The sequence below is a fragment of the Aerococcus tenax genome (genome assembly GCF_003286645.3).
GTDB lineage: Bacteria > Bacillota > Bacilli > Lactobacillales > Aerococcaceae > Aerococcus > Aerococcus tenax.
Window position 1 is genome coordinate 57,672 of sequence record NZ_CP127382.2, and the last position, 57,671, is coordinate 115,342.

The 57,671-nt window shown below is 45.5% G+C and carries 40 protein-coding genes, 2 tRNA genes and 1 riboswitch (2 of these 43 cut by a window edge); of the genes, 33 read left to right on the forward strand and 9 right to left on the reverse strand.

Annotated elements, in window-relative coordinates; all coding sequences use genetic code 11:
* Positions 1 to 1,032, reverse strand: the 5' portion of a protein-coding gene (locus tag DBT50_RS00295; protein WP_013669842.1) for a CdaR family protein. The gene continues 63 nt to the left of window position 1, outside the view; 1,032 of the gene's 1,095 nt are visible here — the first part of the coding sequence; the start codon lies at positions 1,030 to 1,032; the stop codon falls past the left edge of the window.
* The gene (gene cdaA, locus DBT50_RS00300) at positions 1,025 to 1,876 is read right to left on the reverse strand and encodes a diadenylate cyclase CdaA (RefSeq protein WP_111853471.1); all 852 of its coding nucleotides are present in this window, start codon (positions 1,874 to 1,876) and stop codon (positions 1,025 to 1,027) included. The genes DBT50_RS00295 and cdaA overlap by 8 nt, the downstream gene beginning before the upstream one ends.
* 231 nt (positions 1,877 to 2,107) lie before the next feature.
* Between cdaA and DBT50_RS00305 the strand changes: the two genes are divergently transcribed.
* Positions 2,108 to 2,188: transfer RNA gene (locus tag DBT50_RS00305), tRNA-Tyr, on the forward strand.
* Between the two features lie 13 nt (positions 2,189 to 2,201).
* Positions 2,202 to 2,273: transfer RNA gene (locus DBT50_RS00310), tRNA-Gln, on the forward strand.
* Between the two features lie 184 nt (positions 2,274 to 2,457).
* On the opposite strand, the gene DBT50_RS00315 is transcribed toward DBT50_RS00310, so the two are convergent.
* On the reverse strand, positions 2,458 to 3,039 hold the full coding sequence (locus tag DBT50_RS00315; protein WP_111821684.1) for a hypothetical protein: 582 nt from the start codon (positions 3,037 to 3,039) through the stop codon (positions 2,458 to 2,460).
* A gap of 283 nt (positions 3,040 to 3,322) precedes the next feature.
* Here DBT50_RS00315 and nadC point away from each other — a divergent pair, with 283 nt between their 5' ends.
* From nadC to adhE, 5 genes are all read left to right on the forward strand, one after another.
* On the forward strand, positions 3,323 to 4,198 hold the full coding sequence (nadC, locus tag DBT50_RS00320) for a carboxylating nicotinate-nucleotide diphosphorylase (protein ID WP_111852704.1): 876 nt from the start codon (positions 3,323 to 3,325) through the stop codon (positions 4,196 to 4,198).
* Between the two features lie 315 nt (positions 4,199 to 4,513).
* On the forward strand, positions 4,514 to 5,212 hold the full coding sequence (gene apf, locus DBT50_RS00325) for an aggregation-promoting factor (protein ID WP_060777514.1): 699 nt from the start codon (positions 4,514 to 4,516) through the stop codon (positions 5,210 to 5,212).
* Between the two features lie 145 nt (positions 5,213 to 5,357).
* Positions 5,358 to 5,456: riboswitch (TPP riboswitch) on the forward strand.
* A 158-nt stretch (positions 5,457 to 5,614) separates the two neighbouring features.
* The gene (locus tag DBT50_RS00330; protein ID WP_111852705.1) at positions 5,615 to 6,454 is read left to right on the forward strand and encodes a hydroxyethylthiazole kinase; all 840 of its coding nucleotides are present in this window, start codon (positions 5,615 to 5,617) and stop codon (positions 6,452 to 6,454) included.
* Entirely contained in the window at positions 6,441 to 7,889 is a 1,449-nt protein-coding gene (gene thiD, locus DBT50_RS00335; RefSeq protein WP_111852706.1) for a bifunctional hydroxymethylpyrimidine kinase/phosphomethylpyrimidine kinase, read from the forward strand. The genes DBT50_RS00330 and thiD overlap by 14 nt, the downstream gene beginning before the upstream one ends.
* Before the next feature lie 399 nt (positions 7,890 to 8,288).
* Positions 8,289 to 10,934: a bifunctional acetaldehyde-CoA/alcohol dehydrogenase gene (gene adhE, locus DBT50_RS00340; protein ID WP_111852707.1), complete on the forward strand. Its 2,646-nt coding sequence runs from the start codon at positions 8,289 to 8,291 to the stop codon at positions 10,932 to 10,934.
* A gap of 73 nt (positions 10,935 to 11,007) precedes the next feature.
* On the opposite strand, the gene pgeF is transcribed toward adhE, so the two are convergent.
* Positions 11,008 to 11,781, reverse strand: a complete 774-nt coding sequence (pgeF, locus tag DBT50_RS00345) for a peptidoglycan editing factor PgeF (protein ID WP_111852708.1) — start codon at positions 11,779 to 11,781, stop codon at positions 11,008 to 11,010.
* A 442-nt stretch (positions 11,782 to 12,223) separates the two neighbouring features.
* On the opposite strand from pgeF, the gene DBT50_RS00350 reads away from it, so the two are divergent.
* Positions 12,224 to 15,151: an insulinase family protein gene (locus DBT50_RS00350; RefSeq protein ID WP_146742909.1), complete on the forward strand. Its 2,928-nt coding sequence runs from the start codon at positions 12,224 to 12,226 to the stop codon at positions 15,149 to 15,151.
* Positions 15,152 to 15,277: 126 nt separating this feature from the next.
* Here the strand turns inward: DBT50_RS00350 and DBT50_RS00355 are convergent, their stop codons facing one another.
* The gene (locus tag DBT50_RS00355; protein ID WP_111852710.1) at positions 15,278 to 15,463 is read right to left on the reverse strand and encodes a hypothetical protein; all 186 of its coding nucleotides are present in this window, start codon (positions 15,461 to 15,463) and stop codon (positions 15,278 to 15,280) included.
* A 168-nt stretch (positions 15,464 to 15,631) separates the two neighbouring features.
* Here DBT50_RS00355 and DBT50_RS00360 point away from each other — a divergent pair, with 168 nt between their 5' ends.
* From DBT50_RS00360 to DBT50_RS00370, 3 genes are all read left to right on the forward strand, one after another.
* On the forward strand, positions 15,632 to 16,141 hold the full coding sequence (locus DBT50_RS00360; RefSeq protein WP_111852711.1) for a dCTP deaminase/dUTPase family protein: 510 nt from the start codon (positions 15,632 to 15,634) through the stop codon (positions 16,139 to 16,141).
* 19 nt (positions 16,142 to 16,160) lie between these two features.
* Positions 16,161 to 17,549: a DNA repair protein RadA gene (gene radA, locus DBT50_RS00365; protein ID WP_111852712.1), complete on the forward strand. Its 1,389-nt coding sequence runs from the start codon at positions 16,161 to 16,163 to the stop codon at positions 17,547 to 17,549.
* Positions 17,550 to 17,635: 86 nt separating this feature from the next.
* The gene (locus DBT50_RS00370) at positions 17,636 to 18,808 is read left to right on the forward strand and encodes a PIN/TRAM domain-containing protein (protein WP_111821675.1); all 1,173 of its coding nucleotides are present in this window, start codon (positions 17,636 to 17,638) and stop codon (positions 18,806 to 18,808) included.
* A gap of 111 nt (positions 18,809 to 18,919) precedes the next feature.
* Here DBT50_RS00370 and DBT50_RS00375 read toward each other — a convergent pair whose 3' ends face one another.
* Positions 18,920 to 19,735: an HAD family hydrolase gene (locus DBT50_RS00375; protein ID WP_111852713.1), complete on the reverse strand. Its 816-nt coding sequence runs from the start codon at positions 19,733 to 19,735 to the stop codon at positions 18,920 to 18,922.
* Between the two features lie 166 nt (positions 19,736 to 19,901).
* Here DBT50_RS00375 and DBT50_RS00380 point away from each other — a divergent pair, with 166 nt between their 5' ends.
* From DBT50_RS00380 to DBT50_RS00420, 9 genes are all read left to right on the forward strand, one after another.
* Positions 19,902 to 20,603, forward strand: coding sequence for an ABC transporter ATP-binding protein (locus tag DBT50_RS00380; protein ID WP_111852714.1), 702 nt, complete (start codon positions 19,902 to 19,904; stop codon positions 20,601 to 20,603).
* Positions 20,604 to 20,605: 2 nt separating this feature from the next.
* Complete coding sequence (locus DBT50_RS00385) at positions 20,606 to 23,428, forward strand: FtsX-like permease family protein (RefSeq protein WP_111852715.1); 2,823 nt, start codon at positions 20,606 to 20,608, stop codon at positions 23,426 to 23,428.
* A 185-nt stretch (positions 23,429 to 23,613) separates the two neighbouring features.
* Complete coding sequence (locus DBT50_RS00390) at positions 23,614 to 24,777, forward strand: ABC transporter substrate-binding protein (RefSeq protein WP_111852716.1); 1,164 nt, start codon at positions 23,614 to 23,616, stop codon at positions 24,775 to 24,777.
* 523 nt (positions 24,778 to 25,300) lie between these two features.
* The gene (locus tag DBT50_RS00395; RefSeq protein ID WP_111852717.1) at positions 25,301 to 26,476 is read left to right on the forward strand and encodes an ABC transporter substrate-binding protein; all 1,176 of its coding nucleotides are present in this window, start codon (positions 25,301 to 25,303) and stop codon (positions 26,474 to 26,476) included.
* A 222-nt stretch (positions 26,477 to 26,698) separates the two neighbouring features.
* On the forward strand, positions 26,699 to 27,877 hold the full coding sequence (locus DBT50_RS00400) for an ABC transporter substrate-binding protein (RefSeq protein ID WP_111852718.1): 1,179 nt from the start codon (positions 26,699 to 26,701) through the stop codon (positions 27,875 to 27,877).
* Between the two features lie 148 nt (positions 27,878 to 28,025).
* Entirely contained in the window at positions 28,026 to 28,904 is an 879-nt protein-coding gene (locus tag DBT50_RS00405; protein WP_076340191.1) for a branched-chain amino acid ABC transporter permease, read from the forward strand.
* Positions 28,905 to 28,913: 9 nt separating this feature from the next.
* On the forward strand, positions 28,914 to 29,921 hold the full coding sequence (locus DBT50_RS00410; RefSeq protein ID WP_111852719.1) for a branched-chain amino acid ABC transporter permease: 1,008 nt from the start codon (positions 28,914 to 28,916) through the stop codon (positions 29,919 to 29,921).
* 1 nt (position 29,922) lies between these two features.
* Entirely contained in the window at positions 29,923 to 30,696 is a 774-nt protein-coding gene (locus DBT50_RS00415) for an ABC transporter ATP-binding protein (protein WP_111852720.1), read from the forward strand.
* 3 nt (positions 30,697 to 30,699) lie between these two features.
* Positions 30,700 to 31,407, forward strand: a complete 708-nt coding sequence (locus DBT50_RS00420) for an ABC transporter ATP-binding protein (protein WP_060777531.1) — start codon at positions 30,700 to 30,702, stop codon at positions 31,405 to 31,407.
* Positions 31,408 to 31,620: 213 nt separating this feature from the next.
* Here DBT50_RS00420 and tnpC read toward each other — a convergent pair whose 3' ends face one another.
* The gene (gene tnpC, locus DBT50_RS00425) at positions 31,621 to 33,258 is read right to left on the reverse strand and encodes an IS66 family transposase (RefSeq protein WP_285936011.1); all 1,638 of its coding nucleotides are present in this window, start codon (positions 33,256 to 33,258) and stop codon (positions 31,621 to 31,623) included.
* Positions 33,259 to 33,314: 56 nt separating this feature from the next.
* A complete protein-coding gene (gene tnpB / locus DBT50_RS00430; protein WP_111852809.1) occupies positions 33,315 to 33,665 on the reverse strand; it encodes an IS66 family insertion sequence element accessory protein TnpB in 351 nt (116 codons plus the stop codon).
* 715 nt (positions 33,666 to 34,380) lie between these two features.
* On the opposite strand from tnpB, the gene ppdK reads away from it, so the two are divergent.
* From ppdK to DBT50_RS00445, 3 genes are read left to right on the forward strand one after another with little or no spacing between them, the layout of a single operon-like run.
* The gene (gene ppdK, locus DBT50_RS00435) at positions 34,381 to 37,020 is read left to right on the forward strand and encodes a pyruvate, phosphate dikinase (RefSeq protein WP_111852674.1); all 2,640 of its coding nucleotides are present in this window, start codon (positions 34,381 to 34,383) and stop codon (positions 37,018 to 37,020) included.
* A gap of 49 nt (positions 37,021 to 37,069) precedes the next feature.
* Positions 37,070 to 37,699 (forward strand): helix-turn-helix transcriptional regulator, encoded by a 630-nt coding sequence (locus tag DBT50_RS00440; RefSeq protein ID WP_111852675.1) that lies wholly within the window; start codon positions 37,070 to 37,072, stop codon positions 37,697 to 37,699.
* Positions 37,696 to 38,502, forward strand: coding sequence for a pyruvate, water dikinase regulatory protein (locus DBT50_RS00445; RefSeq protein WP_111852676.1), 807 nt, complete (start codon positions 37,696 to 37,698; stop codon positions 38,500 to 38,502). Before DBT50_RS00440 ends, DBT50_RS00445 begins: the two co-directional genes overlap by 4 nt.
* Positions 38,503 to 38,580: 78 nt before the next feature.
* Here DBT50_RS00445 and DBT50_RS00450 read toward each other — a convergent pair whose 3' ends face one another.
* Positions 38,581 to 38,742: a hypothetical protein gene (locus DBT50_RS00450; protein WP_181566145.1), complete on the reverse strand. Its 162-nt coding sequence runs from the start codon at positions 38,740 to 38,742 to the stop codon at positions 38,581 to 38,583.
* Positions 38,743 to 38,989: 247 nt separating this feature from the next.
* Between DBT50_RS00450 and DBT50_RS00455 the strand changes: the two genes are divergently transcribed.
* From DBT50_RS00455 to DBT50_RS00500, 10 genes are all read left to right on the forward strand, one after another.
* Complete coding sequence (locus DBT50_RS00455; protein ID WP_111852677.1) at positions 38,990 to 39,643, forward strand: glycoside hydrolase family 73 protein; 654 nt, start codon at positions 38,990 to 38,992, stop codon at positions 39,641 to 39,643.
* A gap of 80 nt (positions 39,644 to 39,723) precedes the next feature.
* A complete protein-coding gene (locus DBT50_RS00460) occupies positions 39,724 to 40,380 on the forward strand; it encodes a GntR family transcriptional regulator (RefSeq protein ID WP_060777536.1) in 657 nt (218 codons plus the stop codon).
* A gap of 469 nt (positions 40,381 to 40,849) precedes the next feature.
* On the forward strand, positions 40,850 to 43,306 hold the full coding sequence (locus DBT50_RS00465; protein ID WP_111852678.1) for a UvrD-helicase domain-containing protein: 2,457 nt from the start codon (positions 40,850 to 40,852) through the stop codon (positions 43,304 to 43,306).
* Between the two features lie 62 nt (positions 43,307 to 43,368).
* Positions 43,369 to 45,351, forward strand: a complete 1,983-nt coding sequence (gene ligA / locus DBT50_RS00470; RefSeq protein ID WP_111852697.1) for an NAD-dependent DNA ligase LigA — start codon at positions 43,369 to 43,371, stop codon at positions 45,349 to 45,351.
* Between the two features lie 63 nt (positions 45,352 to 45,414).
* Entirely contained in the window at positions 45,415 to 46,551 is a 1,137-nt protein-coding gene (locus DBT50_RS00475) for a CamS family sex pheromone protein (RefSeq protein ID WP_111853477.1), read from the forward strand.
* Positions 46,552 to 46,808: 257 nt separating this feature from the next.
* Positions 46,809 to 47,108, forward strand: a complete 300-nt coding sequence (gatC, locus tag DBT50_RS00480) for an Asp-tRNA(Asn)/Glu-tRNA(Gln) amidotransferase subunit GatC (protein ID WP_060777539.1) — start codon at positions 46,809 to 46,811, stop codon at positions 47,106 to 47,108.
* A gap of 5 nt (positions 47,109 to 47,113) precedes the next feature.
* Positions 47,114 to 48,565, forward strand: coding sequence for an Asp-tRNA(Asn)/Glu-tRNA(Gln) amidotransferase subunit GatA (gene gatA, locus DBT50_RS00485; RefSeq protein ID WP_111852680.1), 1,452 nt, complete (start codon positions 47,114 to 47,116; stop codon positions 48,563 to 48,565).
* 15 nt (positions 48,566 to 48,580) lie between these two features.
* The gene (gene gatB, locus DBT50_RS00490) at positions 48,581 to 50,011 is read left to right on the forward strand and encodes an Asp-tRNA(Asn)/Glu-tRNA(Gln) amidotransferase subunit GatB (protein ID WP_111852681.1); all 1,431 of its coding nucleotides are present in this window, start codon (positions 48,581 to 48,583) and stop codon (positions 50,009 to 50,011) included.
* A 335-nt stretch (positions 50,012 to 50,346) separates the two neighbouring features.
* Positions 50,347 to 57,648 (forward strand): G5 domain-containing protein, encoded by a 7,302-nt coding sequence (locus tag DBT50_RS00495; protein ID WP_318602841.1) that lies wholly within the window; start codon positions 50,347 to 50,349, stop codon positions 57,646 to 57,648.
* Positions 57,590 to 57,671: the 5' end (the start) of an LPXTG cell wall anchor domain-containing protein gene (locus DBT50_RS00500; RefSeq protein ID WP_318602842.1), read on the forward strand. Its footprint extends 551 nt past the window's final position; 82 of the gene's 633 nt are visible here — the first part of the coding sequence; its start codon is at positions 57,590 to 57,592; its stop codon lies off the right edge, out of view. Before DBT50_RS00495 ends, DBT50_RS00500 begins: the two co-directional genes overlap by 59 nt.

Consider the following 57,671-nt stretch of genomic DNA (forward strand, 5'->3'; position numbering starts at 1 on the left):
CTGGCTCTCATCCTTGCTAGTCTCCTGCCTTGCCTGGCTAGAAGAATCACTAGAGGCTTCACTTCTTTGGCCGCTGTTTTTGGGTCGGGCGGTAACGGTAAGAGTGATGGACTCAGGCTCCATAGCTTCAACATTATCGGGGCGTTCTAGAGCCACTTGGACCCGTTGACTCTGGGTGATTCCGCTAACGTCAATATGACCGACTACCGCTTGGATAGCGGCAAGGGCTTTCTCATCGCCAAAGAGGGTTACTTGCCGGGTGGACCAGTTACTTAAGTCATAAGTGTAGTCATCATTGGGATTATCGAGGTCGATTTGGATAGGGACTGAGCTCCCCTGCTTACCGATGGCAATATCGACGCCGACTTGACTTGGGTTGGCGGTAATGTTTAAGATATTACCTTCGCGATCCTTGACAATGACCCGGCCACTGCCGTGGTAGTCGGAATTGGTATTGTTAGGGAGGCTGACATCGACGCTCACTGAGGAAATCTTGCTGAGGCTTTCAGCTGAACCTGTCAAGGTGACTTCTGCCGGAGTGGCCTTGGTGGCATGAATTTCATAACCCGGGGCCAAGTTGGTCGGATTAACATGGATTTCTACCGGGTATTTTTGACTTTGCAGTTGAGCAATATTGATTTCCACACTGGAAGGTGAGATTCGATAATTGAGGTCTTTAGAAATATTAGTCATGGTGAGTTGCACATAGTGTGACCCTTCGCCGAGTTCTTCCAGGTTCTCAGTCACGACCTTAAATTCTCGGGCTTGAAGGGTTTGGTCGATGATATTACTTGGGCCTGAAATTTCCACAGAGACGGTTTCAGGTAGGCCAGTAATATAGTAGTCATCCACGTCGCCACTCACATAAACGGGGACGTCGGAGATGGTTTCTGACTTGGTTTCACTGATATTAGTGAAGAAACTGACCGGGTTATTATTATAACGTTCCGCCTTGACAAAGATAAAGAGGAAAAGCGCTAATAAGAGTGAGAAAAAAATCATAGCGGCTTTATTTTCATAGAGCTTATTCATCTTTGTCACCTCCATTTTTCTTTTGGAAGATATTCTTCAAGAAATGGTTGCCTTCGATGATGGAATCGCCGTCTTCGCTCTCAGCAAAATGTTGGCGGAGAGTCTCGCGGATTTCTTCTTCAGAAAGGTCGCGCATAACTTTTCCTTTATAGGTGAGGGAAATGTCACCGGTCTCTTCAGAAACCACCACCACTACCGCATCGGTGACTTCACTGAGGCCAACCGCAGCCCGGTGGCGGGTGCCTAGTTCCTTAGGAATTTCGGGGTTTTCTGAGAGGGGGAGGAAACTGGCTGCTGAGCTAATCTTCATATCTTGGATCACCACCGACCCGTCATGGAGCGGGGTGTTGGGAATGAAGATATTAATGAGGAGTTGTTCAGTAATATCCGCATCCAATTTGATTCCCGTGTTGGCATATTCGGTAAGCGATTGGGTATCTTCAATGGAGATTAAAGCCCCGATCCGCCGCTTAGCCATGTACTGGCAAGCCCGGATAATTTCTTCAATCATTTGCTCAACGGGGTCATTTTGGGTATTTCGTAAATTTCTCATTCGTAAGCTTTGGCCGAGATGGTCGAGGCCGTTTCTAATTTCCGGTTGGAAAATAATGATAATCCCGATGACTGACCACTGGATAATACTATTCATGATCCAGTCGATGGTTTCTAATTGAAAGACGGTCGAAACCATTTTAAAAAGTAAAAAGATAATGATGCCATTAAAGATATTGACCGCCCGCGTGCCCCGGATTAACTTGAGCAACTGATAGATGATGAGCCAAACAATCAAGATATCGATCAGGTCAAAGGCATGTGACCAGCTGAAAATTGATTCCCAATCCATCGTTTTCCCTCCTATTAGTGATGTTTTAAATTCATTAATAAGTATACCATAGACACTGTCTGACCAGGCTTTAGGTCTTTCTTAAATTATGGATAGTGGGGAGAGAATAGAGTGAGGCCTTCTGCCTTAAAAGCTAGCAAAAGCGCGAAAAATTTATGATAAATGAAAAAAATCGCCAATAACCCTTGCATTTTATAGGGAAATAGTGGTATATTAATTGAGTACTGATTTGGAGGGATAGCGAAGCGGCCAAACGCAGCGGACTGTAAATCCGTTCCTTCGGGTTCAGAGGTTCGAATCCTCTTCCCTCCATTTCTAATCATATTGGGGTATCGCCAAGCGGTAAGGCAACAGACTTTGACTCTGTCATGCGTTGGTTCGAATCCAGCTACCCCAGTTAAGTGAGACTGTACGAGTACGTGCAGTCTCTTTTTTTTTTGACTTTCAGTTGACGGAGAGAAGGCATGCTCAGCGATAGTAATTCCTGAATAAGCACAAAAAACTCCCCCTAAAGTAGTTTTACTTTTTCAAGTGTCTACTTTAAGGGGAGCATACCAGAAAGAACTGAGGGAGTTTTTGTGTTATTTGATTGGAAAACGGGGGAATTTATAAGGTAGGTGCTTGTTGAGGTACTTGAGGAAGAGGTAACCCAATTCAAAGTCCATCATCCCATGGAAGAGTGACGATACACCGAAGAGAATGAAGAGGGAGGCCCAGTAACCGTATTGGCCATCCAAACTGGTTAATCCGGCGGTTACAAAGCAATGGATAACGATCATTTCCCCCAGACCGTGTAAGCTGTTAATCCCAGCGTTAAAGAGGGTTCTTTTCCAAGGGTTCAAGACAAATTCATTGGACCGTTGCAGAGTATAGGCACCCACTAGGGTAAATAAGAGGTGGGAAACCGCCCGGAAGACCACTGGTAAGGGAAAACCTGCCATCAAGAAACCAAATGAGGTCGCTAGGGCCACAAATGCGGCTGAGGCTGGTGAAATAAAGAGTGCCATATCAATGGCGATATGAGAGCCCAGGGTCCAGGAAAAGGGACCAAAAGCGATTTTAATGGGACTAATCATAGGGATAATGATACCGATGGCTGTTAGTAAGGCTACGGTAGTCATTTTGCCCGTATTTTTTTTGCTAACTGAAATACTTTCTTTCATTGTAATCCTCCTTGAAGAATGAGTCCTAATATAATCGATATAAAACCAAATAATGATAAAAATTTAAAATTATCATAAGCTTAGCCTTTATTTTTGTCAAGTCTGTCTAAATTGATCACTTTTCGCATAAGGCTAGGGTTTTGCTGCCTTGGCTTATGGTATGATAGTAAAAACAGTATCAGCTTTCTTGGGCTTTTTAAGATCAGGAAAGTCAGTCCCTTTGGCTGGCTGAAAGCGGCTAGTCAGAGAATCAGAATAGAAAAAATGAGGAGGCGGTTTAGTGATGGCTAATCCAAAACAAGTGTCTAATTTTATAAATCTGAACCAAGATATTATTGATGAATTAATTACCCTCGCTTTTAAGGAAGATATTCCTTATGAAGACCTGTCGACCAATGCTATTTACCAGGGGCAAGCAGCCCAGGTAGAGCTCTTAGCTAAGCAAGCGGGAGTGATTTGTGGTTTGGATCTCTTCAAGCGGGTTTTCTTACATTTGGACCCTGAAGTTCAATTTGAGAGTCTGGTCCGAGATGGTGACCGCGTAGCTAAGCAAGAGACCCTGATGGTGATCAAGGCCTCCGTCAATACCCTCTTAAGTGGCGAACGGATTGCCCTTAACTTCCTTCAAAGAATGAGTGGGATTGCTACGGCTACCCGTCGTTTTGTAGATGCCTTAGAAGGCAGTGGGATAAAGTTACTGGATACCCGTAAAACTACCCCAGCCTACCGCCCCTTGGAAAAATATGCAGTCCGGGTAGGGGGCGGCTATAACCACCGTTACTCTCTATCTGACCAAATTATGCTCAAGGATAACCATGTTGCTGCTGCCGGTGGGGTCAAAGAAGCCATCCAAGCGGCTAAGGCCTATGCCCCTTTTGTGAAGAAGATTGAAATTGAAGTCGAGGACTTGGACATGGTCAGAGCGGCAGTGGAGGCTGGAGCTGATATTATTATGCTCGATAATATGGACCATGACACCATGGGGGAAGCCATTGCGATCATTAACGGCCAAGCGATTATAGAAGCTTCAGGCAACTTTACCTGGGACAATGTCACAGATTATAAGGACCTAGCCATTGACTATATCTCTAGTGGGGCCATTACCCATTCGGCCGGAATCTTAGATTTGTCCCTCAAACATTTGAAAGTGAGGAAGTAGGTCTGGGCCTCCTGAGGCAGAAATCTTTGATTTCTACTACTCATAGCTCAAGTTTTGCCCTGACTTTTGTTACAGCAAGGTTACAAGGCGACAGAAATGTTTCAGAAAATCCTTTTAAAATGTCAAAGTAATTAAAGGGCCTTAACAAGTCAGAAAATCCCTTTTCTTCGTCTGGAAGCCATGATAGTATATTTCATGTCGACGAGGGAAAGACCTCGTTGAGAGATAAAAATGAATCTGAATGATTAAGATGCTTAATCATATTAAATAGAAAAAAGAATGAACTTTGCATAGAAGAAAGGATTTTTATTACACATGAATATGAAGAAAGTTTTAGTAGGTACCTCAATCGCTTTATCAGCCTTAGTAAGTTTTGCTGCTGGGGAAACGACTGAAGCACACGCAGCTGAATGGCAAGCACGTTCAGTTGAAGAAATCAAAGCTGACTTCCAAAAATTAGATGACAACGAAAAAGTTTATGTCATTAAATCTGGTGACACCTTAAACGCTATTGCTCAAGCAGCAGATGTGAACACCAAAGAATTAGCTGAAATCAACAACATCGAAAATGCTAACTTAATCTTTCCAGGAACTAAATTAACCTTCAAATCTGACCAATCAGGTAAGGTTAATGAAGTTGAAGTAGAAAAACAAGGTCAAGCAGCTCAAGTTTACACCGTTGATGAAACTGCTGGTCAAACTTACCAAGCACCAGCAACTGTTCAAGCTGCACCAGCTGCTGCTCCAGCACCTGCACCAGCTCCAGCTCCAGCACAAAGCGCTTACACTGGTTCTTCTTCATCCGCTAAAGAAATCATTGCTCAACGTGAATCTGGTGGTTCATACTCAGCAACTAACGGCCAATACATCGGACGTTACCAATTAAGCGCTTCTTACTTAAACGGTGACTACTCCCCAGCTAACCAAGAACGTGTGGCTGACCAATACGTAGCCGGTCGTTACGGTTCATGGGACAACGCTTTAGCATTCTGGAACGCTAACGGTTGGTACTAAGATAAAAAGAGTGTAACAGTCACACCAAAGGACGAAACCATTAACTCCGGCTCACTGGGCTGGAGTTTTTTTATTTATCTCAGCTTTCATAAGGAGTTTAAGCGCTTCGCCTTGAATAGGTAAGCGGTTTCTGCTATAGTTAGAAAGTACTCACAAGAGGTGCTTTTGCTGAGATAGGTGGAAACCTGGACTCTTTGAACCTGAGAAAGTTAAGACTTGCGTAGGGATGTGAGAATTCAAATATCGTTATAAGGCACAGCCAAGCTTTTGCTAAAGCCTAACGATAAGAAGTCCTGCAAAGTACACGAAGTGGAGTATACTTTGCAGGGCTTTTTTTCTGTCTAGAAGTAAAAGACCTGCAGAGAAAATGTGTAATCTAAACAGAATAAGAGAGATGAGTCAATGTCTAAAAAAACAAGCATTCCCTTTGCGAAATATAGTCAGCAGGTCAAGGAGAAAGCCCCGCTGATCCAAGTTTTAAATAATTATGTCACTATCCATGATGTGGCCAATGTGATTTTGGCCAGTGGCGGGCGTCCCGTGATGACCGATAACTTACCTAATAGTCAGGATGTGGTCAAGACAGCTGACCTTTTGCTATTGAATGCCGCTAGTCCCAGACCTAATCAGGAATTGTTGGACCTCGCCGCCATAGCGAAAAATGACTACCATCCCGTGGTCTTAGATCCAGTGGGGGTTTCAGCTATGCCGTCTAAATTAAAGCTCTGTCAAGATCTGATTGACCGGGATCTAGTAAGCGCGGTAAAGGGGAATGCTTCGGAAATTCGAAGCCTCCTCTTTGAAAAAAGCCAAGGATCTGGGGTTGACCTGGGTCCTGGAGACGAGGTGACCTTGGCTAACCTGGCTGATTTTGCCCCGGCCTTTAAAGCTTATGCCCTAGAAAAAGGAATTATCCTAGCCATGTCAGGTCCGATTGACTTAGTGACTGATGGCGAACGGCTGGCAGTCATTGAAAATGGTCACCCCTGGATGGCTTCTTATACGGGATCAGGTTGCCAGTTAAGCGGCGTCTTAGCCAGTTTTTTAGCCGGTAATCCGGATGAGGATTCTTTTTACCTAGCTACAGCAGCTATGATTAGCTATGGGGTGGCGGGAGAAATCGCTGCTCAAGTGCTCCAGCCTTATGAGGGCAATGCCACTTATTCCAACCGGGTGATTGACCAGGTCTTCTTATTAGAGGCCAAAGAATTAGAAAGGAGAGCCAAGTATGACATTCAATAAAAATGATTTATTGGTCTATGCCATTACGCCCGACCGTTTTGATCATGACGAATTAATCCAGCAAGTCAAAGAGGTCTTAGCAGGTGGGGCGACGATTTTACAGTTACGTTTAAAGGACCATCCCTTTAAAGACCAAGAGGAGAAGCTGGATCTAACTAAAAAAATTAAAGCCCTCTGCCAAGAAGCAGGTGTCCCCTTTATTATTGATGATGATTATGAACTGGCCCTGGCGGTAGATGCTGACGGCCTCCATGTTGGAGAAGATGACCTGCCAGTCGACCAGGCTAGACAACTGCTCGGCCCGGAAAAAATTATCGGGGCTTCGGCTAAAAGTTTGGATGCCGCTCTAAAAGCCCAGGCGGCTGGTGCAGACTACTTGGGAGTTGGCGCCCTCTATCCGACCCAGTCTAAGGCCAATGCCCAAGGCACTAGTCTGACCACCTTGCGAGCTATTGCCCAAGGGGTGAATATTCCCATTGTAGGCATTGGTGGGATTAACTTAGATAATATGGCCAATTTACGGGACCAGGGGCTGGCCGGGGTGGCTCTGATTTCTGCTTTGTTTAAGGCGGAAAACCCCTACCAAGCGACTCAAGAAATCCGTAAAGCTGCTGAAAAGCTTTTTAAACTCCAAGCCGTCCTTACCATTGCCGGCTCAGATTCCAGTGGGGGAGCGGGTATTCAAGCGGACCTCAAGACCATGCAGGCCAATGGAGTCTTTGGCATGAGTGCTATTACTTCAGTGACCGCCCAAAATACTAGGGGTGTGACCGGGGTCTATGACCTCAGTCCCGAGGCCTTGGCTAGCCAACTCCAGGCTGTTTTTGAGGATATCCCTCCGGCTAGTGTCAAGATTGGCATGGTCTCCCAAGTGGAATTAGTAGAGGAAATCGCCAAAGCCCTTAAAAACTATCAGGCTAAATATGTCGTAGTAGACCCGGTCATGGTCGCAACGAGCGGGTCCAACTTGATCCAAGACCAAGCGGTACAGGTCTTGGCTGACCAGGTATTCCCGCTCGCTTGCTTAATTACTCCCAATATTCCTGAAAGCCAGGTCTTAGCAGGACAAGATATCCATTCGGCAGCCGATATGGAAGCCGCCGCTAAGAAAATTAGTCAGACCTACCAAGTCGCAGTCCTCTGTAAGGGCGGCCATCGAGTTAATGATGCTAACGATGTCCTGGTGACTCCTGAGGGCCAGGTCCACTGGTTTAAGGGCGAGCGGGTTGATAACCCCAATACCCATGGCACCGGCTGTACGCTATCCAGTGCCATTGCCAGCAACTTAGCCAAGGGGGATGACTTAGTTACTGCCATTGCTCGGGCTAAGACCTATCTCAGCCTGGCCCTTAAAGATCAATTAGACCTTGGCCAGGGGAGTGGGCCTTTGAACCATGGCTTTGGACTATTGACTTATTACCCCAGTGACCATTAATTGCCTTAACTTCCCTTGGCACATAGTTCCTAGTCTTTCAACCCTTCTACGAGGCTAGACCTGCTAGGGGAAGAGTATCTGTACACCGATAAGGGTCATGATAGCTTGTCATGGCCTTTTTTCTATATTTAGAAAAGGGTCTATCTGTTTTTAAAAAGAGTGTTTATTCCTAACATTGTGAAAACAAACACATATTTTCTCTTTTTAATTAAAATATAAAAATATTCTTTTAAAAGCTGTAAGCGATTACAAGGCTAAATTACTAATGTTTAAGTGATTGTAAGCGGTTGTGGGTAAAAAGAAAAACAAAAAAGAACTTGCTTTTTAATTGTGAATAATTTAACATAATAGCCATAAAGATGAAAGTCATTAAAAATCAAAGAAAGGTTAGGAAGAACAATGGCTAAAGGAAAAGAACAAAAAGTAGATATTCCACAATTTATCGATGAGACAGTGGCTAAGGCTAAACAGGCCTTAGAAGATTTTATGGCCTTAGACCAAGAGCAAATCGACCATATTGTTACTAAGGCGTCGATTGCTGCCTTAGACCAACATGGGGTCTTAGCTAAACATGCCGTTGAAGATACTGGACGGGGTGTCTTTGAAGATAAGGCCACCAAGAACTTATTTGCCTGTGAACATGTGACCAACCACATGCGCCACTTGAAAACAGTAGGTATTATTGATCGTGATGAGGCCAAGGGATTGACCTATATTGCTGAACCGGTCGGAGTAATTTGTGGGATTGTCCCTACTACCAACCCAACATCGACAGCAATCTTTAAGTCCTTGATTTCCTTGAAGACCCGTAACCCGATTGTCTTCTCCTTCCACCCCCAAGCCCTGGAATCTTCTATCCATGCGGCCAAAGTGGTGCGGGACGCGGCCATTGCGGCAGGGGCTCCTGAAAACTGTATCCAATGGATCGATCCCAAACACGCTTCTATGGAAGCCACCAATTTACTGATGAACCACCCTGATGTCGCTACGATTTTAGCTACTGGGGGATCTGCCATGGTTAAGGCTGCCTATTCTTGTGGGAAACCAGCCTTGGGTGTGGGACCAGGGAATGTGCCTGCCTATGTTGAAAAAACGGCCAACCTCAAGCAAGCCGTGAATGATATTGTCATGAGTAAGGCCTTCGATAATGGGATGGTTTGTGCTTCAGAACAAGCTGCCATTGTTGACAAAGAAATCTACCCCGACTTCATTAAAGAAATGAAGTCCTACCATGTTTACTTTGTCAACCAAAAGGAAAAAGCTCTCTTAGAAGAATTCTGCTTTGGAGCTAAAGCCAATAGTGATGCGGTTGACCAAGCCAAACTCAATGCCGATATTGTCGGGAAATCAGCGGTTTGGATTGCTAAAGAAGCCGGCTTTGAAGTGCCAGAAGAAACCGTCATCCTAGCAGCAGAAGTTCCTGAAGTGGGTCCTGCCCAACCCCTTACCCGAGAAAAATTATCCCCAGTGCTTGCCATCTTAAAGGCTGAAACAACCGAAGATGGGATGGCTAAGGCCGAAGCCATGGTTGAATTTAATGGCCTAGGTCACTCCGCCGCCATCCATACCAATAACCACGACTTAGAAATCGAATACGCCAAACGGGTGAAAGTGGCCCGGGTCATTGTCAATGCGCCGTCAACCTTTGGGGGAATTGGGGATGTTTATAACTACTTTATTCCTTCCTTAACCCTAGGCTGTGGGTCTTATGGACATAACTCCGTAGCTGGTAACGTGGGACCTTTAGATTTGATTAATATTAAACGAGTAGGGGAGCGGCAAAATAACATGCAATGGTTTAAAGTCCCTCGGGTTTACTTCGAAAAGAATTCCATTAAATACTTACAAGAATTAGACCATGTGGAAAGGGTATCGATTATTTCTGATAAAGGCATCGCCAAACTCGGCTTTGTTCAAAAAGTCATTGACCAACTTCAACAACGGCAAAATAAGGTGGTCTATGATGTCTTTGATAACATTGAACCGGATCCAGATATTTCCACGGTTCAAGCGGGTGCTGACGCTATCCGGGCCTTCCAACCGGATACCATTATTGCTATTGGTGGGGGATCGGTTATGGACTCCGCTAAGATCATGTGGCTCTTCTATGAACGTCCTGACGTTGACTTCCGCGACCTGGTTCAAAAATTCATGGATATTAGAAAACGGGCCTTCCGTTTCCCAGCCCTCGGTGACAAAGCCCAATTAGTGGCTATCCCAACCACCTCAGGGACAGGTTCCGAAGTAACGCCTTTTGCGGTCATTTCCGATAAGAAGAACAATAAGAAGTACCCGCTTGCTGACTACGCCCTCTTACCTAAGGTAGCTATCGTGGATTCCAGCTTTGTCGAAAAGGTACCAAGTCGGGTGACCGCCGCTACCGGGATGGACGTCTTAACCCACGCTATTGAAGCTTATGTATCTATCTTTGCCTCGGACTATACCGATGGACTCTCCCTCCAAGTCATTAAGATTGTCTTTGACTACTTGGAAAAATCAGTCAAAGACTTTGACCCGCTAGCTAGAGAGAAGATGCATAATGCGGCAACCATGGCGGGGATGGCCTTCGGTAACGCCTTCTTGGGAATTGTTCACTCCATGTCCCATAAGATCGGTGGGGTCTTCCATACCGTTCACGGGGAAAACAATGCCATCCTCCTACCTTATGTGATCCGCTACAATGGGGAAAAACCAGGTAAGCTTTCTACCTGGCCAAAATACAACTACTACAAGGCCGGCGAACGTTACCAAGACATTGCCCGTATGTTAGGCTTAAAGGCTAATACTGTTGAAGAAGCCGTTGCTTCCTTGGCTCAAGCCTGCTATGAACTCGGTGAAAAAGTCGGTCTCCCAATGAGCTACCAAGTCCAAGGTCTTGACAAGAAAGAATGGGAAAAGGCCTTAGAACAACTGGCTTATGATGCTTATGAAGACCAATGTACCCCATTAAACCCTCGTCTGCCATTAGTTCCTGATATGATGGCCATGATGCGGGCTGCTTACCAAGGTTATGGAAAGGCTCCAGAGCCAATTAAGAATAAGTAAGAAATTCCTCTTGTATAGATAGAAAAAAAGTGAGCCCCAGCAGCTCACTTTTTTCGTCTCTTATCATATTTTATTAATTCACACGGTTCTTTTGCCAGATGAAGCCCATGTGGCGGCCTTTAGTTTGGTTTTGACGATAGGAGAAGCCTTGGGGGCTGGCATAGGTGTCCATGGAGTCCACTTGGATGTTTTCGGGGCGGATACCTAGACTGAGGCATTGATTTCTAACAACGGCTTGGTTATCAATGTGCCACTTACTCGTGTCGGCTTGGTAGGAGATATTTCCCTCTGAACCCTCCAAGTTCTTGAATTGAAGATAAACATCCTCATCGACTTCAAAGTGTTTTTGGGATAGGGCTGGGCCAATTTGGACCTGGATATTTTCTGCTTTGACCTCAGGATGGTCGGCAAAGATTTGCTCAAAGGTTACATGGGTAATGTTTTGGACCGTTCCCCGCCAACCGGAATGGATGACGCCGATCAGGGGAGTCTTTTGGTCGTAGAAGAGAATAGGGACGCAGTCAGCCGTGAAAATCCCTAACATGAGGTCATCATCAAAGCTGTAGAGGGCGTCGGTTTGGGGGATGGCTGTGTCATTAGTTAGGGCGCCCTTACCGCCGTCAGCCAGGGAAACTTCCACTGCCCGTTTGGAGTGACTTTGATGGGCTTGGACAAAGTGGTCGGGACTTATATGGGTTGCTTGGAAAAAAGCCCGGCGGTTAGATAAGACCGCATTGAAGTTCTGGTAGGAATGGATCCCCATATTGCCCTCCTCGGGTAATTCGGGATCTCTTAGGGTAATTCCCATTTGTAAGTGGGGATTATTTTGATAGTAGTGAATACTCATCAGGAACACTTCCTTCTATATAATAATGGCAAAGTATCTTGCTTATTATAAGCGGATTTTTTCCCACCCGCAATCTTTAGGCTTTTTTTATTAAATGATGTTGGTGAGCATTCGTTCTGCTTTTGAATTTTGGTCGTTGAAAAGCCATGGCATCGGTTCGGGCCAAGGTCCCTCACCTAGCGAGCTTCAAAGGGCTAGTAAGGCTAAAGCCAACTATCCCTAATTCACATCGCTTGCTTGTTCATGGCTAACGACCCAATTCAAAGCGCCACTCATGCTCATAGCTTCTTATCAAGAGAAATCTTGCTTAATTAATGCTCACCAACAGTAAAAAAAATAAAAGTCTCATTTTAGACAGTCGCAAGCGATCTGATTTCCTGGATAGTGACTCTAGGGAAAATTTGTTATACTAGGGAAAGATTCTTTAAGAGGAGTGCTTGTTGTGAATAAGGAAAACCATGGTTTTGTTGAAAGTGAAAAAATCGTTTCAAAAGAGCAAGGAGCGGTCATCCACCAATTTCGCCATCCGGCTTCAGGGGGCCAGGTGATTTGGATTGCAAATGATGACCCCCACCGGGCCTTTGGAATCGGTTTTTTAACCCCAGCTAAGGATTCTACGGGGGTGGCCCATATTGTTGAACATACGGTCCTATCTGGCTCGCGGAAGTATCCCGTCAAAGACCCCTTCATGTACATGCTCAAAAGCTCCATGAATACTTTTTTAAATGCCATGACTTATAAGGACATGACTCTCTTTCCGATTTCGTCCATGAATGAGACCGACTTTGAGAACTTAATGTCGATTTATTTGGATGCGGTCTTTTTCCCGCGGATGTATGAAGAAGAAAATATCTTCCGCCAAGAAGGCTATCATAAGGAACTCCACCATCTGGAAGATCCTATCACCATTACCGGGGTGGTCTACAATGAAATGCGGGGCGTTTATTCCGATGCGGACGCGGAGGTCTGCCAGCAAATTGACGCCAACTTCCATCTCAAGACGAGCGTGGCTTATGAATCGGGTGGTTATCCCTATGACATCCCTAAGCTCTCCTACCAAGATTTTCTTGCCTTCCATAAGAAACATTACCGGCCTGATAATGCCTTAGTGGTTGTCTATGGGGATGTCAACATCGATCGGGTCCTGGATCAGATTGATGGGGAGTATTTCTCACATTTCGAGCCTAGTGATGACCAGATCCAATTAGAATTAGCTGACCTTCCTGCTGGCGACCGGCGGATGACCCTTTATTTTGATGCTGATGACAAGCAGGAGGCTGAAGGGCTGGCTTACCTGTCCTATAATATTCCTTTTTCAAAAAATCAGAGGGTTGAAGATGGCTTTTTATATGGGATTATCATGAACGCTCTAGCCAACGGCGAGTCCAGCCCCCTCCATAAGGCTCTAGTTGAGGGCGGCTACTGCCAAGATGTGTCAGTCTATAGCTCAGGGACTTATTACAATGACTTTTCCCTAGTTTTAGAAAAGGTTGATCCTGACCAGGTTGATACCATTATTGAAGTGATTGAAAGGACCTTAAAGAAAATTGCCGACCAGGGCTTAGACCGCGACTTGGTCAAGGCCTGCCTCAACCAAACCGAGCTTCAACTCCGGGAAAAGGGCGGATCTTCACGAGGAGTCAAGACCTTTATCCAATTAATGTCGGCTTGGCGCTATCTAGACCGCCCGCTTGAAGTCTTGTCCTATGAAGAGATTCTCAGTCACTTGGACCAAGTTCTCTCATCCGCTCAACTTGAAGACTTAATCCGAGACCGTCTCGTTGACTTCAACTCGCGCTTAGTCATTGTCCACTTGCCTAAGCAGGGTTACCACCAAGCCAAAGATCAAGATCTGGCTGAAAGTCTGGCCCAAGAAAAGGCCCAAGCCAGTGACAATGAGCTTGAGGCTTTAATTCAAGAAAATGCCGATTTGAAGGCTTACCAAGAAGCTCCCGATAGTCCAGCAGCCCAAGCTAGTCTACCAAAACTGACCTTAGCTGATATTGAAGCAGAAATTACCGATGCTAGTGAAGAAGAGATCAATCACCCGACCTTAGGTAAGGTGCTCTACCATCCGCAAGCTGCTAGCCAAGGGATTGCCTACTTTAATTTTTCTTTTTCAGCCAATCATTTAACCAGTGACCAGCTCTTTTTATTAAAGACCTGGACCATTCTCCTAGGGGCCTTGGGAACGGCTTCCTATACTTATGATCAAATTGAAGTCCAATTAATCCAGTTAACGGCTGGCTTAACCACTCGACCAAAAATTTATCTGAATAGCCAAGAGCCGGGCCAGTTTAACTTGCAGGTCCAAGCCAGCTTTGCGGCTATGGCAGATAAGAGCCAAGCTGCTTTGGACTTAGTCAAAGAGATCTTAACCAGTACCCGCTTTGAAGATCGCAAACGGATTAGAAATATCCTTGACCGGGTCAAATACCAAATGGAGCAACAATTTGACCAAGCCGGCCATCAATTAGCTATGGGGTTGCTCAAGGCCCAATATTCGTCGGCTCAAGCCACTAGTCAGGCCCTATCTGGCTTAGATTACTATGACCAATTAGCTGATTTCTTGGCTGACTTTGACCGGGCCCTACCCGATCTCCTTGAAGACTTAGCCCATTTCCAAGAGCAAGTGCTCTTTTCCAATACAGCAACAGTAGCGGTGACAGCCAGTCCAAATGATAAAGACCTTTTAGTCGACCAAGTTCACGACTTTTTAGCTGACTTGCCGCAAAGCGCCCAAGCCGGACTGGACCATATGAAAAACCCCGCTCCCTTACATGAAGCGGGTAATATTGGCTTGATATCCAATAGTAATGTTCAATATGTGGTCCAAGGCGGTCCCCTAAATGACTTAAAGGCTGGCCAAAGAGGTCAACTTCCCGTCTTTACTAATATTATGAGTAATGAAATCCTCCATGAAAAAATCCGCGCCCAAGCGGGAGCCTATGGGGCGGGACTGACTATGAGTCCTGCCGGTGGAGTCTTAGCTTATTCCTACCGTGATCCCCATCTGAAACAAAGTCTAGCAGTCTACCAAAATATGGACCAATCCTTCAGGGACTTAGATTTAAACCCAGACTTTGTTGAGCAGCGGATTATTGGTTCCCTTACCCATTATCAGTATCCACTGACCCCTAAAGAAGTCAATGCTCTCAAATTAAAGCGTTACTTCTGTAAGCAAAGCAAGTCCGACCTAGACCAGGAATTCTCTGACCTCATTCATACCCAGCAAGAAGACTTATTGTCACTCAATGATAGCGTCAGTCAAGTGATGGATGATGCTAAGATTGTAGTTTATGGTAACCGCGATAAGCTGCAAGCCAACCAAGAGCTCTTTGACCAATTAAGAGAGTTAAAACGGGATTAATCCACGGATAAAGAGAAGGGAGTATTCCCAAGTGAGCTTAGCTTTCAAAAAACTAGGCTCGCTTTTTGTCTTTTATTATTTATGACCGATAACTAGCTATAAAATTAGATTCATCAATATGATTTTCTAATTCAACCCCAGGTATTGGCCGAAGGAAGCAGCAATAATGGCCAGACCGATAAAGACCCAAAAGGAAATTTTTAAATAATGGTCGAGCTGTTCCTTACCAGGGACCCGGGTCTTGAAGAGACGATAGAGAGCAATAGCGAAGGCAATTAAGCCAAAAATGAAGGCAACGGTATAACGATTCATAATAAACTCCTTTATTAGTGGTTTTAGTCGTTGTATTTCTTAATCATTGTAAGGGAAAAAATCTCCTAGGCAAAGAAGGATAAAATTTGTTTAAGGCTTTGGCTTTTGTTTTGGGAAGTGGTCCTTCCATTATATAATGAATAAAAGAAGCGGAGCGTGAAGAAAGTAATGGCAAAAAGAGGATTTGAAATTGTCAGTTCCTACCAAGATCAAGGGATTCATCTGCCCCAAAGGCAAACCACTTCAGCGGCTGGCTATGACATTGAAGCCGCTGAACGGGTGCTTTTACCCTCCTTTTGGTCGGCGGCGGTCAAAGCGGCTAGTGGTCAAGGGGAAGGCGACCTGGCTAAGATTACCCAACCTACTCTGGTTCCCACTGGGCTTAAGGCCTATATGCCTAGTGATGAATACCTGCAGATTATTTCTCGGTCCAGTAACCCTTGGAAACGTAACCTCACCCTACCTAATGGAGTTGGGATTATTGATAGTGACTACTATAATAATGCCAACAATGAAGGTCACATCTATGTCCAACTGCTCAACTTTGGATTGGAAGATGTGGTGATTGAGAAGGGTGAGCGGATTGCCCAGGGAATTTTTACCCCCTACCTGAAGACTGACCAAGATAGTGGGGGTCTGAAGGAGCGGAGTGGTGGTTTTGGAAGTTCCGGACAATAAGAGAAAGTAGAGGGAAGGAATGGCTAAAAAGAAGCGAAAAACTGTCTACACCTGCCAGGCCTGTGGCTATGAATCGCCTCAGTGGTATGGGAAATGCCCCCAATGTGGAGCTTGGAATACCCTGGAAGAGGAAGTGATTGCGGGTAAGCCCATCCGCCAAGCTGGGACAGAAGTCAATCAGAAAAAAGCCAAGCCTGAACGTCTCAAGGAAGTCAGCCAGGCGGAAGAAAAACGGGTAAAGACTGGCTTAGGCGAGTTCAACCGGGTCCTCGGTGGCGGGGTAGTCCCTGGGTCTTTGGTCCTGATTGGTGGGGATCCTGGTATTGGGAAGTCGACCCTGCTCCTCCAGGTAGCTAAGCAATTAAGTGATAATGGTGGCCGAGTTCTCTATGTTTCTGGGGAAGAAAGTTTGCATCAAATCAAGATGCGGGCCGACCGCTTGGGCTACCAGGATGCGGACTTCTTTGTTTATGCCGAAACCGACCTCTTAGCCATTGAAGCGGCTATTTCTGATACCCAGGCGGATTTTGTGGTGATTGACTCCATCCAAACCATGGTCCATCCCAATAATGAATCTTTAGCCGGTAGTGTCAGCCAGGTCAGAGAAGCGACCGGAGAACTCATGCATATCGCCAAAAGTTCTGGGATCGCCATCTTTGTCGTCGGCCATGTGACCAAGGAAGGTAATATTGCCGGACCGCGGATTCTCGAACATATGGTGGACACGGTCTTATACTTGGAAGGGGAGAAACACAACACCTTCCGGATCCTCAGAGCGGTCAAAAACCGTTTTGGGTCGACCAATGAAATCGGCGTTTTTGACATGAAGAGCCAGGGACTGGAAGAGGTCACCAATCCCAGCCAGCTCTTTTTAGAAGAACGGCTCATGGGAGCCAATGGGTCGGCGGTGGTCGCTTCCATGGAAGGAACCCGTCCGATCCTAACCGAAATCCAAGCCCTCTTGTCGGCCACGGCCTTTGGTAATGCCCGTCGTACGGCCAGTGGTTTGGACTATTCCCGGGTGACTCTCATTATGGCGGTCTTAGAGAAGCGGGCCCATCTCATGTTGCAAAACCAAGACGCCTATCTCAAGTCAACCGGTGGGGTTAAACTGGATGAACCAGCCATTGACCTAGCTATTGCTATAGCTGTGGCTTCCAGTTACTGGGAGAAGGAGACCCAGGCCAGCGATTGCTTTGTGGGTGAGATTGGCCTAACCGGTGAAATTCGCCGGATTTCCCGGATTAATGAACGAATCCAAGAAGCGGAAAAATTAGGATTTAAACGGATTTTTATCCCCTATGGGAATCTCCAGGGCCTGGCGACTGATAGTCAAGATATTGAAATTATTGGCGCCAAGACCCTGACTCAAGTTCTCAAAGAAGTCTTTCCCCCTCAGGGGCGATAGGGAGTATAATTAACTAACACTTAAAAGATATATTGTGTATAATGTAATAGAAAATAAAATAATAGTTATTGAAAGGAGGTGACAAGATGAAACGATTAGATGTATGGGCCAAGATTATTGATTTTCTGTGGTTATTAGTGGGCGCAGGCTTTGGTTACTATCTCCTCCCCATCTTATGGCGGTGGACCAATTTGTCCCACACCTTTATTAATCAAGCGTGGATTAATATCATCATTGGAGCACTTATTTTTCTAATTCTTATTAAATTATTAGAACCGCTTGAAAAGAAACTGGTCAGACGTTTAGAGAAGGAGATTCGCGATCTACCGATCAGCAATATCCTCATCGCCCTCTTAGGGATTGTTATGGGGCTGATTCTGGCTTGGTTGATTAATATTCCTTTGATTGCCTTGGATATTTACTTTATCAGTAATGTCTTGCCGGTTGTTCTAACTATTCTCTTTGCTTTTTTAGGGTATTTTGTCCTCTGGGTGAAGAGTGATGAAATACTGGCCTTCTTCCGTAATATCCGTATCAGTAATTTAAGGGACCGTGTCCAAGACAAGGAGACCGCTAGTGATGAAGAGGAGGCTGAAAGTGAGCCTAGTCCAGCCAAGTCCGATAAGGAGTCGGGTCAAGAGAGCGCAGCATGGGAAAACTTCAAGCCTTATAAGATATTGGATACCAGTGTCATTATTGATGGTCGGATTCTGGACGTCTTAAAGACTGGGATTATCGAAGGGACAATTTTAGTGCCCAACTTTGTTCTCAAGGAACTTCAATACATTGCCGATTCTTCCGATGCCTCTAAGCGGGTTCGAGGACGGCGGGGGTTGGATGTCTTAAATGCTATCCAAGCCTTAGATGACTTGCCGGTGGAATTTTATGCGGGCGACTTTGAAGAAGAGGAAGAAGTGGATTTGAAGTTGCTGCTACTGGCTAAGGAAGTCAATGGGGTGGTAGTGACCAACGACTATAATCTCAACAAGGTCAGCCATTTCCATCAAATTAAGGTCCTCAACTTAAATGAATTAGCCAATGCCATGAAGACCGTGGTTATTCCTGGCGACCGCATGCAAGTCCATATCATTAAAAAGGGAACTGAACGCCAACAAGGGGTTGGTTACTTGGATGATGGCACCATGATTGTGGTGGAAGAAGGACGCTTGCATATGGATGAAGAACTCGAAGTTGAAGTGACTAGTGCCATTCAAACCAATGCTGGGAAGATGATCTTTGCCAAATTAGCCGATGACTAAAAATAAAAAATGCCCAAACCTATTCTGTGGAAGCAGGTCAAAGCAAGCTAGTTGATATTTCTTCAACGGCTTGTTGACCGCTACAGAATGAGCTGGGCATTTTTTGATGGCTTAAGCTTGTTTAGCTTGGAGGACTTGGTCCATGACCTGGATCACTCCGTGGTCATTGTTAGAAGGAGCCAAATATTTAGCGACCGCTTTAATATCGTCATGGGCATTAGCAACGGCATAGCTATATGCGGCGACTTCTAGCATGGGGATATCGTTATAATTATCACCGATGGCTAGCATTTGATGGGGAGCGATTCCCTCGGCTTGGCCCAGATGGCTAATGCCTTGGCCCTTGTCAACACCGGGAGCAGTGATATCAATCCAGTCTAAGCCTGAGACAGCCACTGAGAAGTCATCCCCAAATTTTGGGGCATAGTCTTGGTCATGGTGGGCCTTACTATTATTATTAGGTAGGTAAATGGTGAATTTGTTGGCTGGAAGGTCCAGTTGGGTCAAGTCATCCACATAATTCAGTTGGTAGTAGTAATAGCGCAAGGCTTCATCATAGCGCTTGGCTTCCTTAGTCACATAGGCTCCGTCTAAGCCACACAGGACCCCAATGTTATGGGGGATGGTTTCGGTAAAGCGGGCCATGGCTTGGTAGTTCTTAGGGTCGATTAATTCTTGGTAAAGGGCTTGACCTTGGTAGCTGACATAACCGCCGTTATCAGAGATAAAGGCCACTTGGTCCTCTAAGTGAGGAAACATAGCTCTTAAGGTATAATTGGGGCGTCCACTAGCAATAGCGACCAAGACACCGACTTGGGCGAGCTCTTTCACCAGGCTGGTAAAGCGGTCGGGAAGCTCGCCACTATCGGTAATCAGGGTCTTATCCATATCGATAGCAATGAGGCGGACATTTTCTAAGTTGGGCATGTAAAAATCTCCTCTTCTTTATTCGATTAATTTAGTTTTACTCTATCATATTCTTTGTAGGGAGGCTATTTTCAGCGAACGATATCGGTTGCTTTTCTGTTTCTTTCATGAGAAATTAGTATAATTATATTAATAAGAAGTATTTTGTACAAAAAGGGTGGTCAACTTGTCTTATATTGAACTAAAAGATGTTTGCAAGAGCTATGGCCAAGGCAATAGCCAAGTGATTGCTAACGATAATGTCTCCTTCACCATTGAAGAAGGTGAATTTGTGGTGATTTTAGGACCTTCTGGTGCCGGAAAGTCAACAGTTTTAAATATTTTAGGTGGTATGGACCAGGCCACCAGTGGTGAAATCTGGGTAGCCGGTAAAAATATTGCCAACTTTAATGAACGTGAGCTCACCGCTTATCGCCGCGATAATGTGGGTTTTGTTTTTCAGTTTTATAATTTAATTCCTAATCTAACCGCTAAGGAAAATGTGGAAATGGCAGAGCAGATTGCCGACCAGTCCTTTACCGCTAGCGAGGTTTTAAAGGAAGTGAACTTGGCAGACCGGGAAAATAACTTCCCCGCCCAACTTTCTGGTGGGGAACAGCAACGGGTATCGATTGCTCGGGCTATTGCCAAGAACCCCAAACTCTTACTTTGTGATGAACCTACCGGGGCCTTGGATAATGACACCGGCCAACAAGTGCTCAAGCTCCTACAAAAACAGTCGGTGGAAAATGGCACTACGGTCGTGGTCATTACCCACAACCAAAATATTGCCCACATGGCAGACCGGGTAATCCGGATTAAGAACGGCCAGGTGGAATCCAATGTCACCCAGGACGACCCTAAGCAAGTAGAAGAGATTGAGTGGTAGGCATGAAGAAAACAGCTTTATGGAAGAACGCTTGGCGGGAGATTAGAAATTCCTGGGCACGCTTCCTAGCCCTCTTTGGCATTATTTTATTGGGGACGGGTTTCTTTGTGGGAATCCGGGCCGCAGCGCCAAACATGTTAAACACTTCCAGCCAATATTATGACGATTATTACTTAGAAGACCTTTCCCTCCAGTCAACCTGGGGGATTCGTTCTGAAGATAAGGAAGCTTTGGAAAGGGTGGATGGGATCGATAGCTTATCTTATAAGACGGTCGACCGTCAGTCCGAAGACTCGGAACTGCTTTATCGGATCTTCCCAAATTTCAATGCCTTAGACGCAGAAGTTAACCATTTCAGGGTGAAGGAAGGCCGCCTGCCTGAAAATGACCAAGAGATTGCCCTTGACCATATGTTGGTCGCTGAAAACCAGGTCGACATTGGTATTGGGGATACCATCACTTTCAACCAAGTGGGTAAGTCTGATAATGACAAGGCCCCCCACCTTAAGCAGGATAGCTTCACGGTGGTTGGCTTTGTCGATTCCCCCATGTATATTGATAAGTTAATCCGGGGACAAACTAGCATTGGAGATGGCGCTTTGGATGCCTTTGCGGTGGTAAGTCCGGATGCCTTTGAAGGTGAATACGACTCAGCCATTTCTATCCGCATCCCTAAAGCCCGTCCCTATCAGGCTTATAGTGAGGACTACGACCATCTGGTTGCTGATAAAAAAGCTGAGGTTGAAGCGGCGGTTGAAGACCGGCCTCAAAGTCTACTGGAACAAGCAAAAAGTGATGGGCAAGAAGCCATTGACCAGGGCCGAGACCAGCTTAATCAGGCCCAGGATGACTTAAACACGAAAAAGAGTGAACTTGACCAGGCCAAGTCGGCTTTAGACCAAGCCCAAGGGCGTTTGGACCAAGAAGTCCAAGGGGTCAAGAGTCAGCTGCCTGAGGGAATGAGTCTAGAGGAAGCTGGTTTAGGCCAAGTTGCTGGCCAATTCCAAGCCAACCAAGACCGGCTCAACCAGGAAAAGGATAAGCTTTCAAAAGGTCAGGCGCAAATGAATTCAGCTAAGGAAGAGCTCGACCAAAAAAACAAAGACTTAGACGAGCAAGCCAAACAGCTAGAAGAACTCCAAGCACCCACTTACCTGGTCAATGACCGGAGCGCCTTATCGGGGATTAGTGAATACGGGGATAATGCTGAACGGATTTCTGCCATCGCCCAAGTCTTTCCTTGGATCTTCTTCTTGGTGGCCGCCCTCGTGTCCTACACCTCCATGTCAAGGATGGTAGACGAGCAACGTAGCCAAGTAGGAACCATGAAGGCGATTGGCTATGGGTCAGGCGATATTGCCATGCAGTTCCTTCTCTATGCCAGCCTAGCCAGCCTCTTAGGAACCGTGATCGGGGTAGGGATTGGGAACTTCCTCTTCCCTAATATTATCTACAACGCTTACCGGATGATGTATACCCTGCCGGATATCCAGTACGGTTTCTACCTGAAAGATATCCTCCTAGCCCTGGGCATAGCCCTCTTAACTACAGTGGGACCGGCCATCTTTACCACCAGCTACTTGCTCCAAGAGAATGCCGCCCAATTGATGCGGCCCAAACCACCTAAGCAAGGGGAACATATCCTCTTAGAGAAATGGCGCTGGTTCTGGAGTCATCTCAACTTCTCGATGAAAATTACTCTCCGTAACTTGTTCCGTTATAAGGGCCGGAACTTGATGACCGTCATTGGGGTGGCCGGTAGTACCGCCTTGGTCTTGACTGGCTTTGGGATTTCTGACTCCATTTCAGGTCTGGCTGACCGCCAATATACCGTGATTGAGTCCTATGATATCGTGGCCCAATACGCCAATGATTTAAATGCGGAAGACAACCAAGCTGTCCGAGAAGCGGTGGAAGCGACTGATGGCGTCGACCAAGTCCTCCATTCCTATACCACTAACCTGGAAACTACTGATCCTAATGTTAATACCCAAACTGTTCGCCTCCGGGTCTTTAATAACGATAGTCCTTACCATGACTTTTACGCTTTCAATGCGGTAGATGACCCAGCGGAATCTTATGACTTAAAAGATAATGAAGCCCTAATAAGTCAAAAATTAGCCCGTTTACTCGGAGTATCTAAGGGAGATACGATTGAACTGGCCAATGAATCCGGGCAAACCATTAGCCTGCCGGTTGGTGGCATTGTAGAATCTTATATCTTCCATGATTGTTTTATCAATGAGAAGACCTATAAGAACCTGATTGCTAAAGATTTACCGGCACCGAATATGGGGCAAATCCAATTAAGCCAGTCAGCCAGCCAAGGGCAGGTCTTGGAAGACTTACAAAACACCGACCATGTCCTGGCTGCTTACGCTAGTCAAAGTCTCCGTGATGCCTTTAATGACACCATTGAAAGCTTAAATGTGGTGACTTTAATTCTTATTATTGCCGCCGCCTTACTCGCCTTTATTGTGCTCTATAGTTTAACCAATATTAATGTGTCGGAACGGATTCGGGAACTATCTACCATCAAGGTCCTTGGTGCCTATCCTAATGAAGTGACTATGTATATCTTTAGGGAAACCTTACTCTTAACCACAGCAGGAATTCTCTTTGGTCTCTTGATGGGCTATGGTCTGACAGGTTATATCCTAAAAACCGTGGAAGTAGATAATTTAATCTTCCCCCACACCATCCACTGGACCTCCTACCTCTATTCCATTGCCCTAACCTATCTCTTTACCCTGATAGTCATGGGGATCATGCATGTCAAACTCAAACACGTCGACATGGTAGAAGCACTGAAAGGGGTCGAGTAGAAGAGGAAAGTGTGACAGTAATACCTTTTGAGCTGAGATTTTTGTCTCAGCTCTTTTTTTGGCTAATTTTCAAGTTATAAAATATTATTGACAGGGATAGATAAATAAAATACAATAAAAAATAAATTAAAGACAGAATTGTCTGATATTTAATAATCAATTAGTAGAGAAAAGGAGGATGAGCTATGAAGATCAAGCGCAATTTAAAGGGGTTGGCCTTAGCCGTCAGCTGCTTAATGATGACTGCTTGCGGGTCTTTAACCCAAACTCAGGAAAAGGCTAATGACCAAGCAGATGTGATTAAGATTGGCGGTAACTGGGAACTCTCCGGTGCCACAGCAGGCTATGGTAGCCCAGGAAATGAAGGGGTGGAATTAGCCGTCGACCAGGTCAACCAGGCGGGCGGAATACTTGGCAAACAAGTGGAATACGTGTCTTTGGACAATAAGTCTACCAGTGAAGAAACCACGGCCAATACTTCGCGGTTAATCTCTAATGACCAAGTATCCTTAATCATTGGTCCAGCTACCACTGGCTTAATGGAAGCGCAGATCTCTAGCGCCTCCTCCCTGCCTGTGATTGCGCCTATGGCAACCGGCGACAGCTTGACTACCGATAGTTACGGCAAGGTCTTAAACAATGTCTTCCGGGTTTGCTTCCAAGATGCCTTCCAAGGGCAAGCCTTGGCTAAGTTTTCTAATGATAACCAGTTCAAGAAAGCTGTTTTAATCCGGGACAATTCGACCGACTATGGGCAAAACTTGACCAATGAATTTAAGAAGTATTTCCAAGGTGAGGTTGTCGATGAATTAGCTTATAATGCTAAGGATACCGACTTCAACTCCCTGGTTACCCGTTTGAAGGCTAAGGAACCCGATGTGATTTTTGTGGCCGGTTACTACGAGGAAGCTGGACCCTTGATTAAGCAAGCTCGTGAACAAGGGGTTAAGGCAGCGATTCTAGGGCCAGATGGTTTTGGTAACCAAGAGATTATTGATCTCGCCGGCAAGCAAAACATGACCAATGTCTATTACACGGCCCATTACACCACCAATGACCCTAGTCCAGAACTCAAGAAATTCATGGAGGCCTACCAAGAAAAATTTGGCCATGCCCCTGATATGTTTGCTGCCTTGGCCTACGATGGGGCGCGTTTAGCCTTTGACGCCATTGAACGGGCCCAATCGCTTGATAACAAGGCCGTCAACCAAGCCCTAGCAGAAACCAAGGACTTTTCAGGGATTACTGGGAACTTTACCATCAACGACCAACATAACCCGATTAAGACCGCCTATGTGCAAAAGGTGGACCAGGGAGAAATTGTTGACACCACACCAATTGAACCCTAAAGGGTTAGCAAGTTGAAGCCATGACTTTTGTCGTGGCTTTTTTATTTCTAAATTTAATCACAAAAGGAAAGCGCCGTTCTATTGACTAAGGGGGCTTGAGCGAGCTGGTCGCAGTCTATTTTAAATATTCTTTATATCTTTTAATTATCCAATATTTCAAAAATTCAGACAATTATCACAAAAGGGCTTGCTTTCTATGGAAAGCCCTGCTAGAATAAGTTCAAGATTATTTCGAAAGGAAGTTTATCCATGTTTAGCTCCCATCAAGCAATTATTATTATTATTAATACTAGGGCTTAACGCTGTTTCAATAAAAAACAGACTAAGTCCTATTCGTGCTTGTTAAAATGAATGGGACTTGGATAAACAATAAAGCCACCCATTCATTCTAAGATGGGTGGCTTTTTCTATGGCTGCTGACTTGAAATAATTGTTATGTAACGCTTCTCTGTTGGCCAACAAATCAGCGTTTGATGATTCTAAGGAAATTGCCGTGAGCAATACTTGAGAAAGGGTTTTAAAGATGAAGAAAAAAATGAAGAAATTAGCCGCCTTATTTGGAACTGCTATGATGCTAGGGGCCTGTGGATCGATGACCGAAACCGCTAAGAATGATTCTGCTAACAGTGATGTGGTGAAGATTGGTGGGAACTGGTCCTTGTCTGGGCAATATTCTGCCTATGGAACCCCTCACGACAACGGGGTCAAAGTTGCCGTTCAAAACCTTAACGATAATGGTGGGGTACTGGGTAAGAAGGTTGAATACGTCAGTGCCGATAACAAATCCGACAACGCTGAATCGACTTCCCAAGCCACCCGCTTAGTGGAACAAGAAGGTGTTAATGTTCTGGTAGGTTCAGACACCACAGGGAACTGTGAAGCGCAAATTCCTGTGGCCCAACAATTTAAGGTGCCTATGGTCGCTCCTGCAGCTACAGGGAATGGCTTGACCCTCGACGATAACGGTAACCTCTACGACTACGTCTTTAGAACTTGTTTCGAAGATGCTTACCAAAGTAAGGAATTAGGGAAGTATGCCGCTCAAAAGGGTTGGAAGAAGGTTGCCGTCTTAAAAGACAATTCCTCTGACTACGGTCAAAACGTGGCCAATGACTTCAAGGCTTCCTTTGAAGAACATGGCGGTCAAGTGGTTGGCGAAGAGTCTTACACTAGTGGAGATACCGACTTTAAGGCCCTCTTAACCAACTTAAAACAAAATTCACCTGATGTTGTCTTTATCGCTGGTTACTACCAAGAAGGTGGATTAATCATCAAACAATTACGGGAAATGGGTGTGAATGCAGCAGTCTTAGGACCTGATGGCTTCGGTAACCAAAAACTCATCGACTTAGCTGGCACAGAAAATGCCCACGATGTCTTCTTCGTGACCCACTTCTCCCATAATGAAGACTCACCTGAAAACGTCAAAGAATTCATCAAGAAATACGAAGATGCTTACGGCACTTCACCTGACCACTTTGCTGCTCTAGCTTATGATGCAACCAACCTCATCGCCCAAGCTATGGAAAAAGCTGGTTCAACAGATAGCGAAGCGGTTCAAAAAGCCTTAGCTGAAACCAAGGACTTCCAAGGGGTGACTGGTAAATTCTCCTTTGATAAAAACCATAACCCAGTCAAAGAAGTCTTTGTCCAAGAACTTCAAGGTGGCCAAGTGGTCGATACTGAAGTGGTTAAATAATCCTTTTAATCCGAGAATTTTTAAATTAGACTTTGTTCATTGAAAATTAGACCTAAAGAGTCTTTGTTATATCGCTAAGTTTCTTGATCTCCACAAAAGTTTGATAAATAATTTCAAAAAAATTAAAAAGTGTTTGACAGAATTGTCAGACTATTTTAGAATATTGAGTATCAGCAATTGAATACTTATTCTTTTGTCAAATTTTAATGAGGAGGAGTTAGCATGAATAAGAAATGGTTGAAAGCCTTTGTGACATTGGGGAGTGTCATGGCCTTAGCCGGCTGCGGTTCGGGTTCCTTGACTGAAACGACTAATCAATCCGCTGAAAATGCAGATGAAATTCGTATTGGGGGGAACTGGGAGTTATCGGGCAACGTTTCTGCTTATGGTGTTGTACAGAACAATGCGATCAAGCTCGCCGTAGATGAAAAAAATCAAGCTGGCGGCCTTCTCGATAAGAAGATCAACTACTTAGAATATGATAATAAGTCCACGACTGAGGAAGCGGTTTCTGGTGCGGAAAAACTCGTTGATGAAAATGCGGCAGTAATTATTGGACCTTCTACCACCAATAATACTGAAGCGACGATTTCAACGGTAACCCGGGCCAAGACCCCTTTGATTTCAGCAACTGCCACTGCTGATAATATTACCCTTGACCAAGAGGGCAATGTCTTGGATTATATCTTTAGAATCTGCTTCCAAGATTCCTTGCAAGGGGGCTCCTTGGCGGAATTCTCTAACAAGGAAGGCTATACTAAGGCAGCGATCATCAAGGATAATTCTTCTGACTACGGTCAAAACCTATCTGACGAATTCCACAAGCACTTTGATGGTGAAGTGGTTCGGGAAGAATCCTATGTGGCTAAGGAATCTGACTTTAACAGTATTTTGAGCAATATTAAGAATTCAGATGCCCAAGTGATCTTCGTTGCTGGTTATTATGAAGAAGCTGGTCCAATTATTAAACAAGCGCGCGAAATGGGCATTGACCTGCCAATTCTTGGTCCAGACGGCTTTGGGAATAAGGAAATTATTAACTTAGCAGGGGAAGAAAACTGGGATAACATTTACTATGCGGCCCACTTCGTTGAAAACGAAGATTCTCCTCAAGAAGTCAAAGACTTCTTAGCGAAGTACCGGGAGACCTACCAATCTGAACCAGATATGTTCGCAGCTTTAGCATATGATGCGGCTAACCTGGCCTTTGACGCCATCGAGCGTGCAGGCACTACAGATGGTGAAGCGGTCCAAAAAGCTCTGGCTGAAACCAAGGACTTTACCGGAGTCACTGGGAACTTCTCTATGGATGAAAAACACAATCCTTCTAAGACTGTCTTTATCCAAGAGGTAAAAGACGGCCAAGTGGTTGGTTCTCAAGCCATCGAAGCGGTTAAATAGTGAAAAAGTTTAATATTTAAAAATTAAAGCAAGCAGAGTTGTCCAAGGGATGACTCTGCTTACTGTTTGTTAATAGGATGTAAGGGCTTTAAAGTGAATTTTTTATATCTAGGTCTAAAAATTATTGAAATAGGATGGAGTGAGAAGTGTGAATAATGTCATTCAACAATTAATCAATGGCGTGGCGCTAGGAAGCATCTATGCCTTGATGGCCTTGGGTTATACCATGGTTTATGGGATTATTGGTTTGATTAACTTTGCCCATGGGGATATTTATATGGTGGGGGCCTTTGTCGGTTTCACCTTGATTACCAATGTGGGAATGGGTGTCTTCCCAGCACTTATTTTAGCTATGTTATTTACTGCTGTATTAGGGGTTATTATTGAGCGGGTGGCTTATAAACCCTTGCGTGGGGCAACCCGGATTGCTGCTTTGATCACCGCGATTGGGGTATCCATGCTCCTACAAAATGTGATGATCTTCCTCAGAGGGCCTGAAGTACGGGCTTTTCCAGCAGATCTGCCTGACTGGTCCTTACAATTGGGAGCCTTTACCATTAACTCCCAACAAATTCTGATCTTAGCGGTAACTATTGTTTTAATGATTGCCTTACAAGTGATCGTACAAAAGACCAAGTTAGGCCAAGCCATGCGGGCGGTTTCGGTTGACCCAGATGCGGCTCAATTGATGGGGATTAATGCCAACACCATTATTTCCTTTACCTTCTTAATTGGTTCAGCCTTAGCAGGTGCAGCAGGGGTGTTAGTAGGGATTTACTATAATTCCATTTCACCATTAATGGGTGTCAATATTGGGACTAAGACCTTTGTTGCAGCTGTGGTCGGCGGGATTGGATCCATTCCTGGCGCCGTTCTCGGGGGCTTGATTATCGGTATTGTGGAAACCTTTGTCTCCATGATCGGTCTTTCCACCTGGAAAGACGCTGCAGTTTATATTATTTTGATTATTATTTTACTGGTCAAACCAACCGGCTTGCTCGGTAAACCGCAAGTAGAGAAAGTGTAGGTGGCAAAGATGAAAGAAAAGAAAACTTCTTGGTTCAATCAGTTTTTCACCAAGACTACTTTAGCTTGGATTGGTGTCATCGTGCTCGGCTTTGTCTTAATGGCAGCCTCCTACATTGCTGGTTTAGTTTCGGCCTACACCCAAAACATTATTATGAATATTGCCATTAATATTATTCTTTCTGTGGGGCTCAACTTAGTGGTTGGTTACGCTGGCCAGTTCTCCCTAGGCCATGCTGGTTTTATGGCGATTGGGGCTTATGTGGGAGCCATCGTTTCCCAAGAAATCCCTGGCCAAGCTGGCTTCTTAGCTGGTTTACTAGCAGGTATGGTAGTGACTGCAGTCGTGGCCTTAATCGTAGGGATTCCTACCCTGCGTTTACGGGGCGACTACTTAGCCATTGCTACGCTAGGAGTTTCTGAAATTATCCGGATTACCATTATGAACTTAGAGATTACCAATGGGGCCGCCGGAATTTCTGGGGTTCCCCGTCATGTGACCTGGATTACCATGTATGTCTTTGTGGTGATTACTACCTTATTAGTGGTTAACTACATTTATTCCAGTCCTGGTCGGGCCACCATTGCTGTCCGTGAAGATGAGATTGCGGCCGAATCAGTAGGGATCCACACCACCACCTATAAGACCCTGGCCTTTGTGATCGGGGCGGTAACCGCAAGTATTGCTGGGACCCTCTATGCCTCCTACTTTGGCGTGATTAACCCCAGTCAGTTTACCTTCCAAAAATCCATCGACATCTTAGTGATCGTGGTTTTCGGTGGGATTGGGTCTATTTCCGGGAGCTTCGTGGCTTCGATCTTATTGGGGCTATTGAATACCTTCCTAGCGCCTTTTGGTCAAGTGCGTCCCATCCTCTATGCGGCCGCTTTGATCTTAATTATGATCTTCAAGCCGTCAGGATTAATGGGTGAATATGAATTCCAATTCTCCAAGCTCTTTAATCGCAAACGAGGGCAATCACAAGCCGTAGCCAAAGAAGAAAGTGAGGACCAATAGTATGAGTATCTTAAGCTTAAGCCATCTCAGCAAGTCCTTTGGGGGCCTAACCGCCGTTTCCGATGTCAGTATTCATGTGGAAGCGGATGAATTGATTGGTTTGATTGGTCCGAACGGGGCCGGGAAAACCACCCTATTTAACTTGATTACTGGGGTTTATGCACCGACTTCTGGGTCCATTGAATTAGAAACCGACCAAGGCAGCCAGTCCCTAGCTGGTCAACGCCCAGACAAGATTAATGAAATGGGGGTGGCCCGGACCTTCCAAAATATACGTCTCTTCGCCAACCGTTCGGTCTTGGACAATGTCCTCATTGCCATGCACAACAAACGCGGAGTCGGGCTTTGGCACAGTCTCCTAAGAACGCCCAAGTACTACCAAAACCGTGATGCCCTCCATGCTAAGGGGATGGAGTTATTAGCCATCTTTGGCCTGGAAGGCTACGCCAATGAAAAAGCCAAGAACCTGCCTTATGGCCAACAACGGGCTTTGGAAATCGTTCGGGCCTTGGCGACTGAACCCAAGATCCTTTTCTTAGATGAACCAGCCGCCGGGATGAACCCTAATGAAACCACGGACTTGAAACAGACTATTCGTAAGATCCAAAAAGAATTTGGAATTTCTGTTGTTCTGATCGAACACGACATGTCTTTGGTGATGGATATTTGTGAACGGATCTATGTTTTGGAATATGGAAAAGTGATCGCTGAAGGTACACCAAGCGAAATCCAAAGCAATCCGAAAGTTATCGAAGCCTACCTAGGAGGTGCCTAGTTCATGTTAGAAATCAAAAATATCAAGGTTGCCTATGGGATGATCCAAGCTATCAAGGGCATTTCCTTTACCGTTAATGAAGGGGAAATTGTTTCTCTGATTGGGGCCAATGGGGCCGGAAAGTCAACCATTCTCAAGACGATTTCTGGACTCTTAAAACCCAGCCAAGGGGAGATTCTCTACAACCATGAACCCCTACAAACTAAGTCCTGTGCCCAAATCGTCCAAGCCGGGGTTTCCCAAGTTCCTGAAGGCCGTCATGTCTTTAGCGGTATGTCCGTTAAGGAAAATTTACTGATGGGAGCCTATACCCGTAAGGACCGCGACAACTTAGCCAGCGATATGGAACGTTACTTTGATTATTTCCCGATTCTTAAGGAACGTTTCAACCAGGACGCGGCGACTTTATCCGGTGGGGAGCAACAGATGCTGGCTATGGCTCGGGCCCTGATGGCACGTCCCAAGCTCTTGCTCTTAGATGAACCGTCTATGGGTCTAGCGCCGATTTACATCCAACAAATTTTTGAAATTATTCAAACCATTAATAGTGAGTTGAATACCACCGTCTTACTGATTGAACAAAACGCTAAGGCGGCCCTAGAAATCTCTGACCACGCCCACGTCCTCGAAGTAGGTAAAATTACCGCTTCCGGAACTGGGAAAGAACTCCTGTCTTCTGAAGTGGTCCAAAAAGCATACCTGGGAGCTTAAAACCTTCCTTAAATAAAATAATAATGACCTAGTAAAACCCTTAGCCGCTGTGGCAACCGTCACAGTGACTAAGGGTTTTGTTTTTGACAAATAGCCTTGATGAGCATGCGTTCTGCTGTAAGCGTCAAATAGGAGAATAGAATTCAAAAAATCTTGATAAGCTAGCGAAGAGTTCTTAAGTACTCTGTATGCTAAACTTATCAAGATTTTTTGTTATTTAAGTAATTCTCTTTTTAATTTTTTTCGACAGATCGCTTGGATAGCGGGATGCCAGGGAAGATAATCTTCAAGCACTTTTTCACTTAGATGCTTTTCATTCGGCATGGCACTTAATAAGAAAGTGAGATATTTTTCAGGATCAAGGCCGTTGGCCTTAGCAGTTTCAATGATCGATAGAATAATTCCAGAATACTGAGCACCTTTAAAAGAGGTAGAAAATAACCAATTTTTTCTACCTATTACGAGTGCTTTTATGCCACGCTCTGCCCGGTTATTGCTCATTTCAACCGCACCATTTTCCAAAAATGCTTTAAAATAAGCTTCATATTTTAAGGCATAGGCGATGGCTGTTACTAATTTTCCTCCAGCAGTAGATGATTCCTCACGAAGGCGTTCGAAAAAGTGGTCAATTTTCACTTTTAAAATTTTCTGGCGTTTATCTAAACGTTCGGTTATCGATAAATCTTGCCATTTCTTTTCTAAAGTGAAAAATTGGTCACATTGTTTTACTGCCCATGAGCTGAGGAATTGACCTTGATATTTTTTAGGTGGTAAGGCATCATAAAACTTTCGTCTTAAATGCGCCCAACAGCCAGCAATAGTCACTCTATTTATTTTTGGATAGACATGCCACATATCGCAATGAATCACACCCTCATATTCAGCCATTCCCTTGGGAAGGTCATTAAAGTCTCGCCCAGGAGAATGGTGGTAGAGATAGATTTGTTGCTGAGTTTCTCGAGAAGAGCACGTTAACCAGTAATAGGTCTTTTCTTTCTCATGCTCAATGACCTTATAACTCGTTTCATCCATATGGATGACTGGCTGTTTGATTAGCTTTCCAGAAAGCAGTCGATAAAGAGGCTCAAAGTAATATTCTGCTGCTTTTTCATGCCAATTAATGAGCGTTTGACGAGAGAGCGGTAAGCCCATCTTTTCCCATTCACCTTCCTGGCGGTAAGCAGGAATTTTCAGCTCATATTTTTGTTGAAGTGAGTGAGAGACAAGACCTGCGGTCGCATAGCTCCCATTAAAGACAGGTTTTGGAACATCCGCACTGATCACCATTTCTTTCCCCGCTTTTTCTGAACAATTCGTACATTTATAGCTATGCTGAATAACATTCTCACAACGAATTTCCGCAGGAACGTAGCGTAACTGTTGGCGAATCTTCTTTTGGCCAATTTCTGCCATTTCTTGTTGACATCCAGAGCAATTGCGATCTTCACCTTCTAAGGTGTAATGAAGATCATAATCAGGAAAATTGTCAAGAATTACTTGTTTACGACCTTTTGGTCGTTTTTTGCGACGATAACTAATCGTTTCAAAAGTTTCATCCTCTTTTTCACTGATCAAATCACTAGCATCGACTTCGAAAAGACTTAGCTGATTATTATCCACTAAGTTTTCTTTCGAACGACCATAGAGCTTTTTCTTCAAATAGTGAATCAATTCATCTTGATGAGCAATCGTTACTTCTTTATTTTTTAGTAGTTTATTCTGATGATTTAATTCATTCTGTTTATTGTCGATGGATGACTGCTGACTGTCGATGACACGTTTTTGATGATTGATCATTTTCTTCAATACTTTAATTTCTTCAAGTAATTGCTGTTCTCTATTTGAAGCCATAGTCATCCTCCTTACTGTTTTTCCTATTTTACCAATTGTTTTGGAAAATGAAAATTTCAATAAAACTTTTTCTTTTGTGTTTTTCTTACAGAACTTTCGATAGAAAAACCATCGAGTAACCATTGCCACTGTTGCTTTGAAATCTGTTTCAATTCTCTATGAGTCTTAGGCCATTGCATTTTACCATCTTCAAATCGTTTGTAGAATAGCCAAAAGCCACTGCCATCCCAATAGAGTGCTTTAAAACGATCATTGCGGGTTCCACAAAATAAAAATAATGACTGACTGAACGGATCCATTTTAAATTCTTCCTGAACAATAGTTGTTAGCGAATCAATTCCTTTCCTTAAATCAGTTTTGCCGTAGGCAATGTAAATATGATGAAGGTCATCCATATTAATAATCATATAAAAACCCTCCTAACTATTAGAAGTATAGTTTGGAGGGCTTACATTTTATAGCCGTGTTTCTATTTGACGCTTACGTTCTGCTTTTGAATTTGGTCATTGAAATATAGTGGGTCAATAACGGCTATCGCCGTTTTGTACTTTATCCGTAAGTCGCTAAAGCTCCAACGGCTAAAGCAGCACCGGCTCGAGCACAAGGTCTCTCGCCTAGCGAGACTCAAAGCCAGAGTGTGACAAAAGTACAAAAGCCCTGAAGAGCTACGCATACTATATCTGTAACTCGCTAGCGCTTCGAACAGCTATAGCAACTGGAATAAACGAAGGTAGAGCCTTACCAAAGGCTCGGACATCGTTTATGAAGTGGACGTCAGGGCTACTTTTGGAACAGGTTTGGACTAGTACGGCTTAACGCCTACGATACAGCTACGCATACTGAATCCGTAACTCGCTTTGCTTCGAACGGCTTCAGCATAATTCGCATCGCTTGCTTGTTCATGGCTAATGACCAATTCAAAGCGTCACTCCTGCTCAAAGCTATTTCTCATAATAAATTTTAATAGCTAGTCAACAATGAAAATAGAAACCTATGTTTCCAGACCTCAAATTAAGGATTTCTTAATAAGAAAGCGCTTGCTATTTATATGTGATGCACTATATAATCTAATAGTACACATTATATACTTTAATATGCCATCTTATAAAAGGAGGAAGTCCAATGAAACAAGTGATTTATGCTTTTAACCAGGGGTCTGCCAAGATGCGTGATCTCTTGGGAGGCAAGGGGGCTAACCTGGCGGAAATGACCCGGCTGGGTTTTCCTGTTCCTAAGGGTTTTACCCTGACCACTGAGGCCTGCCTAGATTACTTAGCCCAGGAAGATAGTGAAGAATTAAGTGATCCAGTCATAGCGTCTATTGACCAAGCGCTAGCTGACTTGGAAAGCGCTACTGAGAAGGCCTTTAATGATCCTGAAAAATTACTATTGGTGTCGGTACGGTCCGGGGCTAGAGAATCTATGCCGGGGATGATGGATACCATTCTCAATGTGGGACTGAACGACCGCAATGTGGAAAGCCTGGCCCAAATCACCCAAGATGAGCGCTTCGCCTATGACTGCTACCGCCGGCTTTTACAAATGTATGGCAATGTGGTCTATGGCTTGGACAGTCAACTTTTTGAGGAGCACTTGGCCCAAGAAAAAACTAAGGCCCAAGTTCGCTTTGACCATGAATTAAAGGTGGATCAATTGAAAGCATTAGTGGCCGCCTACAAAAAGGTTTACCAAGACCAACTAGACTTTGACTTCCCCCAAGAGGTTAAGACCCAGATCTATGAAGCCGTTAAAGCGGTCTTTAAGTCCTGGAACAACCACCGAGCCCGGGTCTACCGAGAGATGAATCACATCCCACATGACTTGGGAACTGCGGTCAATATTCAAGAAATGGTCTTTGGTAATAGTGGCCAAAATAGTGGGACAGGGGTTCTCTTCACCCGTAATCCCGCCACCGGGGAAAGCAAGCTCTTCGGTGAATACTTGGTCAATGCCCAAGGGGAAGATGTGGTTGCCGGCATTCGTACCCCAGCAGTTATTGAAGACCTAAAAGCAGATATGCCAGAAATTTACCAAGAGATCCATGACCTGGCCAAGCAATTGGAAGGTTACTACCACGACATGCAGGATATTGAATTTACCGTTGAAAAAGGCAAACTCTACTTCCTACAAACCCGGAACGGTAAACGGACGGCTAAGGCTGCTGTTAAAATTGCCGTAGACATGGTAGAAGAAGGCCTGATCGATGAAAAAGAGGCCCTTTTGCGGATTAAACCGGCCATGATTGACCAATTACTCCATCCTTCCTTTGATCCCCAAGCCCTGGACCAGGCAGAGGTCTTCTCAAGTCTCGGTTTGGCAGCTAGTCCGGGAGCTGGGTCAGGACAAATTGTCTTCAGTGCCCAAAAGGCTAAAGAATGGCAAGCAGCGGGTAAAAAAGTTATCCTCATGCGTAATGAAACCTCCCCAGAAGATATCGAAGGCATGTCTGCATCAGAAGCCATTGTCACTGCCCATGGTGGGATGACCTCTCATGCCGCGGTGGTGGCCCGGGGGATGGGGAAATGCTGCGTCAGTGGCTGTAGCGACTTGACCATTGATGAAGCAGAGAAAGTAGTCCACTACCCAGGTGGTCAATTGCAAGAAGGGGACACTATTTCAGTTGACGGCAGTCAGGGGAAACTCTACCTGGGAGAAATTCCTACCGCCCTGTCGAACACTGACGAAAACTATCAGAAAATGATGGCATGGGCTAGAAAATATAGCCGACTCAAGGTGCGGATGAATGCTGAAACCCCTGAAGATATCCAAACCGGCTTTAGCTTTGGAGCGGATGGGATTGGTTTAGTCCGGACCGAGCACATGTTCTTTAAGGCCGAGCGCCTGCGGGAGATCCGCCGTTTTATCCTCTCAGTTGATGAAGACCAACGCCAGGCTGCCCTGGAGAAGATCCGTGACTACCAGGTGGAAGACTTTACCAGGATTTTCCAACTCTCACAAGAGGCTCCCGCGGTAATCCGTTTATTGGACCCACCCCTCCATGAATTTATGCCCAAGAGTGATGCTGAAGTAGATGAAGTGGCGACTGACCAAGGCATCAGTGAAGCAGAATTACGCAGTCGGATGGTGCAACTGGCTGAAGTCAACCCCATGTTGGGTCACCGAGGCTGCCGCTTAGCTATGACCTATCCCGAGCTCTATGACCGCCAAGTGGAAGCCATTATTTATGGGGCCATTGCTGCAAGACAAGAAGGCCTTGATCCTCAAGTAGAGATTATGATTCCTTTGGTGAGTGTGGAGCCAGAATTAAATAGGCTGCGTGAGCGCCTCAGCCAAGTCATTGACCGACTCTTAGCCCAGGAAAATGTGACAATCGCTTACACAATTGGTACAATGATAGAGATTCCAAGAGCCTGTTTCATTGCCGATCAATTGGCTCAAGAGGCGGACTTCTTCAGTTTTGGGACCAATGACCTGACCCAAATGACCTATGGCTTTTCACGGGATGATGCCGGGAAATTCATTAACCAGTACCTAGAAGACGGTACCCTAAAACAAGACCCCTTCCAAACCATCGATCCAGAAGGGGTAGGTGCCCTGGTCAAAATCGCAGTCGACAAGGCCCGCCAGACCAAAGCAGGGCTCAAGATTGGGGTCTGTGGGGAACTCGGTGGCGATCCAGCCTCGATTCAGTTCTTTGACCAAGTGGGCTTGGACTATGTCTCCTGCTCGCCTTACCGGGTGCCCCTGGCTCAATTAGCCGCCGCCCAATCCGCCATCCGGCAAGCAAAAGGAAGTCACTAGGTAAAACCAGGATGAGGGGCCAAGTCCACTGGCAGAATAGAGGTAAGCTATGCAATTCACTGACCGACAAAAACAAATCATTGCTATTGTCAAAGACCAAGAACCCATTAGTGGGGAGGCCATTGCCAAGCAATTTGGCCTGTCTAAATCGACCCTAAGAAGTGACTTGGCCTTACTGACCATGACTGGGATCTTAGATGCCCGTCCTAAAGTGGGCTACTTTTATACCGGACTGGGTTTTGATCCCTTATTAGGTCAGAAACTGAGCGAAGTCAAGGTGGCGGAACTCATGGCCAGTCCGGTCAATATTTCAGCCAAGACTACGGTTTACGAGGCCATTACCACCATGTTCCTCTATGATAACGGCTCTTTATATGTGACCGATGAGGACCAACACCTGCAAGGGCTGGTTTCTCGTAAAGACTTATTGCGGTTTTTGGCTACTAAGAGCCAAACAGAATCCCCTGCTGTAGCCTTGATTATGACCCGGATGCCCAATATTGTGGTGGTGGAAAAAGAGACCCTAGTCTTGGAAGCGGGAAAGCTCCTGGTTGACCATAAGGTGGATTCCTTACCGGTCGTTAATAACCGCAAAGACTATCAAGTTCTAGGTAAGATTACCAAAAGCCATTTAGTCGAATTTTTTGTCAATACCTTAGCGAGTGAGGGAGAGTTATGACAGAAGCCAAGCAAGTATTTTTTATCATATCTGACGCTGTCGGCGAAACGGCCCGGCAGGTTACCCGGGCGGCTTTAGCCCAATTCGCTCCCGACTTGAAGAGCGACTTACGCCGCTTTCCCTTTGTGAAGACCCAGGAGGAATTAGGCGAAATCCTTCGTGATGCCCAGGCAGAAGGAGCAATTGTGGCAGCCACCTTTGTCAATGACGACTTGGACCGCTTTGCCCGCCAATATGCCAAGGAACATCAACTCACCTATATTAACTTCCTCCATGAGCTGATCCAGGGGATTGGTCAAGCCACTGGTCTAAGTCCTAAGGAACAGGCTGGAGGCTTACGTAAGGTGGATGACGCCTACCTGGCTCGGATGTCAGCAGTGGAATTTGCTATCAAGTATGATGATGGTAACTACTCCAAGAAAGCTTTCTCCCAGGCGGATATTGTTATCCTGGGCGTGTCACGGTCTTCCAAAACTCCGCTGTCTCTCTATTTGGCTAACCGGGGCTACCGGGTGGCTAACTACCCCTTGATTCCAGAAGTCCGCTATCCCGAAGAACTCTACCAAGTTGACCCTAAGAAAATCTTTGGACTCATGGCTTCGCCCCAATACATTATGAATATCCGAACCAACCGCTTGAAATATTTGGGACTCACATCAGACGCTAAGTATAGCCAGTTAGAACGGATTAAATATGAATTGGTGATGGCTAACGACTTATACCGGGAATTAGGGGCCCATGTCATTGATATTGAGTACAAGTCCATTGAAGAGAGTGGCGCCGAAATTATTGAACATCTTTAAGAATAGAAATGAAGATTTTAACACAATAACTAACAAAAGGGACTGTTGTCGAGCACAGTCCCTTTTTTAGCAATGTTTTTATTCTTTAGCTCTAGCGAAGAGGCTACGGATAATGATAAAGATAATAACGAAAGACAGGAAGTCGATGAAAAGATTATCTAAGTTGATCCAGTTGCCTATGATACTCTGAATAATAAAAGATATAGCAAAGATGACAACATCGATTATAAAATTTTTCATATTTTCTCACTCCTAAAATTAAGTAAATGTCGTCTCTATCTGTAAATTAACATAGTTGAGAATTTCATCCAAGTGAGAAAACTAGCTTCACTTAATAGGACGTAAAAGCTCTTTTTCTTGATGATTTTGATCTTCTTGGGAAATTAATGGGCTTAGGCTGGGGAAAATGATACAATTAAAGATAGAACAATAAGTTTTGGTAGAAGTGATCATCTATTAAGACTTAAGAGGTGAAAGGGGAGGCCCGGTGGCGCGTAAAAGAAAGAAAGCTCCTAAGGTAAAACTTAAAAAGTACTTTTGGCCCAAACAAAGAAAGCGACGATTCGCTGTGATGATCTTGATGGCCCTCTCTTTACTGGGCTTGACCTACTGTGCCAATCACTTCTTGCCTTATTTTAATTTTTCTGCCTACCAATGGAAGGATAAGGAAATGAGTGACCAAGAGGCTGCCTTCATCAATCAAATTGGTAACTATGCCACGCTTAATTATTCCCAATCCCAAGTCTTACCCAGTGTCGTCATTGCCCAAGCCATTTTGGAATCGGACTTTGGCAAGAGCCAGTTGGCTAGCCAGTATGGGAATCTTTTCGGGCGTAAGGCAGGGGCGGGGGAACCGAGTGTGGCCCTGTCGACTCAAGAACATGGTCCAGGGGGCTGGGTAACCATTACCGATCACTTTAAGGTTTATCCCGACTGGCAGAGCGCGGTGATTGACCATGGCAATTTAATGGTTAATGGCACCGATTGGAACCCCGATCTCTACCTAGGTGTCAGACAAGCGCGTCATTACCGTCAGGCGACCAAGGCCCTGGCTGAGGCGGGTTATGCGACAGATCCCGGCTATGCGGACAAATTGAACCACTTAATTGAAAGTTACGGTCTCATGCAATTTGATCCCTAGACCAAAAAAGGAATATATTTAGCTAATAATTTTTGGTATCATTAAAAGGAAATTTAACGTTTGCGAGGGAGGAAGCAAGAATGGCTAAGTCTATGAGTTATAAGGAGAAAGCTTATCGCTATTTGAAAGAACAAATTGATAATAACGTGTTGTTAGCAGGCACTCATTTAAAAGAAAATGATTTAGCTAAACAATTGGATATGTCGCGTACCCCCATTCGCAAGGCCTTGGACCAACTGGCCAAGGAAAAATATGTCCGGATTGAGCCCTATAAGGGGGCCGTGGTTTGTAAGAATACCCTTAATTCCAAGGCGATTGTGGAACGGCTCCAATTTATTGAGCTCTTGGTGACGGCCCTCTTTAAGCAAATGGAAAATAAGGGCATCACGGTCAATACCAAGCAGTTAGACGAAATCGCCCACCATTTAAAGTGGGATAAGACCATTGACCAGATTAATGACTATTATGATGCTGAGGCCAAGCTCTTCCAGCTCTTGGTTTCTTATCATTCCAATGCTTACTTCCGCCGGGTGACTCTGGATACAGTCTTAAACCTGCATGAACTCTATATCAATGAAGCCAAAAAACGGGAAGAGCGCTTCTTAGCAGAGTTAGAAGACATGCAAAATATCTATCCACCCTTCATTCAGGCCCTCAAAGACGGCGACTACCCACAGGCTAACAAATATATCCGCATGTGGATCAATAAACTGATCCTGCAACAAATAAATTATTAAAAGAAGAGTGCGACAAGCGCGTCAAAAGGCAAGACCACTGGAACGGAAAGGCGGAAGAATTCACGTAGAGAATTCGTCGACTTTCCGTGAAGTGGATGCTTGCCTTGCGCTTGGAGCAGGTTTTGATTGAGTGTGACTGGAGCACATTTTGATTAGATAATTCGTATTTTGAAAAGAGACTTTCGTCTCGTCATCTCTTTTAATGATCACCAAGACGATTTAGTAAACAAGTTAAACAAAATACCAAAGAGGTTGGACTCAAATCCAGCCTTTTTCCATTTCAATGCATTTAGCCTAAAGGTACTTCAAGCTCGAGGTGAGCTCTATCTCAGAAGTGAAGCGAGTTACAGATATAGTATGCGTAGCTCTACCGATCTTTGGCGCACCCTTCACACTCTATATCTAAACTGTTTGATGGCGGGATATAGAAGTGATAGACTATTAAAGAATATCAGAACGGAGGTTTGGTATGACCCATATTAATCAATTAATCGACGGTCTCAATCCACAACAAAAAGCAGCAGTCCAATATACAGAAGGTCCCCTCTTAATTATGGCTGGGGCGGGATCGGGGAAAACCCGAGTCCTCACCCACCGCATGGCCTATTTATTAGAAGAAAAAGCGGTCCGGCCTTGGAATATCCTGGCCATTACCTTTACCAATAAGGCCGCCAATGAAATGAAAGAACGGGTGAAAAACTTAGTTGGCGAAGCCGCAGATACCATGTGGGTAAGTACCTTCCACTCCATGTGTGTGCGGATTTTGCGCCGGGAAGCGGAAGCCATCGGTCTCTCTCGGTCCTTTACCATTGCTGATCCGGCCGAACAACAAAGTTTAATTAAGCGGATCATGAAGGATCATAATTTGGATACCACCCAATTCAAACCCAAGATGATCTTAGGCAAGATTTCTGATGCCAAGAATAACTTGCTTGGCCCCAAGGAATACCGGGAAGAGTACTCTGGCTTTATCGAAAATATAGTAGCCGACCTCTATGAAGACTACCAAGCTGGCCTCCAAGCCGCCCAATCCTTGGACTTTGATGATTTGATTATGTTGACGGTCCGCCTATTTAAGGAACAACCCGAGATTCTTTCTTATTACCAACAAAAATTCCATTATATTCACGTGGACGAATACCAAGATACCAATGAAGCCCAATACCGCCTGGTCAAGCTCTTAGCCGATTACTTCAAGAATATCTGTGTGGTTGGGGACGCTGACCAAAGTATCTACGGCTGGCGGGGAGCCAATATGGAGAATATCCTTAACTTTGAAAAGGATTATCCTCAAGCTAAGGTGATTCTCCTCGAACAAAACTACCGGTCCACCAAGACTATTCTCAAAGCGGCCAATGAAGTCATTCAAAACAATGTCCACCGCCAAGCTAAGAAGCTCTGGACTGATAACCAGGCTGGTGGGAAGATTAACTATTACCGGGCTCAAAACGAACAAGATGAGAGTCACTATGTCTTGGATAAGATCCGCCAAGCCACCACTGACAAGGACTATCAATACAAGGACATCGCCATCCTCTACCGGACCAATGCCCAGTCCCGGACCATGGAAGAAGCCCTGGTCAAGGCCAATATTCCTTACCGGATTGTCGGCGGGCTCAAGTTCTACGATCGTAAGGAAATTAAAGACGTCCTGGCTTACTTGCGTCTCCTAACCAATCCCCAAGATAACCTGTCTTTCACCCGGATTATTAACGTGCCTAAGCGGGGGATAGGACCAGGCACCCTGGATAAGCTGCGTCTCTTTGCTAGTGAACATGGCTTAACCCTCTTACAGGCCGCTCAAAAGGTAGATTATGCGCCTATTTCAGGGAAAGGCGCTAAGTCGCTCAAGAAATTTGCGGACATGATGACCAAGCTGCAAAAACAAAGAGAATTTCTTACCATCACCGACCTCACCGAAGAGGTCATAGATAAGTCGGGTTATTTAGCCGACCTCAAGGCCCAAAAGACCTTGGAAGCGACGGCCCGAATTGAAAATATTGAAGAATTTCTTTCCGTGACCCGGGCCTTTGACGAACGTTGGGAGAAGGAAGCTGACCAACGCCAAGCCCTAGCCGAAATTACCCAGACTGACCAAGCCGGGAATGCGGTTGAACCGGTGAATATCATGGATGATTCCAGTCAAGATGACCAAGCAGGGGAAGTGTCGCTCTTGAGCCCCGAAGAATTAGATGCCGGACTGGGTCAAGCAGCCTTACTTGGCTTAGATCCGGGTGCGGATGCTAGTGATGATGCTCTCTTGGCCTTTATTACCGACCTATCCCTAGTTTCTGACCTGGATGAGAGTGAGACTAATGAAGAAGCAGGACAAGTCAACCTCATGACCCTCCATGCCGCTAAGGGGCTGGAGTTTCCCATCGTCTTTATCATTGGTATGGAAGAGGGCATCTTCCCTCTTTCCCGGGCTAGCGAAGACGATGAGGAATTAGAAGAAGAGCGCCGTCTGGCCTATGTGGGGATTACCCGGGCAGAAGAGGAGCTCTATCTCACCAACAGTTACTCCCGCATGCTCTACGGCCAACATAAGAGCCATCCAGAATCACGTTTTATCACGGAGATTGACGATGAACTCTTAGCCAAGGAAGACCATAGCCCGCTCTCAATGGGGAGCTTCTCTTCCAGCCGACCGGCCTACTATAATCGCAGAAGCCGGGTCTCCAAGTCTGCGGCCAAAGCCCAAGAAAAACGGTCGATCTTTGCTAAGGGTTCTAGCCAATCCCAAGCCAAGAGCAGTGAAGCGGTGGAATGGCAGGTTGGCGATAAGGCCCGCCATAAGGTTTGGGGAGTAGGCACCGTGGTCAAGGTAACCGGAACGGACAATGACCAAGAATTAGATATCGCCTTTAAGGGGCAGGGGATTAAGCGCTTGTTAGCGGCCTTTGCACCCATTAGTAAAGAAGATTAGGAGGTTTTGCTGTGACAAAAGAAGAGCAAGCGCAGGAAAATAGCCAAGGGGTCCAGGAAAGAATGGTAGAATTGGTTGACCAGTTAAACCACTATGCCCATGAGTACTATGTCTTAGACCAACCCAGTGTCAGTGATGACCTCTATGACAAGACCTACCGTCAATTGGAAGAACTGGAAGCCAGCCATCCCGAATTAATTCAAAGCGACTCCCCCACACAAAGGGTTGGGGATGTTTTAAATGAAAAGTTTGACAAGGTTCACTTTGACCATCCCATGTTGTCCTTGGGCGACGTCTTTAGCCAGGAAGAATTGATGGCCTGGGTAGACGGGGTTCAAAAGGAATTTGGAACAGATACCGAATTTGTCTGTGAAATGAAAATTGACGGCCTGTCTGTCTCCCTGCTCTACCAAGACGGACGCTTGGTCAGAGGGGCCACCCGGGGTGACGGTAATACGGGAGAAAACATTACCAACAACATTAAAACTATCTCCTCCATTCCCCTCCGCTTACAAGAACCCTTAAGTGTAGAAGTTCGGGGAGAAATTTATATGCCCAAGGCTTCCTTTGCTAAATTGAATGAAGAACGGGAAGCAGCCGGTCTGGCGGCTTTTGCCAATCCGCGTAACTCAGCGGCAGGCTCGGTCCGTCAATTAGACCCCAAAGTGACCGCCAAGAGAAATCTGAATGTCTTTCTCTATACTGGTGTCTTACCTGCCGATGCGGGGGTCAATAGTCAAGCAGAACTGTTGACCAGCTATCCTCAATGGGGGCTCAGGGTGAACCCAGAATTTAAGTTGACCCATAGTAAGGAAGAAATTTGGGACTATGTCGAACATGTGAGTCAGGTTCGCCATGACCTGGCCTATGATATTGACGGCATTGTGATCAAGGTCAATGACTTCGACCAACAGGAAGAATTAGGCTACACCGTCAAGGCGCCACGCTGGGCCATTGCCTATAAGTTCCCCGCTGAACAGGCGAAAACCACTATTCGGGATATTGAATGGACCGTGGGGCGGACTGGGGTAGTGACTCCTACTGCCGTCATGGATCCGGTCCTAGTGGCAGGGTCGACCGTGCAAAGGGCTTCCCTACATAATATGGACTTGATCCAAGCCAAGGATATCCGCCTTCATGACACCGTGATGATCCATAAAGCTGGGGATATTATCCCTGAAGTGGTTAGCGTGGTGACGGAAGACCGGGATGCTGATAGTGAACCCTATCCAGAACCTGAAAATTGTCCCATCTGTCAGAGCGACCTCGTCCACTTAGAAGATGAAGTCGCCCTCCGTTGCGTTAACCCCGCCTGTCCGGCCCAGGCTAAGGAGAAACTCTTCCACTTTGTTTCTCGGAATGCCATGGATATTACCGGGGTGGGGCCAGCGGTCATTACCCAATTGTACGAGAAGGGTTATGTCAAAGACCCTAGTGACCTCTATCAATTAGATGAAGGCACCCTCCTGACCCTAGACAAGGTCAAGGAAAAATCGGCCCAAAACATCCTCCAAGCCATCGACCAGAGCCGGAAAAATTCCTTGGAACGGCTCCTCTTTGGCTTAGGGATCCGCCATGTGGGCGTTAAGGCAGCCCGCGATATTGCCATGACCTTTGGCTCTATGAAAGCCATCCAGGACGCTGAACGGGAGGCCATTTCCGCTATTGACGGGATTGGTGAAATCATCGCCGACAGTGTGGAGGAATACTTTGCTAACGATGAGGTGACTGCCTTAGTCAACCGCCTGAGTGAGCGGGGGGTTAATATGACCTACCTCGGCGCTAGCCCGCAAACTTTAGCCAATGTGGATTCCTTCTGGCAGGGCAAGACCGTGGTCTTAACTGGCAAGCTAACTCACTATAGCCGCCAAGAAGCCAAGGCCCTCATTGAAGGCCAAGGCGGAAAAGTCACCGGTTCCGTTTCCAAGAATACCGATGTGGTCGTGGCTGGTGAGGATGCCGGCAGTAAATTGACCAAGGCCCAAGACTTAGATATTTTAATTTTTGATGAAGAAGAGATGTTGAGTCACCTAGAAGATGCCTAGTCACTTGATTTCGTGTTAGAATAGTATGGACTCTACAGATATCGTGATAAAGGAGAGCATACCGTGAAAAAACGCATCCAACATATGATCGTGATTGGCTTAGCGTCACTGAGCCTGTTAGTAGCTTGTGGGAGGGACGCCCAACCTAAATCAACCGCTGGGCAAACCCAAACCACGGAAGAATCAAGTAGTGAAGAGGAAGAAAGTGGTAAGAAGAACACCCTTACCGAGGCTTACTATCCTGCCGCTATCAAAGATGGCAGCTATCCCTTAAGTAACAGCCGGGGGACCCTGTCTAGTCGGACTAGCCAGGCCAACCTGGAAAATATGGAACGTGGTCTCTATGAATTAATGAAGAATGCCTATCCCACCGATGAGTATTCCTTGGCGGAAGGCCAGGTCCTCTCCAAAGACAAGATCACTTCCTGGCTCAAGCCCAAGTCTCAGGACAATCCTGAAGGGCTTAACCCCGAAGCCAGCGCCGCGAGCGACCGCGATCAATTCCAACACCGTTATTTGAATTCCATCTTGGAATACAATTTAATGCAAGAAAATGGGGATGACTATGACTTGAAAGTCATCAGTCTCGGCCTGGCCATGAACGCCGAAGACCGCTTCCAAAACAAGGATACCGAAGAAACGGTGGAAATTAGCCGCGACCAGGCCCTCCAAGAAGGCAAGGCCATGGCCCAAACCGTTGTTGAACGCATCCGCCAAGAAGGGAAATACGGTCAAACCCCGATCCAAATCGCCCTTTTCTATAATGATAAGCAAAACAGTCTAGGTGGCGGGGCTTACATGGCTGAAGCCATTGCTGAACCAGGAGCAGGCCTAGGGAAGTGGAAGGAATACAACCGCCAATACGTCGTTTACGGGGTCGACCAAGCTCCCCGTGAGGAAGACAATACCTCATTCAGCCGCTTCCGTGGCGAAATTGAGTCCTTCTTCCCTGAATTAAGTGGGATTGTCGGCGTCGGCCAGTACGATAACGGCAAGTTAAATGGGATTGACTTCCATATCAATACTCCCTTTGACGGCTATACTGAAAATATCGCTCTGGTCCAACACGTCATTGCCAGTCTGGACGCCATCTATCCTAAAGACGTACAAATGCAGGTGACCGTCGAAGGCCCAAGCCGAATGACCGCCAACATCACCCGCCTCTCCGGCCAAGGTAAATTCCAATATACAGTTTATTAATAGAGAGTGCGACAAGCGCAAAAAGAGGGGAGACCATTGGAAGAAGTACGCAGTAAATCCTCAAAGAGGATTTGCAAGGACTTCTGAAATGGAGCTCACCTCGCGCTTGGAGCAGGTTTGGAAAGAGTGCGACAGTCACGTCCAACTCTTAATTTGTGAGATTTTTTTACAAGAATAAGTAAGTCAGTAAAAATGCCCTAAGAACTTATGTTAAAATAGAACAGTAAATATTTTGAAAAAGAAAAAAGGAGGCCATTATGTCTATCAGCGAACAAGACTTTAAACACGTGGCACAACTTGCAAAACTATCCTTTTCTGACGAAGAGGTAGGTCCCATGAACGACCGCTTTACTGAAATCCTCGATATGGTTGAACAACTCTCTGAAGTGGATACCGAAGGAGTCGAAGTCATGACTCACGGTATTAACCTAAAAAATATTATGCGCGATGATAAACCTGAAGCAGGTACCGATCGTGACCTAATGTTAAAAAATGCGCCAACCAAACGGGATGGCTTTATTGTCGTACCAGCCAGTTTTGATGAAAGTGAGGATTAATCCATATGAGTCGATTTGATGAAAGCATTAAAGGCTTAAACCAACAATTGGTCGATGGAAAAATCACTGCCGTTGAATTGGTACAGTCTACCATTGATCGTATTAAGGAACTCGATGAAACTTACAAGGCCTTTCTCACCCTAGATGAAGAAGGCGCTCTTGCAGCCGCAAAAGCCAGTGATGAAAAAGGTTATTCTACCGACCGTCCCCTACAAGGGATTCCAGTCGGAATTAAGGACAACATCATTACAGAAGGCATTGAAACGACTGCTTCTTCCCATATCTTGGAAGGCTTTGTGCCAGTTTACCAATCCGCCGTGGTGGAAGCCTTAGAAGCCGCTGGCGCCATTACTATTGGTAAATTAAACTTGGACGAATTCGCTATGGGGTCTTCTACCGAAACCTCCTACTTTGGACCAAGTAAAAACCCTTGGGACACCAGCCGGGTACCAGGTGGTTCTTCCGGTGGTTCTGCCGCCGCTGTTGCCTCTGGTGAAGTTGTCGCTTCCCTAGGTTCTGATACCGGTGGTTCTATCCGTCAACCAGCCGCCTATAACGGGATTGTGGGGATGAAACCTACTTATGGCCGGGTATCACGCTGGGGCTTAATTGCCTTTGGCTCTTCCCTAGACCAAATTGGTCCTATGACTAGAACCGTTGAAGACAACGCCTTGGTGCTTAACGCCATTGCTGGCCATGACCACCGTGATTCTACTACTGCTGATATTGAAGTTCCTGACTTCACCGCCCAATTAGGGGAAAGCATCGAAGGTCTACGGATCGCCGTTCCTGAAGAATTCTTCACCAACGGGATCGAAGCCGATGTCCAAGACCGGGTCGAAAAAGCCATTGACAAACTTGAATCCATGGGAGCCATCGTGGAAAAAGTCCACTTCCCACTCTTAAAATACGGGATTCCAGTTTATTACATTGTGGCTTCCTCAGAAGCTTCTTCCAACTTGCAACGTTTTGACGGGGTTCGTTACGGCTACCGGGCAGACGACATCCAAGACCTGGAAGACCTCTATGTCCGCAGCCGTTCAGAAGGTTTCGGTGACGAAGTCAAAATGCGGATTATGTTAGGGACCTTCTCCCTATCATCAGGCTACTATGACGCTTACTTCAAGAAAGCCGGTAAGGTCCGTACCATGATCCGTCAAGAATTTGAAGAACTCTTTGAAAAATATGATGTTGTTGCTGGTCCAGTCACCACCTCAACCGCCTTCAAATTCGGTGAAAAATCCGATGACCCAATTGAAATGTACTTAGCCGACCTCTTAACCGTTCCTGTGAACTTGGCCGGCCTACCAAGTATTTCGGTACCTTGTGGCTTCGACAGCGATAACTTACCAATCGGTTTACAATTAATTGGTAACTATTTCGACGAAGCGACCTTGTACAAGACCGCTTATGCCTACGAACAAGCTACCGACCACCATACCAAACATCCAGAGTAGAAGGGAGATTATTACATGAATTATGAATCAGTTATTGGCTTAGAGATCCACGTTGAGTTAAAAACGCAATCCAAAGTTTTCTCCCCAACACCTACCAGTTTTGGTGCCGATCCTAATACCCAAACTAACGTTATTGACTGGGGTTACCCTGGTGTCCTACCAGTCACCAACCACCACGCCGTTGAATTTGGTTTACGGGCAGCCTTAGCCTTGAATTGTGAAGTTAACCCGGTTCAAAGCTTTGACCGCAAGAACTACTTCTATCCAGACAACCCTAAGGCCTACCAAATTACCCAATTAGACCGTCCTTTAGGGGAACACGGTTATGTGGATATTGAACTGGAAAATGGGGAAACTAAACGTATCCGCATCGAACGAATCCACTTAGAAGAAGACGCTGGGAAGAGTATCCACGCTGAAGGTGACACCTTAGTCGACTTAAACCGTCAAGGGACGCCTTTGGTGGAAATCGTTTCTGAAGCCGACATGCGTTCACCAGAAGAAGCTTACGCTTACCTAGAAAAAATCCGCGAAACCATGATGTTTATCGATGTTTCTGACGTGAAGATGGAAGAAGGCTCCATGCGTTGTGACGCCAACATCTCCTTGCGCCCTTATGGCCAAGAAGAATTCGGGACCAAGACCGAAATCAAGAACTTGAACTCCTTCTCCAACGTCCGTCGCGGTTTGGCTTACGAAGAAAAACGTCAAGCCCAAGTCTTAAACCGGGGTGACCGGGTGGTTCAATCTACCCTCCGTTGGGACAAGGATAATCAAAAGACCATCCTCATGCGGGTTAAAGAAGGGGAAGCTGATTACCGTTACTTCCCAGAACCTGACCTGCCTGAATTTACCGTCAGTGAAGAATGGTTGGACGAAATCAGAAAATCGATTCCAGAAATGCCAGCTGAACGTCGGAAACGCTATGTCGAAGAATACGACCTGCCTGACTATGACGCTATGGTCTTGACCCAAACCTTAGTGATGTCTGACTTCTTCGACCAAGCCGTTAAACTGGGTGGCGACCCTAAGCAAGTCTCCAACTGGTTGATGGGTGAAGTCTCCGCTTACATGAATGACAATGAAAAGACCTTAGACGAAATCGGTCTAACGCCAGAAAACTTGACCGAAATGATCGACTTGATCGCTAACGGGACCATTTCTTCAAAAATTGGTAAGAAAGTCTTCAAGCACCTGGCTGAAAACGGCGGTTCTGCTAAGGAATATGTGGAAAAAGAAGGTTTGGTTCAAATTTCTGACCCAGAAACCTTGCTACCAATGATTAACGAAGTCATTGACAATAACCCACAATCCCTAGAAGACTACCGGGCTGGTAAGAAGAAAGCTATGGGCTACTTGGTTGGTCAATTGATGAAACAAACCAAGGGTCAAGCCAACCCACAAGTCTTGAACAAACTCTTAAAACAAGAATTAGATAAACGTTAATGTACTTTCTCAGTATATAAAAAAATGTCACATCCGTTTGGGTGTGGATTTTTTCTTGGATTCTTTGCCTTTGTTTCTCGAGAAGATGCAAAAAGAGACAGACTAGAACAAATATTGTTTATTTACTGTCAACTTAAGCTAAAAAGTTGGTTTATTGGTATTGTTTGGGGTATTATTAGGGCTAATTATACAGTGCGATCACTGTAGCTTTAATATAAATAAAAAAAGAATTTAATTATGCTTTTAAGATGTTAATATATAGTTTAACTAAATTAACTTATATCATTAGTGTAATATTGTATAAGTTAAAGTCTTCGATTGCATGGAGGAGAACAATGGAGAAGAATTATAGATATGCCATAAGAAAAACCACCTTGGGGGTGGGGAGTGTCGCCATTGCTGCCTTCTTAGCTGGCCAAGGCCAAGAAGTGCAAGCGGCGGAACAGCCCGCTCAGCCAAGTTCGGCTCTAGCAGTTGATGCAGTCAACCCTGCTGACCAAGCCGGCTACTATGCCTCAGAAGGGGCGCCGGTCAACACTGACCAGCCCACATCTGGTGAAGCCGCTAACACATCCGGTCTACCTGCCGATACTGTCAACGGGCCAATTGTGCCAGCCAATGCATCCAATCCGGACTATTCAGATAATGAGAAGAATGTTGGAACCTACCGGCAGTCAGAAATGGCCAATAATGGGATAGGTTATACAACTAGTGAACAAGCAGGGAAGACGGAAGGGGTAAGTCATCAAGTACTTAACCCTTCGAACTCATCACCTGATAAGAAAGCTTACGGAATTGATATTTCAATTGATCGTAATGACTCTGAAAGGACTTATAACCTTGTAGCGATTACTGATTCAAGTAGAACAGCTCCTGTTAGATTTGGGACTAAAGACTATGAAGAAGTAGGAAATCCTACGATAATTAATAATAAGGTTGTAGATTATAAGCCAACAGCTGAAGTAGTAATTGCTAGGGCTGGCCAACAAAAGAACATCAATTCAGAGCTAAATGAAGAAGATCTCAAACATATAAACAATTTTAATAATAAGAGTACTACTATTTCATTTAGGGATAATTATACAAAAAATAATACAATTACTGCCGATCATTTATTAAGTGGAGGAAATTTTAACCTTACTTTTGGTGTTAATCCCTATCCAAATGAGAATGCTAACTTATCTCTGATCAAGGTAGCTGGGGATACCAATGTTAATCGGGTAGCTGTCAAGGAAGGTTATATTAAGACTGGGGCCCATATTGAAAATCTCGATCCGGCTGATTATGACCGAGTAGTGGGCCAAGTCTACCATCCAGATGGATCTGTGGTGAAAGAAGCCAATGCCTTTATCGTAACACCTTCTAACATTGAAGAATTCAAAACTAAGTTAGGTAATGATATTAAACTTGGGCAAATCATCTTTGCAATGCCTAAGGGAGCTTTGGAAGACCCTAATTCTATCTTCAACACTGAAAAATTTAAGGGCATCCAAACTCTTAAAGCTCAGTTCTTTGCACGTCCACGTACTAAGGAAGAATTTGAATCTGTAGCATCTACGGGTGTGGATACTACTGGTTATGTTCATACTTACGTCGAAACTGGCGCCGGCACCCAAGCTCTCAACCACAACGGTGAGACGGTTATTGCTGACAAGCAAGGTATCGCCCGCTACGATAACTACAACGACCTAGGTTCCATCACCATCAATCTAGACGACACACGATTCTATGATCAATCATTCCTAGATCAAAACCAGAAAGATACAGAAAAGCATACTCACTCGGAAGTAAAACCTGGTCAAGAGTTTAAGGTAGAAATGTATGTGCCTAAGACTCCTGAGGAAAATCAAAAAACAGCTGATGAAATGAAGGCAGCCGATCAGGCAGGTTTGTCAAGGGGTAAGCTTGATAAGCAATTTATAGATATTGCAAATCAAAAAATAGCCGAGCGATTAGGTACAACTGTTGATAAGTTAACTGATGATCAAAAGTGGACCGTAAGTTTTAATAGTAAAAAAGATAGTCAGGGGAATCCAGAAAAAGATGAGGGTAAGATAATAGGAGATATTACAAGCCTTTCTGTTAAAGCTCCAACCAATGCCAGGGCAGGAGACTTTGTAGCAATCCCTGTTGAGTATACTTATACAAATGGTTCAACAGATACCCATTGGTTCCACTTTGTTGTTCAAGATTCTGACAATAACAAGCCAGAATACCATGCTGAAGTTGGTTTCCAAGGGGACAAGCTTGTCAATAAACCAAACCTTCCTGAAAATCCTAATGATAAAAAGAGGGAACCACAATCTTATGAACTTATACCACAAGAGGGTGGCTACAAGGACGATCGAGGCAATGTTTGGTCAGATGTTAAGATTGACCCTAACACAGGTGTAGTAACAGCAATCGTTCCAGAAGATGCAGAGATTATAGGTGGGGAAAATCTTTACATACCAGTAAGGGTTAACTATGGAACTGATTCCGTTACTAACAAACCAATAACCGAAGAAGTCAGAGCCCAATTCATCGCCCGTTCCAAATACAAGACCACCGTTACCGATACCGATGACAAGCTGATCCCTTATGAAACTAAGGAAGAATATGACGACACTCTACCTGCAGGGACCATCCAAGTGGTGACCCCAGGTAAGCCTGGTAAGGAACGGACCATCTTCGAACAAGATGTCATCAATGGCCAAAAAGGTTTGATTGACCCTGCCACTGGCCAATTTACAGCTGGCGACCAACTTTTCCGTAAACGGACTGAAACTATCGAAGAAAAACAAGACCGTTTAGTCAAAGTGGGGGTTAAACCGGTCGAAGAAACGGTAACTATCCCTCGGACCGTCGAAGTCGAAGTGGATCCCAACATGGAAGCAACTGCTGAGCCGGTTGTGGTTGAAGAAGGCCAAGACGGCGTGGTAACTGTGAAGACGACCAGAGACCCACAAACGGGCGCGGTTAACATCACTAAGACCACCACGACACCAGCCCAGCCTAAGAAGGTCAAAGTCGGCACCAAGACCACAGGGACCGTTGTCGATACCGACGAGATCCCATTCGCCTACACCGTGGAATTCGACCCTAACTTCTACACCAACTATCCTGACGCGACTGAAAACTACAAGGTCGTGACCCCAGGACAAGCTGGGTCCAACAAGAAGACCTGGACTATTGAGAACTCCAAGGTCGTGGGTGAGCCTGTTGTGGAAACCGTGGCGCCAGTCAACGCGGTCATCAAGGTCGGCCAAAAAGATTACAATGGCTCCTTTGAAACCGTGGACAAGGACCCAGTTCCTTACGAAACCGAATATATTGTCGATAATACTTTGGCACCAGGTACAGAAGTGGTTGAAAACCCAGGTGCTCTCGGTGAGAAGACCACCACAACCACCCATACCATCCAAAATGGTCAAGTGACTGGCTCAACCCCAGGACAAACTGTTCAGACCAAGGATCCCGTTAAACGCGTTGTACGCATTGGGGCGAAGACCAATGGCAGTCACCAAGTGACGGAACCGATTCCATTCCAAGTGGAAGTGAAGACCGACCCATCACTTAAGAAGGGCGAATACAAGGTCGCAAATCCTGGTAAGGCAGGCAGCCAAACCAAGACTCTGACCATCGAAAATTCTCAAGTGATCGCTACTTCTGAGCCAACCATTAATGAACAAGCAACCAATGCGGTTGTTTTAGTGGGCGACCAAGACTTTACCGGCGAAGTCAGCCACGATGTGACTGAAAAAGTTCCATTCCCTGTCAAGGTCATTGAAGATCCAAGCCTAGATAAGGGCACTTACCATGTGGACCAAGAAGGGGTTCCAGGAACTAAGACCACCACTTACACCCAAGCCATCAAGAATGGGGCTGCGGATGGGGCATTGACCTCAACCGTCAAGTCGGAAACGGCACCAACCGAACACATCATCCGTGTTGGCACCAAGCCTTTAGCGGGTTCAACCAATGTGACGACCACTAACCAAAAACCATTCGACGTAGAAATTAAATACGACAACACCAAGCCAGCTGGCACGGTCGAAGTCCTGCCAAATACAGGGATTCCAGGTGAAGAGACCCAGACCACTCCAGTTACTGCTGAAGATGGGACAGTGACACCAGGATCTACCACAACAACCGAAACCAAGGCTCCTGTCAACAAGGTGATTGTTGTCGGGACCCAGGGCTATAACGGTGAATTCAGCCATGAATACACCAATGTGGTTCCTTTTGAAACCGAAGTTGAAGTCGACCCAAGTCTGGCTCCAAATGCAGTGGTTGAAGTTCAAAAAGGCCAATTAGGTGAAACCATCACCAAGGTCAGCCAAAGCATTACTAACGGTGTTCCTGGTGAGAAAGTGGTTTCTGACCCTGTTCAAACTAAGGCACCAGTTAACCGCAAGATCAAGGTAGGCGCCAAGACCAATGGCCAACATTCTCACACCGAAGAGATTCCGTTTAAATACACGGTTGAGTATGACCCAAGCATTAAAGCAGGCGAATACAAGATAGAAGTTCCTGGTACGCCAGGCCAAAGAACAACGACATGGACCATTGAAAATTCCAAGATCGTTGGCCAAGCAGAAGTCACTGAAACAGCTCCTGTAGATGCTGTCATCAAGGTTGGCAATAAGGACTTTGAAGGTAGCTTTACCACCGTCGACAAGAACCCAATTCCATTCCAAGTGGAAGTCAAGGTTGACCCAAGTCTGGCTCCCGGAACGGAAGTTGTGGACCAAGAAGGTGTCCTCGGAGAAGAAGAAACACCAACCAACCATAAGATTGTCAATGGCCAAGTGACCGAATCGACACCAGGTGAGACCAAGCAAACCAAGGCGCCAGTCAATAAGGTTGTTCGCGTTGGGGCCAAGACAGATGGTACTTACACCCATAAGGAAGCTATTCCGTTTGAAGTAGAAGTGCGGAAGGTTAACGACCTCAAGAAGGGCGAATCCAGAGTCGCTCAAGAAGGTCAACCAGGTGAACAAACCACTACCGTAACTATCGAAAACTCCCAAGTTGTCGGTACACCAAGGACTACGACAAGCAAGCAACCTGTCAAACACATTATCGAAGTGGGCGACCAAGACTTTACCGGCGAAGTCTCCCATAATGTCACTGAAACTCTTCCATTCAAGGTGGACATCCAAGAAGATCCAAACCTCCCACTCTTTGAAATCCAAGAAGTTCAAAAGGGTGAGAACGGATCTAAGACCACCAAGTACAGTCAAGCCATTAAGAATGGGGCGGCTGATGGCCAGCTGAAGACGGAAGAAATCGCTCGTACAGAACCGAAGACCCATATCATCAAGGTCGGTACTAAGGCACCAGAAAATGTTGAAAGCAGAGTCAAAGAAGTGCCAGCCGAGATTGAATACGTTTACGATAATACCAAGGACAAGGGAACCGTTGAAAAAGGTGCCTACACCCCAGGTAAGGTTGAAACGAAGATTAAGAATGTCTTCAACCCACAAACTGGTCAAATTGAAACCACAACGGAAGAAGTGGTGACCCCAGCCAAACAAGTGATTGTGGTGGGTACCAAGGACTACACCGGTGAATTCAAGCACACCGAACAAAGCCTGGCACCATTCAAGACCGAATACAAACTTGACCCAAGCTTGAAGCCAGGCCAAGAAGTGGTTGAACAAGAAGGTAAACTCGGTTTAATCGAACGTGATGTCAGTCAGAAATACGTCAATGGAACCATGTCTGATAAGGTCTTTGGTGAAACCCGAGAAGTGATTGCTCCTGAAAATCGGATCGTTCGCATCGGTGCCAAGACCAATGGCAGCCATACCTCTACAGAAGAAATTCCATTTGATGTTAAGGTTGAAGTCGATCCAAGCTTGCCTAAGGGTGAGTATAAAGTGGTGACTCCAGGTCAACCAGGGACTAAGGAAACGACCGTCACCATTGAGAACTCTCAAATTGTTGGCCAACCAGTATCTAAAGTGACCAAGGAACCGGTGACTCAAGTGATCAAGGTCGGCAACCAAGACTTTACCGGTCAAGTGAGCCACACTGAACGCTTCGAAGTGCCTTACAAGGTGGAAGTGCGCGAGAATCCAAATCTCAAGGCTGGCGAAACCAAGCTCGTCCAAGAGGGTCAACCAGGGTCTTATGACGTGACTTACACTCAAGTCATTAAGAATGGCCAAGCTGAAGGTGACTTAGGGCGTACAATTACCAACCCAGTCGAACCAAAAGCTCATATTGTTGAAGTCGGGACTAAGCCTGTTGCAGGCACAGAAACAGCTATCAACAAGGAAATTCCAGTTGAAATTGAATACGTCTTTGATGACAGCCTTGAAAAAGGTCAAGTGGAAACCGGTCAATTGACCCCAGGCAAGACAGAAACTAGAGTCGTTTCTAAAGTAGTGGACGGCCAAGTAGTTAATACGGAAGAGACGGTAGTAACCCCTGCTAAACAAATCGTCCGCGTGGGGTCTAAGGACTTTACCGGTGAATACAAGTTCTCCAATACTTGTCCTGTCCCATTCCCAGTTGAAATCAGAGAAAATCCTGATTTAGCAATTGGAACAACCAAGACGGTTCAAGAGGGAGTGCCTGGTTCTAAGACCACGGACTACACCCAAACCATTAAGAATGGCCAGGCTGAAGGTGCACCGGTCAGCCAAGACGGCGCCTACACCGCACCAAAAGCCCACATCATTGAAGTGGGAACCAAGCCAGTTGCAGGCAATACCCATGAAGTCAACAAGGATGTGCCAGTCGAAACCATCTTTGAATATGACCCGAGTCTTGACAAGGGCAAGGTGGAAACCGTCCAAGTTGTGCCGGGTCATGTGACGACCCAAATTGTCAACAAGGTGGTTGACGGCAAGGTTGTAACAGAAGAAGTCCCAGTAGTGACCCCAGCCAAACATATTGTTAAGGTGGGCACCAAGGACTATACTGGCAGCTTCACTACGGTCGACAAGAATCCAGTGCCATTTGAAGTCGAGTACAAACTGGATCCGACCTTGGAAACCGGCAAAGAAGTTGTTGACCAAGAAGGCGTCTTAGGCGAAGAAGAAACTCCAACCACCCATACCATTGTCAACGGTCAAGTCACCCAATCTAAGCCAGGTGAGACCAAGCAAACTAAAGCGCCAGTCAAGAAGAGTGTCCGCATTGGTGCTAAGACTGATGGTAGCTACACCCATACGGAAGAAATTCCATTTAAGGTGAAAGTGGAAGTTGATCCAAGCCTTAACAAGGGCGAATACAAGGTTGAAACCCCAGGTCAAGTGGGGCATAAGACCACTACGGTGACGGTTGAAAACTCTCAAGTTGTCGGCACACCAAAGGTCGAAGTGACCAAAGAACCGGTAACAGAAGTCATTAAGGTAGGCGATAAAGACTTTACTGGTCAAGTCAGCCATACCGAACACTTCGAGACCGCCTTTAAGGTGATCGTGCGTCGTAACGATGCCCTCAAACCAGGTCAAGTGAAGACCGTTCAAGAAGGCGTAAAGGGCTCCTATGATGTCACCTTTACCCAAAAGATTAAGAATGGCCAAGCGGACGGTTCACTCCAAGCTGACAGTCACAATGAAATTGCTGCGGTTGATCATATCATTGAAGTGGGACCAGATTGTCCAATCTGCCCATCCCGGCCAAGACAAACCAAATCCTGACAAGCCTAATGAAGACAAACCAG

What these genes read in the sequence shown, in the direction of transcription:
- cdaA (WP_111853471.1), bottom strand. Translation starts at nt 1,876, where the DNA reads ATGGATTGGGAATCAATTTTCAGCTGGTCACATGCCTTTGACCTGATC.
- DBT50_RS00315 (WP_111821684.1), bottom strand. Translation starts at nt 3,039, where the DNA reads ATGAAAGAAAGTATTTCAGTTAGCAAAAAAAATACGGGCAAAATGACT.
- nadC (WP_111852704.1), top strand. Translation starts at nt 3,323, where the DNA reads ATGGCTAATCCAAAACAAGTGTCTAATTTTATAAATCTGAACCAAGAT.
- apf (WP_060777514.1), top strand. Translation starts at nt 4,514, where the DNA reads ATGAATATGAAGAAAGTTTTAGTAGGTACCTCAATCGCTTTATCAGCC.
- DBT50_RS00330 (WP_111852705.1), top strand. Translation starts at nt 5,615, where the DNA reads ATGTCTAAAAAAACAAGCATTCCCTTTGCGAAATATAGTCAGCAGGTC.
- thiD (WP_111852706.1), top strand. Translation starts at nt 6,441, where the DNA reads ATGACATTCAATAAAAATGATTTATTGGTCTATGCCATTACGCCCGAC.
- adhE (WP_111852707.1), top strand. Translation starts at nt 8,289, where the DNA reads ATGGCTAAAGGAAAAGAACAAAAAGTAGATATTCCACAATTTATCGAT.
- pgeF (WP_111852708.1), bottom strand. Translation starts at nt 11,781, where the DNA reads ATGAGTATTCACTACTATCAAAATAATCCCCACTTACAAATGGGAATT.
- DBT50_RS00355 (WP_111852710.1), bottom strand. Translation starts at nt 15,463, where the DNA reads ATGAATCGTTATACCGTTGCCTTCATTTTTGGCTTAATTGCCTTCGCT.
- DBT50_RS00360 (WP_111852711.1), top strand. Translation starts at nt 15,632, where the DNA reads ATGGCAAAAAGAGGATTTGAAATTGTCAGTTCCTACCAAGATCAAGGG.
- radA (WP_111852712.1), top strand. Translation starts at nt 16,161, where the DNA reads ATGGCTAAAAAGAAGCGAAAAACTGTCTACACCTGCCAGGCCTGTGGC.
- DBT50_RS00370 (WP_111821675.1), top strand. Translation starts at nt 17,636, where the DNA reads ATGAAACGATTAGATGTATGGGCCAAGATTATTGATTTTCTGTGGTTA.
- DBT50_RS00375 (WP_111852713.1), bottom strand. Translation starts at nt 19,735, where the DNA reads ATGCCCAACTTAGAAAATGTCCGCCTCATTGCTATCGATATGGATAAG.
- DBT50_RS00385 (WP_111852715.1), top strand. Translation starts at nt 20,606, where the DNA reads ATGAAGAAAACAGCTTTATGGAAGAACGCTTGGCGGGAGATTAGAAAT.
- DBT50_RS00390 (WP_111852716.1), top strand. Translation starts at nt 23,614, where the DNA reads ATGAAGATCAAGCGCAATTTAAAGGGGTTGGCCTTAGCCGTCAGCTGC.
- DBT50_RS00395 (WP_111852717.1), top strand. Translation starts at nt 25,301, where the DNA reads ATGAAGAAAAAAATGAAGAAATTAGCCGCCTTATTTGGAACTGCTATG.
- DBT50_RS00400 (WP_111852718.1), top strand. Translation starts at nt 26,699, where the DNA reads ATGAATAAGAAATGGTTGAAAGCCTTTGTGACATTGGGGAGTGTCATG.
- DBT50_RS00410 (WP_111852719.1), top strand. Translation starts at nt 28,914, where the DNA reads ATGAAAGAAAAGAAAACTTCTTGGTTCAATCAGTTTTTCACCAAGACT.
- DBT50_RS00415 (WP_111852720.1), top strand. Translation starts at nt 29,923, where the DNA reads ATGAGTATCTTAAGCTTAAGCCATCTCAGCAAGTCCTTTGGGGGCCTA.
- DBT50_RS00420 (WP_060777531.1), top strand. Translation starts at nt 30,700, where the DNA reads ATGTTAGAAATCAAAAATATCAAGGTTGCCTATGGGATGATCCAAGCT.
- tnpC (WP_285936011.1), bottom strand. Translation starts at nt 33,258, where the DNA reads ATGGCTTCAAATAGAGAACAGCAATTACTTGAAGAAATTAAAGTATTG.
- tnpB (WP_111852809.1), bottom strand. Translation starts at nt 33,665, where the DNA reads ATGATTATTAATATGGATGACCTTCATCATATTTACATTGCCTACGGC.
- ppdK (WP_111852674.1), top strand. Translation starts at nt 34,381, where the DNA reads ATGAAACAAGTGATTTATGCTTTTAACCAGGGGTCTGCCAAGATGCGT.
- DBT50_RS00440 (WP_111852675.1), top strand. Translation starts at nt 37,070, where the DNA reads ATGCAATTCACTGACCGACAAAAACAAATCATTGCTATTGTCAAAGAC.
- DBT50_RS00445 (WP_111852676.1), top strand. Translation starts at nt 37,696, where the DNA reads ATGACAGAAGCCAAGCAAGTATTTTTTATCATATCTGACGCTGTCGGC.
- DBT50_RS00450 (WP_181566145.1), bottom strand. Translation starts at nt 38,742, where the DNA reads ATGAAAAATTTTATAATCGATGTTGTCATCTTTGCTATATCTTTTATT.
- DBT50_RS00460 (WP_060777536.1), top strand. Translation starts at nt 39,724, where the DNA reads ATGGCTAAGTCTATGAGTTATAAGGAGAAAGCTTATCGCTATTTGAAA.
- DBT50_RS00465 (WP_111852678.1), top strand. Translation starts at nt 40,850, where the DNA reads ATGACCCATATTAATCAATTAATCGACGGTCTCAATCCACAACAAAAA.
- ligA (WP_111852697.1), top strand. Translation starts at nt 43,369, where the DNA reads ATGGTAGAATTGGTTGACCAGTTAAACCACTATGCCCATGAGTACTAT.
- gatC (WP_060777539.1), top strand. Translation starts at nt 46,809, where the DNA reads ATGTCTATCAGCGAACAAGACTTTAAACACGTGGCACAACTTGCAAAA.
- gatA (WP_111852680.1), top strand. Translation starts at nt 47,114, where the DNA reads ATGAGTCGATTTGATGAAAGCATTAAAGGCTTAAACCAACAATTGGTC.
- gatB (WP_111852681.1), top strand. Translation starts at nt 48,581, where the DNA reads ATGAATTATGAATCAGTTATTGGCTTAGAGATCCACGTTGAGTTAAAA.
- DBT50_RS00495 (WP_318602841.1), top strand. Translation starts at nt 50,347, where the DNA reads ATGGAGAAGAATTATAGATATGCCATAAGAAAAACCACCTTGGGGGTG.